The following is a 57,671-nucleotide window of genomic DNA, read 5'->3' on the forward strand; positions in this document are numbered from 1 at the left end:
CCGAGGGAATACCGGAGCCGACGGATAACACTAACTTAGAGATAAAAGCTGTCTGAATATAACGGGTCAAGATCACTAGATAAGCCGTTATCCAGCGTGGCGATCTATATACTCGTCATACATCAAGCTGCCTCTTTGTTGGCTGCGTTCGCTCACCCCAGTCACATAGTTGGCTATGCTCCTGGGGATTCGCTTACTTGCCGCCGCGATGCAACCCGATGTATTTAGAGTATAGGATTGTCATACATCAAGCTGCCTCTTTGTTGGCTGCGTTCGCTCACCCCAGTCACATAGTTGGCTATGCTCCTGGGGATTTGCTTACTTGCCGCCGCGATGCAACCCGATGTATTTAGAGTATAGAGGCAATTTGCGGTATGACGCGTATCGCGTGAAATATCACGGGTGAGGATCAACATGACCCTGCAGGGCGCGTGTGGCAGGGCATTATCGCATCAGCCATGTCAGGAATGACAAGTTTAACCGTATTGGCGAGGTCAATATGTTTACTCTGGAAATTCTCAAATTTATTGTGGATATACTCAAGGTGCCCTCTGTGCTGGTGGGGGTCATTGCGCTAATAGGTTTATTGGCGCAGAAAAAATCGTTTTCCGATGTTATAAAAGGTACGGTAAAAACGATACTCGGCTTTCTGGTGCTGGCAGGCGGCGCAACGGTATTGGTCGGCTCGCTAAATCCTTTAGGCAGTATGTTTGAACATGCGTTTAATATACAAGGTATTATACCGAATAATGAGGCGGTGGTTTCCATTGCATTAGGAAAATATGGCGCCTCCACCGCGCTTATAATGGCTTTCGGCATGGTGGCCAATATTATTGTCGCCCGTTTTACCCGATTAAAATATATTTTCCTGACCGGCCATCATACTTTCTATATGGCCTGCATGATAGCCGTCATCCTGAGCGTGGCGGATTTCGACGGAATCGAACTGGTTTTTACCGGCGCCTTATTGCTGGGGATCATCATGGCATTTTTCCCGGCGCTCGCCCACCGCTACATGCGGCGTATCACCGGCAATGACGACGTGGCTTTCGGCCATTTCGGCACGCTGGGTTACGTGCTCTCCGGTTGGATTGGCGGTCTGGCGGGTAAAAACTCGCGCTCAACGGAAGAGATGAGCCTGCCGAAGAATCTCAGTTTCCTTCGCGACAGCTCTATTTCCATCTCCATGACCATGGCGATCATTTTCATCGTGTTGGCCGTTTGCGCCGGGCAAAATTATGTTGAACAGCAACTTAGCGGGGGGCAGAATTATCTGGTCTATGCCATCATCCAGGCCATTACTTTTGCCGCCGGGGTATTCATCATCCTACAGGGGGTGAGGCTTATCCTGGCGGAAATTGTTCCGGCATTCACCGGTTTCTCGGAGAAGCTGGTGCCCAATGCCCGTCCGGCGCTGGATTGCCCGGTGGTTTATCCCTACGCGCCCAATGCGGTGCTGATAGGCTTTCTTTTCAGCTTCCTGGGTGGACTGGTCGGACTGTTCATTCTGGGGCAGATGAATTTGGTGCTCATCCTGCCCGGGGTGGTACCGCATTTCTTCACGGGCGCCACGGCCGGCGTGTTCGGCAATGCGACCGGCGGACGGCGGGGCGCCATGCTCGGCGCTTTCGCCAACGGCGTGCTGATCACCTTTCTTCCGGTATTGCTGCTGCCGGTACTGGGCGCGCTCGGTCTGGCCAACACCACCTTTTCCGATGCGGACTTCGGCGCGGTGGGGATTATCCTTGGCAATTTGGCCCGTTTCTTCTCCAAGGGCACCATCATGGCCATCGTCGTCGCGCTGTTCGCTTTGCTGGTGGCGCACAACTACTTGTTCCGCTCGCGGCGCAAAACCGTTCCCGCCGCGTCCGACGCCAAGAAATAAACCGAGGCCGTCCATGGATAATGATCATGCTGTGCGCGACTTCGCCCGCCGTATCCGGATTGCCACGCTGAAGATGTTGGTAACACGGGGGTTCGGCCATTTTGGCGGCTCAATGTCGGTGGTGGAAACACTGGCGGTACTGTACGGCGACGTGATGCGTATCGACCCGGCCCGGCCCCAATGGCCGGAACGGGATTATTTCGTTTTATCGAAAGGCCATGCCGGCCCGGCGCTATATAGCGCTTTGGCGTTGAGGGGCTATTTCCCCCTCGCGGAACTGGCTACGCTTAATCAGAACGGGACCCGCTTGCCAAGCCATCCCGATCGGCTACTGACTCGGGGGGTGGACGCCACAACCGGCTCGCTCGGGCAGGGGGTATCCATTGCTGCGGGCATGGCGTTATCTCACCGGCTGGCGGCGCGGCCCAACCGGGTGTTTTGTATTCTCGGCGACGGAGAATTGAACGAAGGCCAATGTTGGGAAGCCTTTCAGTTTATCGCCCATTGGAACCTCGATAACTTGACGCTGTTTGTCGACTACAACAAACAGCAATTGGACGGTCCGCTGGACGAGATAGTCAAACCCTTCGATCTGCCGGCCAAGTTCCGCGCTTTTGGCTTTGACGCCGTGACGGTCCCCGGCGCGGACATCGCCGCCATTCGCGAGGCGGCGGCGCCCGCAACCCACGGTGGACGCCGGCCGAGGGTCGTTATCCTCGACAGCGTCAAAGGTCAGGGCGTGCCTTATCTGGAAAAGCTCGCCAATTCGCACCATTTGCGCCTCACCGCGCAAAGTCGGCTCGACATCGAACGGGCTATCGCCGTTTTGGAGACCGAATATGACCATTGAAGCGACCCTTGCGTTGCAAAACGACGCCGTGGAAATGCGGCGGATTTATGCCGACGGTTTGCGCGAGCAATTCGAGAAAGACTCGACGGTCATCGCGCTGGAGGCGGACCTGATGACCTCCATGGCCACGGACGGCGTGCATCGGGACTATCCCGATCGGGTCATCGATTGCGGTATCATGGAGGCTAACGTTATCGGGATGGCGGCGGGTTTATCGCTCACCGGCCGGGTGCCTTTTGTCCATACATTTACCGCGTTTGCCAGTCGGCGCTGTTTCGACCAGTTGTTTATGGCGCTGGACTACCCACATAACAATGTCAAGGTCATCGCTTCCGACGCGGGGGTGACCGCTTGCCACAACGGTGGCACCCACATGTCGTTTGAAGACATGGGCATTGTGCGCGGATTGGCGCATTCGGTTGTGCTTGAAGCGACCGATGCGGTAATGTTCCGGGATATTCTCGCGCAGCTCGCGGTGTTGCGGGGATTCTATTGGGTACGCACCATACGAAAACAGGCGGTAAAGATTTACCAAGAGGGTTCGCATTTCACTATCGGCAAAGGATGCGTTGTTCGCGATGGCGGCGATATCACCCTTATCGCCAACGGCATCATGGTGGCGCAAGCGGTACGCGCGGCGGCCATGCTGGCGGCGCGGGGCGTTGACGCCGCGGTCATTGATATGTTCACGCTTAAACCCATCGATCGGGCGTTGATTTGCGCTTATGCGCGTAAAACCGGCCGAATGGTAACCTGTGAAAACCACAGCGTTCATAACGGCTTGGGGTCGGCGGTGGCTGAAGTGCTTTGCGAGCATGTCCCGGTGCCTCTGCGGCGGGTCGGCGTGCGGGAGCGCTATGGTCAGGTGGGTACGCAGGCCTACCTGCAACAGGAATACGGCTTAACGGCCGACCATATTCTGGCGGCGGCTGAACAGCTATTGGAAAGTTAAGTTTCGTTAATGGGTCGCACTGCCGCGATGGGACGCGAATCCTGCAAGCGGGGACATCCGCCGCGGGCGTACATCACACGCTTGACACAACAAGCCCGCGTTAAACGCGGGCTTGGCACAAAGGGACGGACAGCGGCGTCCGACCGTGAGCGGATGTTACTTGCCTTCGGCTTGTTTTGACTGAATGGCGGTCAGGGCGATGGTATACACAATATCGTCCACCAGGGCGCCGCGCGACAGATCGTTCACCGGCTTGCGCATCCCTTGCAGCATCGGGCCGATGGATATCAAATCGGCAGAGCGCTGTACCGCTTTATACGTGGTGTTGCCGGTATTCAGATCCGGGAAAATAAACACCGTGGCCTTGCCGGCCACCGGCGAATTCGGCGCTTTGGACAAGGCAACGTCGGCCATGATGGCCGCGTCGTACTGCAACGGGCCATCCACCACCAGATCGGGGCGTTTTTCCTTTGCCAGACGCGTCGCCTCGCGCACTTTCTCCACATCGCTGCCGGCGCCGGATGTCCCGGTGGAATAGGAAATCATCGCCACGCGCGGCTCGATACCGAAGGCCGCGGCGGAATCGGCGGACTGAATGGCGATTTCCGCCAATTGTTCGGCGGTCGGATCCGGATTGATGGCGCAGTCGCCATACACCAGCACCTGTTCCGGCAACAGCATAAAGAACACCGACGACACCAGCGAACTGCCCGGCGCGGTCTTGATCAACTGTAGCGGCGGACGGATGGTATTGGCGGTTGTATGCACCGCCCCGGATACCAGCCCGTCCACTTCCCCCCGCTCCAGCATCATGGTGCCCAGCACCACATTGTCTTCCAGTTGTTCGCGGGCGACCACTTCGGTCATCCCCTTGCTCTTGCGCAAGTCCACCAGTCGCGGCACATAACGTTCGCGGGCCACTTGGGGATCGATGATTTCGATGCCTTTACCCAGCTCCACGCCCTGCACCGCGGCGACACGCTGAATTTCATCCGGATTGCCCAGCAACACGCAATGGGCGATACCACGTTCGGCGCAGATGGCCGCCGCTTTGATGGTACGGGGTTCATCGCCTTCCGGCAGCACGATGCGCTTACCGGCTTTGCGGGCCAGCTCGGTCAACTGATAACGGAACGCCGGCGGCGACAGGCGGCGGGTGCGTTCGACGCTGGCGGTCAACGATTCGATCCAGTTGTCGTCGATATGGCCGGCGACGTAGTTTTGCAGTTTTTCCACCCGGCTATGGTCGTCGGCCGGCACTTCCAAGCTGAAACTCTGTAGATTAAGCGAGGTCTGCCAGGTATTGGTCTGCACGGTAAACATCGGCAGGCCGGTCTGGAAGGCGCGTTCACACAGACTGTTGATGCGCGGGTCGACCTGATAGCCGCCGGTGAGCAAAATGGCGCCGATTTCCACACCGTTCATGGCCGCCAGACACGCCGCCACCAGCACATCGGGACGGTCGGCGGACGTCACCAACAGCGAACCGGGACGGAAATGCTCCAGCATATTCGGCAGGCTGCGGGCGCAGAAAGTCACCGATCTTACCCGGCGGGTCTTGATCTCGCCTTCATTGATAATGACGGCGCCCAGATGTTTGGCCATGTCGACCGCCCGCACCGCAATCAGATCAAAGCTCCAGGGCACGCAACCCAAAATCGGCAGGGGGCTGTTTTCGGCTAACTGCCGGGTATTGACGGCAGTCACATTGGCCTTGGCGGATTCATCGAAGATTTCCGACAAGTCGGGACGGGTCCGGCCTTGTTCATCCACCGGCGCGTTCAACTTGTTGATAATGACGCCGACGATGCTTTTATTTTTGCTGCCGCCGAAGCTGGAACGCGTCAATTCGATACGTTCTTTCAACTGATCGGGGGAATCGTTGCCAAGGGACATCACAAACACGATTTCCGCGTTCAACGTTTTGGCGATTTCATAATTCAGCGCGTTGGCGAATTGATGCTTGCGGGTCGGCACCAGTCCTTCCACCAGTATCACTTCCGCGTCTTTGGTGTTTTCGTGATAACGGGCGATGATTTCTTCCATTAGCACGTCTTGCTGATTGGATCCCAACAGCGATTCGACATGGCTCATCAGCAGCGGTTCGGCGGAGGGAATGGCGGAGTTGGCGCGGATAATGGTGGTCGTGGCATCAAGCGCATCATCACCGGACCGGGGTTGCGCTATGGGTTTAAACACGCTAAGACGCACGCCCTTTTGTTCCATGGCGCGAATGACACCCAGACTGATACTGGTCAGTCCGACACTGGTGCCGGTGGGGATCAACATGATAGTACGGGACACGGCTAAACCTCTTTTAACGGTTGCTCGTTACTTGAAAGCCTTCCGCCGGCGCATGCCGGCGGAATGGGGGTATTTACGCGGTCAGACGGGCGGCGTCCTGGGCAATGACCAATTCTTCATTGGTTGGAATGACGATGGCCTTACGGCTTTCATCGGTGGTAATCACCCCACTCTTGCCAAAGCGGGCTTCCTCATTGCGCTGTGCGTCGATGGCAAAACCCAACAACGCCAGCTTGCCCAGAGTCAATTCCCGCACCATGGCGGCGTTTTCGCCGATACCGCCTGTGAAAACCACGGCATCCAAACGGCCGTCCATCAACGCGGAATAGGCGCCGATGTATTTCGCCAGGCGGTGGCAGAATACGTCCATTGCGCGCTTGGCGGCCGGATTGTCCGCGTAATTATCGATGACCCAGCGCATATCGCTGGTTTCGCCGGTCAGGCCCAGCAAACCGGATTCCTTGGTCAGCATATGGTCGATTTGCTCAATCGTCATACCCATGGCATCATGCAAAAAGAACAGGATGGCCGGGTCAAGATCGCCGCTACGGGTGCCCATGACCAGTCCCTCAAGCGGGGTCAGGCCCATGGAGGTATCAACGCATTCACCGTTGCGCACCGCGGTGACCGAACCGCCATTGCCCAGATGGCAGGTGATCAGATTGACGGTGTCCACGGGCTTGTTCAGGAACCGGGCGGCTTCCTGGGTCACGTAATAGTGGCTGGTGCCGTGCGCGCCGTAACGGCGGATGCCGTGTTCCCGATACAGAGAATAGGGCAGGGCATACAAATAGGATTCTTCCGGCATGGTCTGGTGGAACGCGGTGTCGAATACCGCCACGTTTTTGTCCGCCAGGCGCGGGAACGTCTTCAATGCCTCGTTGATGCCGATGATATGAGCCGGGTTGTGCAGCGGCGCAAACGGGATGGAATCCTTAATCGCCTGTAAAACATTCTTATCGATCACCGCGGATTGGGTGTATTTCTCGCCCACATTGACGACCCGGTGGCCGATTGCGGTTAATTGCGCCGATAATTCTGGTTTTTGCGCCAGAATTGTATTAACTATAAAGCTAAGTGCTTCACTGTGGGCCGCGCGGTTGCCTAATGCCGCTTCATGCTTGGCGCCGTCCATCTTCCATTTAATGCGCGCTTCCGGCAGATTGAAGCATTCGGCGAGACCGGAAAGGAATTCTTCGCCGCTTGCAGCATCGAGAATGGCGAATTTCAAGGAAGAACTGCCACAGTTAAGAACCAGTACTAGCTTACTCGACATGGAAGTACCTATGTGTTATGCATGGTTAATAAATCGTCAGTAGCTATAAAGCTTAGCGCAATATGCTGCGGCAATTTATGATTAACATCATGTCATAGGGGGTTTATCTGACATGATTGCGAATTTTTTTGAAGAAATGTAATTTTTTTTGAAGTACGGTTTTTTTTATTGCCCCGCCAGTGTCGATGGCGCATGTTACACTCCGTCGTTCGACGATTTTCCGGTCCTGGGCGGCGGCGACCCAAGGATAACCAGTGACGAGGCTAAAGACAAAATATATTTAAATGATCTAAAATTTATTTGTGGTTTTGCATAAATTTTTTAAATTCTATTCGTAAAGTTGAGGTCCGCTATGGCGACAATCCCCTCCGGTTCAGTAAGTTGGTATAAGATTTTCCAGCGCGGACAACACTATATGAAAACCTGGCCCACCGACAAACGCCTGGCGCCGATTTTCCCCGAGAACCGCATGATAGTCGCCACCCGTTTCGCCGTGCGCTTTATGCCGCCGGTGGCGGTGTTTACCCTGGCGTGGCAAATCGCCCTGGGCGGCCAGCTCGGGCCGGCGGTGGCGACCGCCGTTTTCGCCTGCAGCCTGCCGATGCAGGGATTATGGTGGCTGGGAAAGCGTTCGATCACGCCATTGCCGCCGACGTTGCTCCATTGGTTCCATGAGGTTCGCCATCAACTCACCGAGGCGGGGCAGGCGTTGGCGCCGGTTGAGGGAATACCCACCTACCAGATGCTGGCGGAGGAGCTCAAGCGCGCCTTCAAACTGCTCGACAAGGCCTTTCTGGACGATTTATAACGCCCGGTTGCCGGTGATGACCGGCCCGGCGGGGCGAAAATCCCGGCGAAATGGCATCCGCTGCTGTCTTAAATCAATAAATCCCCGGCTTGCGGTTTCGCCGCCGCCGGCATTATGCCATGCTCACGTCAGCCCTCAATTGAAGCAATCAGGAATGTACTCAGGAGTTAATGATGGAAATGACAAACGCCCAGCGATTAATTCTGTCGAACCAGTATAAGATTATGTCCTTGCTGGATCCGGATAACGCCGATCGCTACCGCCGCCAGCAAACCATCGTCGAACGGGGATATGGTTTGCAGATGAACGAGCTGGATCGCGATTTCGGCCAACTGAGCGAGGATGTTTGCCGCACGATCATTGATATCATGGAAATGCATCACGCCTTGCAAGTTTCCTGGGGTAATCTCAAAGATCGCCAGGATATCGATGAACGGCGCCTGGCATTTCTCGGTTTTGACGCCGCCACCGAGGCGCGCTACCTGTCTTATGTCCGTTTTATGGTTTTCACCGAAGGGCGCTATACCCATTTCGATTCCGGCAGCCACGGTTTCAACGCCCAGACCAAAATGTGGGACAAATACCTGCGGATGCTGGCCGTCTGGCAGTCCTGTCCGCGTCAATACCATCTCAGCGCCGTCGAAATCACCCAAATCATCAATGCCTGAGGGCTTAATCCGGAGATATACCCGTGCGCTGCAGAGGTTTTCTGTTTGACCTTGATGGAACTTTAATCGATTCATTACCCGTAGTGGAACTGGCCTGGAGTAACTGGGCAAAGGAAAAGGGCATCGCCGTTGCGGAGGTATTCCGCTTCATCCATGGCAAACAGGCCATCACCTCGCTCCGTCATTTTATGCCGGGGGCCAGCGAAGAGGATCTGCGATCCGAGTTCCTCGCGCTGGAAAAGTTCGAATCGGAATGCACGGAAGGCGTAACGGCCCTGCCCGGCGCGGTGGCGTTGCTTGAACATCTCAATGCGCTGGTTATTCCCTGGGCGATAGTCACCTCCGGCACCCTGCCGGTGGCGTCCGCCCGCATCCGGGCCGGCCGACTGCCCGAACCGCCCGTGCTTATCACCGCCGAGCAGGTTATGCGGGGCAAACCGCAGCCGGACGCCTATCTGATGGGCGCCGACCGCCTGGGACTGACGCCCGGCGAATGCATTGTGGTGGAGGATGCCATCGCCGGCATCCAGGCGGCCCTATCGGCGGGCTGCGGCGTTATTGCCGTTAATCCGCCGGCGGAGACGCCGCAAAAGGACGCGGTCGGTTTGATCTTGACGTCCCTTGAGCAGCTGTCCGTCCAGCAGGATAGCGACGGCGCGCGAATAAGCGTATCTCCCTGAGCGCCGGCGGCGGGCCGCCGCGTCGGTAAAAAAACCTTTCGTTGACTAAGCCTCCGATCCCGCGGAGGTTTTTTATGGCATGATATCGGCTAAACCCAAGGCTAATCAGGGACAACGCCGTGACCTTTCAACTTATCTGGGTGCTGACCCTGTTGCTTGCCGCTATTTTTCTGTTTATTTCCGGCAAAGTCCGCATGGACGTGGTGGGGTTGTTGGTGATTGTCGCGTTCGTCATGAGCGGCACCCTGAGCCTGGCCGAGGCCACGGCCGGTTTCAGCGACCCCAATGTGTTGCTTATCGCCGCGTTGTTCGTTATCGGTGAAGGTCTGGTGCGTACCGGCATCGCCTACCAAGTGGGCGAGTGGCTGATGCGCGCGGCGGGAAATAGCGAATCGCGCATGTTAATTCTGCTGATGCTGGCCGTCGCCGCCCTGGGGGCGTTTATGAGTTCCACCGGCGTGGTGGCCATTTTCATTCCCATCGTGCTTAATGTCGCGCAGAGGATGAAAACCTCGCCGGCGCGCCTGATGATGCCCTTGAGTTTCGCCGCGCTGATAAGCGGCATGATGACCCTGATAGCCACGCCGCCCAACATGGTGGTCAATAGCGAGCTGCTCAGGGAAGGGGCGCGCGGCTTCGGTTTTTTCGCCGTGACGCCTATCGGTCTGATTGTGCTGGCGCTGGGCGTCGGCTACATGCTGGCGGCGCGGTTTTTGCTTAACGGCGCCGATAAGGACGAGACGGGAAAAAGCTGGAAACGCCGCACCTTTCGCGATCTCATCCGTGATTACAAACTTGCCGGACGGGCGCGGCGCTTGGCGTTGCGCCCAGGATCGCCCCTTATCGGCCACCGTTTGGATGATTTGCGTTTACGCGCCCGCTACGGCGCCAATGTGGTGGGCATTGAGCGCTGGCGCAAGTTCCGGCGGGTGATGGTCAGCGCCGGCGGCCATACGCAATTGCAGCCGCGCGATGTGCTGCTGGTGGACATCGCCGTCTCCGATGATGTATTGCGGCGTTTTTGCGCCGAGCAGTTGCTGGAGCCGATGATACTGCGCGGCGAATACTTTTCCGATCAGGCCAGGGATGTGGGCATGGCGGAGGTTACCCTGATCCCCGATTCTGCGCTTTTGGGTAAAAGCCCGCGCCAGGTGGGATTTCGCAGCCGGTACGGCTTAAACGTGGTCGGCATCCGCCGCAACGGCGACGCCCTGACCGGCCAGTTCTTGGACGAGGAAATGGCGTTGGGGGATATCTTGCTGGTGATTGGCGACTGGAAACTGATCCGCCAGTTGCAATTGCAGAAAGACGATTTCATCGTATTGAACCTGCCGGCCGAAGTGGACGACGTGGCGCCTGCCGTCAGCCAGGCGCCCCATGCCTTGTTTTGTCTGGCGCTGATGGTGGCGATGATGCTTGTCGATAAGATCCCCAACCCCATCGCCGCCTTGATCACCTGCCTGCTGATGGGCAAATTCCGTTGCATCACCGTGGAAAGCGCCTATCGCGCCATTCACTGGCCGAGCCTCATCCTGATCGTCGGCATGTTGCCGTTTGCATTGGCACGGCAAAAAACCGGCGGCGTGGATTTGGCGGTCAGGTTATTGATGGATGTCTCGGGCGGCGCCGGCGCCCGCGTGATGCTACTGAGCCTGTTTGTTCTGAGCGCCGTGATTGGCCTGTTCATTTCCAACACAGCCACCGCGGTACTGATGGCGCCTATCGCCATCGGCGCCGCGCGTGAAATGTCGGTCTCGCCCTATCCTTTCGCCATGATTATCGCCATCGCCGCTTCCTCGGCGTTTATGACGCCGGTCTCCTCGCCGGTCAATACGTTGGTGCTGGGACCCGGCGGCTACAAATTCGGCGACTTTGTCCGGGTGGGGGTGCCCTTTACCCTACTGGTCATGGCGGTCAGCGTACTGGTGGTGCCTATGCTCTATCCGTTGTGACGGTTCGCCCGCATCGGGCGGGGTCAAAGAGGCGAATCTTCCCGGCTGATTTCATCAAGGGACAGGCTGAAGCTGGGGACGAATACTGTCATGAAATAGGTCATCTCCCGGGAACTGCGCTGAGCCAGCGTCTTCTCCAGCCGGGCCATCGCCGGCGTGAATTCGTTGTTGCCGGCGGCGATCTCTTCCAGGCATTTCAGATAGGCGCACAACGCGTCTGCCTGCTTAACCAGCGATTTTTCTTCCTCGCTGTAGCGCTGTTCGTCGATAAGGGGGCTGAAATCCTCCCTAAACTCCTCCGGTAGCATATGGATAAGCTTTTGCTGGGCAACCTTCTCAATATTCTTGTATTCGTGGGCGATTTGGGCATTGAAGTATTTGATGGGCGTCGGCATATCGCCGGTCAGCACTTCGCTGGTATCGTGATACATGGCCAACAAGGCGATGCGTTCGGGATTGACCCGGCCATCGAACTTGCGGTTTTTTATCACGGCCAGCGCATGGGCGACAAACGCCACCTGCAAACTGTGTTCCGACACGTTCTCGGTACGCACATTCCGCATCAAGGGCCAGCGGTTGATCAACTTCAACCGGGACAAATGGGCGAAAAAATGGCTTTGATTCATGGCAGACTCTCGGGGGAAACCTGGCTTCTTATTGTGGCCGGCATTAGCGTGATTTGCAAACCCGGCGCGCCGCCGGGTTAGAGTCGAAGACATCGGACGCGGCGCGCAAGGCGCCGTTTCGCCCGCTATTGCTGATGGTATTTTTGCAAAAATCGGCCAAACTTGGCCAGGGCGGATTCCAGCTCATCCACCCGCGGTAACGTGACGATACGCAGATGATCCGGCCACGGCCAATTGAAGGCGGTGCCTTGCACCAGCAGCACTTTTTCCTCCAGCAACAGATCCAGCACCAATTTCTGGTCATCAAGAATATTGAATCGACGCGCATCAATGCGCGGAAACATATACAACGCGCCGTCAGGTTTGACGCAGGAAACGCCGGGGATATCATTGATCACTTCCCAAGCGCGGTTGCGCTGTTCATACAGCCTGCCGCCCGGCACCACAAATTCGCTGATGCTCTGGTAGCCGCCCAGCGCGGTCTGAATGGCGTGCTGCATGGGCACATTGGCGCACAGTCGCATCGAGGCCAGCATTTCCAGGCCTTCTATATAGCCACGCGCCTGCTTCTTGGGACCGTTGAGCACCATCCAGCCCTGCCGAAAACCGGCGACCCGGTAGGTCTTCGACAACCCGTTGAACGTCACTGTCAGCAGATCGGGCGCCAGCGCGGCAATCGAATGATGCTGGGCGGCGTCATACAGAATTTTGTCATAGATCTCATCGGCGAAGATGATGAGATTATGCTGGCGGGCGATTTCCACCAGTTCCAGCAGCATGGCCTCGCTATACACCGCCCCGGTGGGATTATTGGGGTTGATAATCACCAGTCCCCGTGTACGGGGGGTAATTTTACGACGGATATCGTCCAGGTCCGGGAACCAGCCCGCTTCCTCGTCGCACAGATAATGCACCGCATTACCGCCGGCAAGCACCACGGACGCGGTCCAAAGCGGGTAGTCCGGGGCGGGGATCAACATTTCATCACCGGTATTGAGCAGTGCCAGCATGGCTTGCTGGATAAGCTCGGAAACACCGTTGCCGATATAAACGTCCTCAACGGTGAGATCCAGCATATTGCGCGCCTGGTAGTGCTGCACGATGGCTTTGCGCGCCGAATAAAGCCCTTTGGAATCGCAATATCCCTGCGAGGTGGGCAGATGGCGAATAACGTCCACGACTATCTCGTCCGGCGCCTCGAAACCGAACGGCGCGGGATTGCCGATGTTCAACTTCAAGACCTTGTTGCCTTCCTCTTCAAGGCGTTTGGCTTCCTTCAGCACCGGTCCGCGAATGTCATAACAAACGTTTTCCAATTTGCTGGATTTTTCAACGGTAATACTCACGATTTTTTGCCTTATGACAGGAAATCCCGTCTCGACCGTAAAAACTTGCGTTCGACATAATGTACTCTCGTCCATGGCCCATTAGAAGCTTGACCGACGGCTTCAGGATTATAGCGTGATTGTCTGGAAAAATTTTGGTTCAATATCTTAATAAGATTTATTTAAATAGCATTAAATATAAATAAATTGTTTTTATGTAAAATATTATACTGGATTGACCACGAAAAGATTGCATCATTTTTCATGATTTGATTAATTTATGTACTTGACGGACGGTGAGCGGGATGACGGATTAAATCCGCCGGAGGTAATCTAAACCGGAAAAGTCGTGCCTGACTCCGTGGTCGAATAAACTAAATACCCCTTTCATTCATTTTTTGGATAAAAGGGCTAAGATGAGGATGTATACCATGACACTTATCACATTTTTTAACCAGGTAAAGTATCTTAACCTGATCGTCCTGTGAGCTTTTTCCCATTGAAAAATAAAGCTCATCCGTTGATGCTTACAAATTATTGTTGTTTCGTTTATGGTAGCTTTTTATGGTATACATCTGAAGGTGGGAAATTTTTGCTACGAGATATATTTTGGTTGTATAAACAATAGTTAAGAGAAATTAATGTAAATAATGCCAGTTGAAACTGAAATCAAGTTGTAAGCCTTAATATACAACATTAATTTTTTCAATGTTCATGCCATTTAATAAATTACATTTAAGTTTTGTATAGTTAAGTAGCCTTTCTTTCGTTTTAACTATAGCTGTTTGCAATGATATCCGGTGGAATTTTAGCGATTGTTCAGTATGAAAACGTTGTTCCAACAATGCTGACTACCATTTATATAAGTGTGTTCTTTGCTCGTTAAGCCTGTGAAGCGCTCACAACATTAAAGTGCGTATCGACTCGCGAAGCGGTATCGGTTTTTGCCGTCGAGTGGGGCATGAAGGGGATACGTGCATAACAGTTATAGCTTGGATATGCGATTTTTTTAGAAACGCCAGGGTAGTAGTTTGTAATTAGAATTCATAAGTGAAGACAAAATTATGACCAATGCAAATCGTCCAGTGCTCAATCTTGATCTTGATTTATTGAGAACGTTTGTTGCCGTCGCTGATCTGAACACCTTTGCGGCGGCAGCAGCTTCAGTATGCCGAACCCAATCGGCAGTAAGCCAACAAATGCAACGATTAGAACAGCTTGTCGGAAAAGAATTGTTTGCCCGTCATGGTCGGAACAAGCTATTGACCGAACACGGAATACAATTGCTTGGTTATGCCAGGAAAATTTTGCTTTACAACGACGAGGCCTGTACTTCCCTGATGTACAGCAATATCCAGGGCGTGCTGACTATCGGTGCGTCCGATGATACGGCGGATTCCATATTGCCGTTCCTTCTGAGTCGGGTCACCCGGGTCTATCCCAAGCTGGCGATTGATGTTTGCGTCAAGCGAAGCCCCCTGATGCAGGAAATGCTGAACAACGGTGAAGTGGATCTGGCCATTGTGACGGAAAGCGAGGGGCAGCATCCCCACGTTGTCCTGCGTTCGTCCCCGACCTTGTGGTATTGCGCCGCCGATTACCGGTTTAACCCCGGAGAAGTGGTGCCGCTGGTCGTATCAGATGAACCCAGTCCTTTTCGTACCATGGCTATCGAGCAGCTTCAGACCGCCGGCATTCCCTGGCGTATCGCCTACAGCGCCTCCACATTGGCGGCGATCAGGGCGGCGGTCCGGGCGGGGCTTGGCGTTACCGTCCGGCCGGTGGAAATGATGGGGCCTGAACTGCGGGTGCTGGGAAAGAACGAGGGCTTACCGATACTGCCTGAAACACAATACCTTCTCTGTAAGAACCCCCAATGCGAAAACGAACTGGCCATGGCGATTTTTAGCGCCGTCCAGTCCGGCAGCGGTACGTACAGTTCCCCGTTGCCGCGTACTGTCAAAGGGGAGGATGAAGACGAAAGTTTCACTGTGAACGATGATTAAGAGTAATTGTTAACCTGCCAAGCCCCTGTTTACAGGGGCTTAATTTTATGAAAGTCGAGTATTCATCCGGTTTAACTATGATAGCGATCATAAACCGCAAAAATACGGGTTTTTTGCCTAATGGCCCCGCTGGCCACACATTAGCGTTATTTTTGGACCGGCCCAATCGCACGATATGTTCAATCATGAGTTCAATAAATATAAAACCCTGTTTCTTTAAATTTTTTTTGCATTACCGCGACAAAATACTGCAAATAGTGGCGTCATAAGTTGCAAATTTGTGTTCCAGATCATATTTTGCCCTTACCGTTAACGAGGAATAACACGAATTTCCACGGAAATGGTATAGTGTTGCCCAAGTAAGGCCGCCGGGGTGGGACGCTTCCTTTGGATTCAGGTTAATGACTGACACGATTAAGCGTCAGGTATTCGCATCAATTGTTAATAAGATATTGCATCTGTAAATTACTATGAAGTTTCCTTTGTCCAAGTTGACAAAAGGTTATGTAAAGGAGTAAAAACCCCACATAATGACTGTATTTGCCGGCGGCTCCAGTCCTGTGCGGTGTTGTAATCCTTCCCATAAATCAATGTGGTGAATCGAACTGCCGTTTATCAAGAGCAGGCTGCCAAGCGCCACTTTTGTTGAGTAAGCAAAGAGAATGTCAATGGCCACTGAAGTTACTGCCCATTATTGGGCACTCGCCGTTTTTTTCATCGGGGCTGTCGGTCTATGTGTTTTTATGCTGACAGGCGGCTTCCTGCTGGGCGGCCGCGCCCATGCCCGCTCAAAAAACGTCCCCTTCGAATCCGGCATAGACCCGGTGGGTACTGCAAGATTACGCCTTTCAGCCAAATATTACCTGGTTGCCATGTTTTTCGTCGTTTTTGATGTTGAGGCGCTATATTTGTACGCCTGGTCGACCTCCATCCGCGAAGTGGGGTGGGTCGGCTTTTGCGAAGCAGCCATTTTCATATTGGTGCTGTTGGCGGGTCTGGTGTACCTGGTGCGCATCGGCGCGCTGGATTGGACGCCCGATCGTTCCAAGCGTCTGCGCCGTTCCGGCCCAATCGCCGAAACCCACCGTCGACAGCCGTAACAGCGAGGCAAAAAAATGGACTATACTCTCACCCGAGTCGAGCCGGATGGCGATAACGATCGCTATCCCCTGCAAAAACAGGAAACCGTTGCCGATCCGCTGGATGGGCACGTCAATCGCAGCGTCTTCCTCGGGAAACTTGAAACCGCATTGCACAATGCGGTGAATTGGGGCCGTGGCAATTCCCTTTGGCCTTACAATTTCGGCCTTTCCTGCTGTTACGTCGAAATGACCACCTCGTTTACCGCGGTACACGATGTCGCCCGTTTCGGTTCCGAGGTCATTCGCGCCTCACCGCGTCAGGCGGACTTCATGGTGATAGCGGGTACCCCCTTCACTAAAATGGCCCCCGTCATCCAGCGCCTTTATGATCAAATGCTTGAGCCCAAGTGGGTGATTTCCATGGGCGCCTGCGCCAACTCAGGCGGTATGTACGATATTTATTCCGTCGTGCAAGGCGTGGATAAATTTTTGCCGGTGGATGTGTACATACCCGGTTGTCCGCCTCGCCCCGAAGCTTATATCCAGGCGCTGCTGCTGTTAAAGGAATCTATCGGCAAGGAACGGCGTCCCCTGTCCTGGGTGGTTGGCGACCAGGGGGTTTATCGCGCCAATATGCAGGCGGAGCGCGATCGCAAGCAGGGCGAGCGTATCGCGGTGACTCAATTGCGCACCCCGGATGAAATCTAGAATAAAGCGCGAAGTACGGCGGCAAGGGTCGTCCAACAGACAACCGTCGTCCATAATGTTGTTGACGCGCACAATGGCATGACGCCGATTCAGCCACAATTTGGTGAAAAACTATGACAGAGTTGATGACGCAAAATCTCGTCCAGCCGGCCTGGCAAACGCGCGATCACCAAGATGATCCCGTTATCGGCGAGTTGCGTGACCGCTTCGGCCCGGAAGCCTTTACCGTTCAACCGACCCGTACCGGTTTCCCGGTCGTCTGGGTCAAGCGGGAGCAAATCCTGGATGTGCTGGCATTCCTGAAAAACCTGCCGAAGCCCTATGTGATGCTCTATGATCTGCACGGCGTGGACGAGCGCCTGCGCTCCCACCGCGCCGGGCTGCCGGCGGCGGATTTCACCGTCTTCTACCATGTGATTTCCATCGAACGCAACCGCGATGTCATGCTTAAAGTGGCATTGGCGGAAAACGACATGCACCTGCCCACCGTCACCGGGATTTTCCCCAACGCCAACTGGTATGAACGCGAGACCTGGGAAATGTTCGGCATGACCTTCGACGGGCATCCCCACCTGACCCGCATCATGATGCCGCAAAGCTGGGAAGGCCATCCGCTGCGCAAGGACTACCCGGCGCGCGCCACCGAATTCGATCCTTTCACGCTGACCAAGCAGAAACAAGATCTGGAAATGGAAGGGCTGACGTTCAAGCCGGAAGACTGGGGTATGAAGCGCGGCCGCGAAAACGAGGACTTCATGTTTCTGAACCTGGGCCCCAATCATCCCTCGGCCCATGGCGCGTTTCGCATCATTCTGCAACTGGACGGCGAGGAAATCATTGATTGCGTGCCCGATATCGGTTATCACCACCGGGGCGCGGAAAAGATGGGCGAGCGCCAATCCTGGCACAGCTACATTCCCTATACCGACCGGGTGGAGTACCTGGGCGGCTGCGTGAATGAAATGCCTTATATCCTGGCGGTGGAAAAACTGGCGGGCATCGACGTGTCCGACCGGGTCAAGACCATCCGCGTCATGCTATCCGAATTGTTCCGCATCAACAGTCATTTACTGTACATCAGCACTTATATCCAGGATATCGGCGGGATGACGCCGGTCTTCCTGGCGTTTACCGATCGCCAGAAAATTTACGATATCGTCGAAGCCATTACCGGTTTCCGCATGCATCCGGCCTGGTTCAGGATCGGCGGCGTCGCCCATGATTTGCCGCGGGGCTGGGAACGGCTGCTTAAGGAATTCATCGACTGGTTGCCGAAACGTCTGGATGCCTATGTCAAAGCGGCGCTGAAAAACAGCGTATTGCGCGCGCGCGCCGAGGGCGTGGCCGCCTATGGCGCCCGGGAAGCGCTGGATTGGGGCGTGACCGGCGCCGCGTTGCGCGCCACCGGCATTGCCTTCGATGTGCGCAAATGGCGGCCTTACTCCGGCTATGAAAACTTCGATTTCGACGTACCGGTGGGCGACGGCGTCAGTGATTGCTACAGCCGGGTGATGCTGAAAGTCGAGGAAATGCGCCAAAGCCTGCGGATTCTGGAACAGTGCCTGAAAAACATGCCGGAAGGGCCGTTCAAGGCTGATCATCCCTTGACCACCCCGCCGCCGAAAGAGCGGACATTGCAGCATATCGAAACCTTGATCACCCATTTCCTGCAAGTGTCCTGGGGGCCGGTAATGCCGGCCAACGAGGCGTTCCAGATGATTGAAGCCACCAAGGGGATCAATAGCTACTATCTGACCAGCGACGGCAGCACTGTCAGCTACCGCACCCGTATCCGCACGCCGAGTTTCCCGCATTTGCAGCAGATTCCCTCGGTGATTCGCGGCAGCCTGGTCTCGGACCTTATCGTCTATCTGGGCAGTATTGATTTTGTTATGTCAGATGTGGACCGCTAATTATGCCAGAATTAAAAGACACCCATCAGCACGCCGAAACATCCGGCAAACAGCAGGCTTCGGCGGACTTTGCGCTCAGCGCCCTTGAGCGCGAGGCCATCGAACATGAAAAGCACCACTATGAAGATGCCCGCGCCGCCTCCATCGAAGCGCTGAAGATCGTGCAAAAGCAACGCGGTTGGGTGCCCGATGGCGCCATCGCCGCCATTGCCGAGGTGCTGGGCATCGCCGACAGCGATGTGGAAGGGGTGGCCACCTTTTACAGCCAGATCTACCGCCAGCCGGTCGGGCGCCACATCATTCGCTATTGCGACAGTGTCGTTTGCCATATTACCGGTTATCAAGGGATTGAGGCCGCCCTTGAACACGCGCTGAACATTAAACCGGGGCAGACCACGGAGGACGGACGGTTCACGTTGCTGCCGACATGCTGTCTGGGCAATTGCGACAAAGGCCCGACCATGATGATCGATGACGACACGCATGTCCATCTGACGCCGGAAGGCATTGGTCCGTTATTGGAGCAATATCGATGATCAAACCCATCTTACGCACGGCTGAAACCCATCCGCTAACCTGGCGTCTGCGTGACGACCACCAGCCGGTCTGGCTGGATGAGTATTGCGCCAAAAACGGTTATGCCGGCGCGCAAAAAGCGTTGAAAAGCATGGCGCAGGAGGAAATCGTCGCGCTGGTCAAGGACTCCGGTCTCAAGGGCCGTGGCGGCGCCGGGTTTTCCACCGGCCTGAAATGGAGCCTGATGCCCAAAGACGAATCCATGAATATCCGCTACTTGCTGTGCAACGCGGACGAAATGGAACCGGGCACCTACAAGGATCGCCTGCTGATGGAGCAATTGCCGCATTTGCTGGTGGAAGGCATGCTGATCGCCGCCTTCGCCCTGAAGGCTTACCGCGGCTACATCTTTCTGCGCGGCGAATATGTCGAGGCGGCGGCCACGTTGCGCCGCGCCATTGCCGAAGCCACCGAGGCGGGCTGGCTGGGCAAGAATATCCTCGGCAGCGGATTCGATTTCGAACTGTTCGTGCATACCGGCGCCGGCCGGTATATCTGCGGCGAGGAAACGGCGCTGATTAATTCCCTGGAGGGCCGCCGCGCCAATCCGCGCTCCAAACCGCCGTTTCCCGCCACGTCCGGCGCCTGGGGCAAGCCGACCTGCGTCAACAATGTCGAGACGTTATGCAATGTGCCGGCGATCCTGGCCAATGGCGTGGAATGGTACAAGGGCATAAGCGCGGACAAGAGCAAAGACACCGGCACCAAGATGATGGGCTTTTCCGGCCGGGTGAAAAACCCCGGCGTGTGGGAGTTGCCGTTCGGCGTCACCGCGCGGGAAATCCTTGAGGATTACGCCGGCGGCATGCGCGACGGGCTGACGCTGAAAGCCTGGCAACCCGGCGGCGCCGGCACCGATTTTCTCACCGGGGACCATCTGGATCTGCCGATGGATTTCGAGAACATCGGCAAGGCGGGCAGCCGCATGGGGACCGCCCTTGCCATGGCGGTGGATAATGAAATCAATATGGTATCCCTGACGCGCAACCTTGAGGAATTCTTCGCCCGGGAGTCTTGCGGCTGGTGCACGCCTTGCCGCGACGGATTGCCCTGGAGCGTGAAGCTGTTGCGCGCTCTGGAAAACGGCCAGGGACAGCCCGGCGATATCGAAACGCTGGAGCAGCTATGCCGTTTCCTCGGGCCGGGTAAAACCTTTTGCGCGCACGCGCCGGGCGCCGTCGAACCTTTGCAGAGCGCCATCAAGTATTTCCGGCACGAATTCGAAGCGGGAATCGCGCCGCAGCCCATCGGCAATACCCGCGTTATCGCCGGTATACAGCCGAACCTGCTGAATGCGCGTTGGTAATCCGCGACCGGTATCCGCGCCGGCGCCGGTGTTTTGCGCCCGAGACGCATTTTGATTAACGCCCGCTGATTGGCGGGCCACACGGAAGCATGCTGACTATGGCTACCATTCATGTAGACGGCAAAGAATACGAGGTGAGCGGGTCGGACAATCTGTTACAAGCTTGTCTTTCCCTTGGCCTCGATATTCCCTATTTTTGCTGGCATCCGGCGCTGGGCAGCGTCGGCGCTTGCCGCCAATGCGCGGTCAAGCAATACCAAAACGCCGATGATACCCGCGGCCGGTTGGTCATGTCCTGTATGACGCCGGCTTCGGACGGCACCTTTATTTCCATCGCCGACGACGAAGCCAAACAGTTTCGCAAAAGCGTGGTGGAATGGCTGATGACCAACCATCCCCATGATTGTCCGGTCTGCGAGGAGGGCGGCAATTGCCACCTGCAGGACATGACGGTCATGACGGGCCAGAATTTCCGCCGTTACCGTTTCACCAAGCGCACCCACCGCAATCAGTATCTGGGGCCGTTCATTTCCCACGAAATGAACCGCTGCATCGCCTGTTATCGTTGCGTCCGCTATTATAAAGATTACGCCGACGGCACCGATCTCGGCGTGTATGGCGCCCATGACAACGTTTACTTCGGTCGTCCGGAAGACGGCGCGCTGGAAAGCGAGTTCTCCGGCAATTTAGTGGAAATCTGCCCCACCGGGGTATTTACCGACAAGACCCATTCCGAACGCTACAACCGCAAGTGGGACATGCAGTACGCGCCGAGCGTCTGCCAGCAGTGCAGCGTCGGCTGCAATACCAGCCCTGGTGAGCGCTATGGCGAGCTGCGTCGTATCGAAAACCGCTACAACGGCAGCGTCAACCACTATTTCCTTTGCGACCGCGGCCGGTTCGGCTACGGTTACGTCAATCTCAAGGACCGGCCGCGCCAGCCGCTGCAACGCCGCGGCGACGACTGGATCGGCCTGAATGCCGAACAGGCGATGCAAGGCGCCGCCGATGCGTTGCGGCGCGCCAAAAAGATGATTGGCATCGGTTCGCCCCGGGCCAGCGTGGAAAGCAATTTCGCCTTGCGCGAACTGGTGGGCGCCGATAATTTCTATACCGGTCTGGCCGCCGGCGAGCAGGCGCGGCTGGCGTTGATGTTGCGCGTATTGCGGGACGGCGGGGTGCGTACCCCATCCTTGCGCGAAGTGGAGAGCTACGACGCCGTGCTGGTGCTGGGCGAGGATTTGACCCAAACCGGCGCCCGCATCGCGTTGGCCGTCCGTCAGGCGGTCAAGGGCAAGGCGCGGGAAATGGCCGCGGCGCAGAAGGTGGCTGACTGGCAGATAGCCGCGGTGCAGACCATTGGCCAGCGCGCCCGCTATCCGTTGTTTGTGACCAACGTCGACGGCACCCGGCTGGACGATATCGCCGCCTGGACCTATTGCGCGCCGGTGGACGATCAGGCCCGACTGGGATTCGCCATCGCCCACGCCCTGGATGAAGCCGCGCCGGCGGTGACGGATCTGGACGGCGCGTTGCTGAGCCGCATCGACATGATCGCGCAAGCCTTGGCCGGCGCCCGCAAACCGTTGATTATCTCAGGCAGCCAGGCCGGCAGCGAGGCCGTCATTGCCGCCGCCGCCAATATCGCCCGCGCGCTAAAACAGCGCGGCGCCGAGGTGGGGATCACGCTGGTCGCCGCCGGGGCCAACAGTATGGGGCTGGCGCTGATGGGCGGCGGGTCCCTGGACGATGCCCTTGAACAACTCGAAGAGGGCGCGGCGGACAGCGTCATCGTGCTGGAAAACGATCTTTACCGGCATGGCCCGGCGCAACGTATCGACGCCGCGCTGGAGAAAGCGGTGAATCTCATCGTGGTGGATCATCAGCGCACCGCCATCATGGACAAGGCCGATTTGATTTTGTCGGCGGCCAGCTTCGCTGAAAGCGATGGCACGCTGGTCAATCAGGAGGGCCGGGCGCAGCGCTTCTTCCAGGTTTTCGATCCCGCCTATTACCAAAACGATACCGTGATGCTGGAAAGCTGGCGTTGGCTGCATTCCCTGCATTCGACCTACCTCAATCGCCGGGTGGACTGGACGCAACTGGATCATGTCATTTCGGCGTGCGCCGACGCCTTGCCGCAATTGGCCGGCATCGTTGATGCGGCGCCGGACGCCGCTTTCCGCGTCAGCGGCCAGAAACTGGCCCGCGAGCCCCATCGCTACAGCGGCCGGACCGCCATGCGCGCCAACATTAATGTGCATGAACCTCGTCAGCCGCAGGATCAGGATACCATGTTCGCGTTTTCCATGGAGGGCAACAACAGCCCGCTGGCGCCGAGCGGGCAAGTGGCGTTCGCCTGGGCGCCGGGCTGGAATTCGCCGCAGGCCTGGAACAAATTCCAGGATGAAGTGGGCGGCCATCTGCGGCACGGCGATCCGGGCGTGCGCCTGTTGGCGCCGACCGACGGCGAAGGGGCCTATTTCACCGTGATTCCGCCGGCGTTTGCGCCGTCCGCCGATGATAAGTGGCGGATCGCCCCTTATTACCATTTGTTCGGCAGCGAAGAAACCTCGCAGCGTTCGGCGGTTATCCAGGAACGGATGCCGAGTCCGTATGCGGCCCTTAATCGCCGGGACGCCGAGCGTCTGGGCGTCAATAGCGGCACGGTGATTGAGTTTAGTTGCGCCGGCCAGGCCGTGCGCCTGCCGGTCAGGTTCAGCGAAGCATTGGCCGCGGGCCAGATCGGGTTGCCGCTGGGGCTGCCCGGCATTCCGCCGGTATGGGTGGGGCAAACAGCCGAAAATCTGCGGGAGGCGGCGCTATGAGTTGGCTAACATCGGATGTGATCGACGCCATCCTGACCGTAATCAAGGCCATCGTGATTTTGCTGGTGGTGGTATCTTGCGGGGCGTTCATGAGTTTCATCGAACGCCGGCTGCTGGGCTTGTTCCAAAACCGTTACGGGCCGAACCGGGTGGGGTGGGGCGGCTCGCTGCAACTGGTGGCGGACATGCTGAAAATGTTCTTCAAGGAGGACTGGATACCGCCGTTCGCCGATCGCATGATCTTCACCTTGGCGCCGGTTATCGCCTTCACCGCGCTGCTGCTGTCGTTCGCCGTGGTGCCGGTCAGCGCCAGTTGGGTCGTCGCCGATTTGAATATCGGCGTGCTGTTCTTCCTGATGATGGCCGGCCTGGGCGTCTACGCGGTACTGTTCGCCGGCTGGTCCAGCAATAACAAGTATTCTCTGCTCGGCGCCATGCGCGCCTCGGCGCAAACCCTCAGCTATGAAGTCTTTCTCGGACTGTCGCTCATGGGGGTGGTGGCCAGGGCCGGTTCGTTCAAACTGGGGGATATCGTCGCCTCCCAGGCCCATCTGTGGAACATCATTCCGCAGTTCTTCGGCTTCGCCACGTTTGTGCTGGCGGGCATCGCGGTCTGTCACCGGCATCCGTTCGATCAGCCGGAGGCTGAGCAAGAATTGGCCGATGGCTATCATATCGAATATTCCGGCATGAAATTCGGCTTGTTTTTCGTTGGCGAATATATCGGTATCGTGACGGTTTCCGCCCTGATCGTAACGCTGTTTTTTGGCGGCTGGCAGGGGCCGTTCCTGCCCTCGTTCGTCTGGTTCGCCATCAAGACCGCCTTCTTCATGATGATGTTTATCCTGATTCGCGCGGCGTTGCCCCGACCGCGTTATGATCAGGTGATGGCTTTCGGCTGGAAAATCTGCCTGCCGTTGACGCTGTTAAACCTGCTGGCGACAGCGGCGGTCGTCTTGTACAACGCTCAATAAGGGGTGAGAAAACCATGACATTAAAAGAGTTGGTTGTGGGTTGCGGCACCCAGCTACGCAGTATTTGGTTGATCGGTATGCAGGCGTTCAGCAAGCGCGAAACCCAGATGTATCCCGATGTACCGGTCAATCCGCCGCCCCGTTTTCGCGGCCGTATCGTCCTGACCCGGGATCCGGACGGCCAGGAGCGCTGCGTGGCCTGCAATTTGTGCGCCGTTGCCTGTCCGGTATCCTGTATTTCCCTGCAAAAAGCTGAAACCGTGGACGGGCGCTGGTATCCGGAATTCTTTCGCATCAATTTTTCCCGCTGCATCTTCTGCGGCTTGTGCGAGGAAGCCTGTCCCACCACGGCTATTCAACTGACGCCGGATTTCGAAATGGGCGAGTATCGGCGGCAGGACCTGGTCTACGAGAAAGAAAATCTGCTGATCTCCGGACCGGGCAAATACCCGGAATACAATTTCTACCGGATGGCCGGTATGGCGATCGCCGGCAAAGACAAGGGCGAGGCGGAAAACGAAGCCAAGCCTATCGATGTCAAGGCGTTGCTGCCCTAAGGAGTTAAGCATGGAAGTCGCTTTTTATATAGCCGGGCTGGTGGCGATACTGGCCACATTGCGGGTGATAACCCATACGCACCCGGTTCGCGCACTGCTCTACCTGATTGTCTCGCTATTGGCCATTGCCTGCGTGTTCTTCACGCTCGGCGCCTATTTTGCCGGCGCGCTGGAAATTATCGTCTATGCCGGCGCCATCATGGTGCTGTTCGTGTTTGTGGTCATGATGCTCAACCTGGGGGCGTCCACGGTCCGGCAGGAACGCGACTGGCTGACGCCGTCGACCTGGATAGGGCCGGGGATTTTGTCGCTATTGTTGCTCTGGGCCCTGATCCGCGCCATTTCCGGGTTGTCCGGGCATGAGATCAACGGCGAAATGATCAGTGCCAAAGCCGTGGGCACCACCTTGTTCGGGCCCTACGTGCTGGCGGTGGAACTGGCTTCCATGCTGTTGCTGGCCGGTCTGGTGGTGGCGTTTCATTTGGGACGCGAAGACCGGGAAGGGGACGCTCAATCCCGCGGGCCGAAGATCGGCGATGCGGTAAAAAGAAAATCGGAGGAGCAAGCATGATCCCGTTAACCCACGGACTCATTCTGGCCGCCATTCTGTTTGTTCTCGGCCTGACGGGCATGTTGATCCGCCGCAATCTGCTGTTCATGCTGCTGGGTTTGGAAGTCATGATTAACGCCGCCGCCCTGGCCTTTGTGGTGGCGGGCAGTTACTGGGGGCAGGCTGACGGGCAGGTGATGTATATTCTCGCCATCAGTCTCGGCGCGGCCGAGGCCAGTATTGGTTTGGCGTTGTTGCTGCAACTGCATCGCCGCCGCCAGAACCTGAATATCGATAAAGTCAGCGAGATGCACGGATGAACCTACTTTACTTAACCATTCTGTTTCCCTTGCTGGGATACCTGTTGCTGGCGTTTTCCCGCGGCCGCTGGTCGGAAAATGCGTCGGCCGTCGTCGGGGTCGGGTCGGTGGGGCTGGCCGCGCTCACCGCCTGTTGGGTGGCGCTGGATTTTCTCGGCCATCGGGCCGGCGACAGCGCGGTATTCACCCAGCCGCTCTGGACCTGGATGCAGGTGGATCACTTTAAGATCGCCGTCACGCTAAGCCTGGATGGCCTGTCCCTGACCATGCTGTCGGTGGTTACCGGCGTCGGGTTTTTCATCCATCTGTTCGCCGCCTGGTATATGCGCGGCGAAGAGGGCTACTCGCGCTTTTTCGCTTACACCAATTTATTTATCGCCAGCATGGTATTGCTGGTCCTGGCGGACAACCTGTTGCTGATGTATCTGGGCTGGGAAGGCGTGGGGCTGTGCAGTTATCTGCTGATCGGTTTCTTCTACACCGAGTCGAAAAACGGCGCCGCGGCGATGAAAGCCTTTATCGTCACCCGTGTCGGCGACGTGTTGCTGGCTTTCGCGCTGTTTATCCTGTTCACCCAGTTGGGCACCCTCAATTTCCGCGAGATGGCCGAGCTGGCGCCGCAGCATATAGCGGGTTCCCCGGCCATTTTCTGGGCGACGCTGATGCTGCTGGGCGGCGCCGTGGGTAAATCGGCGCAACTGCCGTTACAAACCTGGCTGGCGGACGCGATGGCCGGCCCGACGCCGGTGTCGGCGCTTATCCATGCCGCCACCATGGTCACCGCCGGGGTCTATTTGATCGCCCGCACCCACGGCTTGTTCCTGATGGCGCCGGAAGTCTTGCATCTGGTGGGCATTGTCGGCGCCATCACCTTGGTGCTGGCGGGGTTCGCCGCGCTGGTGCAGACCGATATCAAACGCGTGCTGGCGTATTCGACCATGAGCCAGATAGGCTACATGTTTCTGGCGCTGGGCGTGCAGGCGTGGGATGCGGCCATTTTCCACCTGATGACCCATGCGTTTTTCAAAGCACTGCTTTTCCTGTCCTCCGGCTCGGTGATCCTGGCCTGCCACCACGAACAGAACATCTTCAAAATGGGCGGCCTGCGCAAATCCCTTCCGCTGGTCTATGCCTGCTTCCTGGTGGGCGGCGCGGCGTTGTCGGCCCTGCCGCTGGTGACCGCCGGGTTTTTCAGTAAGGACGAGATTCTGTGGGGCGCGCTGGCCAACGGCAATATCAACCTTGAACTGGCGGGCGTGGTCGGGGCGTTCCTCACCTCGATTTATACCTTCCGTATGATTTTTATTGTTTTCCATGGCAAAGAACAGATCAAGGCCCATCCCGGCAAAGGCGTCAGCCACCACTTGCCGCTGGTGGTGCTGCTGGTGTTGTCCACCTTTGTCGGCGGCATGATTACCCCGCCGCTGGCCGGGGTTTTGCCGGCGCCGCATGGGGGCGAAGAAGGCAAGCTGACCCTGGAGGTCGTCTCCGGCATCGTGGTGGTGATAGGCATTCTTATCGCCGCGGCGCTGTATCTTGGCGAGCGCCGGATGGTGAAATCCATCGCCGCCAGCGTGCCGGGACGGTTACTGACCCTCTGGTGGTATCACGCCTGGGGATTTGACTGGCTCTATGACAAGCTGTTTGTGCGCACTTTTCTGGCGGTGGCCAGGCTGCTGCGTCGCGATCCCCTCAACGGGCTGATGAATATTCCAGCGATAATGGCCCGTTGGGGTGGCCGTGCCCTGGTGTTGAGCGAAAACGGACAGGTGCGCTGGTACGCGGCTTCCATGAGTCTGGGCGCGGTCATTGTGGTGGCGCTGTTGATTCTGATTTGACGGCGGCCCACCGGCGGTCTGCGGGAACGACATTGCGAATGCACTGGGCGGGGGAGCGGAATGGTTAGCCGGTCCGCCGTCCAACAGCGAAATTTCAGGTTTTTATTATTAAGGGACGCATAACGCCATGCTATTACCTTGGCTGATACTTTTCCCCTTTATCGGCGGTCTGCTTTGTTGGCAAAGCGAGCGATTCGGCACCCGGGTGCCGCGCTGGATTGCCGTGATCGCCATGGGGCTCACACTGGCGCTTTCCCTGCAACTGTGGCTGCAGGGAAAGTACACACTGGTCTCGGCACAGGGGCTGCCGCAATGGCAATCTGAATTTCTGCTGCCATGGGTGCCGCGCTTCGGTATCGCTTTCCATCTGGCGCTGGACGGACTATCGCTGCTGATGGTGGTGCTGACCAGTCTGCTGGGGGTGTTGGCCATACTCTGCTCCTGGCGGGAAATCCAACGTTATCAGGGATTCTTTCATCTCAACCTGCTGTGGATACTGGGCGGGGTTATCGGGGTGTTTCTGGCTATCGACATGTTCCTGTTCTTCTTCTTCTGGGAAATGATGTTGGTGCCGATGTATTTTCTGATAGCGCTATGGGGACATCGCGCCTCCGACGGGAAAACCCGTATCGCCGCCGCCACCAAATTCTTTATCTATACTCAGGCCAGCGGGCTGCTGATGCTGGTTGCCATTTTGGGCTTGGTGTTCGTGCATTACCATGCCACCGGTATTTGGTCCTTCAATTATGAAGACTTGCTGCACACGCCCATGTCCCGGACGGTTGAATTTTTGCTGATGCTGGGATTCTTTGTGGCCTTTGCGGTGAAAATGCCGGTGGTGCCTTTGCACGGCTGGCTGCCCGATGCCCACAGCCAGGCGCCCACCGCCGGTTCCGTCGACTTGGCGGGGATATTGCTCAAAACCGCGGCTTACGGCCTGCTGCGTTTCAGTTTGCCGCTATTCCCCCATGCCTCCCACGCATTTGCGCCGGTGGCCATGTGGCTTGGGGTGATAGGCATTTTCTACGGCGCCTGGATGGCTTTCGCCCAAACCGATATTAAACGCCTGATTGCCTATACCAGCGTGTCGCACATGGGGTTTGTGATGGTGGCCATTTATAGCGGCAGCCAACTGGCCTACCAGGGCGCGGTGGTGCAAATGATTGCCCACGGCCTGTCCGCCGCCGGGATGTTCATTATCTGCGGACAACTTTACGAACGCCTGCATACCCGCGATATGCGCCAGATGGGCGGCTTATGGGGGCGTCTGAAGCTGCTGCCGGCGCTGACCCTGTTCTTCGCCGTGGCGACGCTTGGTATGCCGGGTACCGGCAACTTCGTCGGCGAGTTCATGATTCTGTTCGGCAGTTTCCCGGTGGTCCCGACCATTACGGTGATCTCCGCCTTCGGCTTGGTGTTTGCCTCGGTGTACTCGCTTATCATGATGCAGCGCGCTTACTACGGACCGGCCAAATCCAGCGAGGCCCTGCCCGGCATGTCCGCGCGCGAGGTGGCAATCATCATGCTGCTGGTGGTGCTGCTGGTGCTGCTGGGATGTTTCCCGCAGGCGGTGCTGCAGACATCGCAGGCGGCGATGAACAACATACAGCATTGGTTTGCGCTGAATGATACAGGTTCAACAATTTTAACAACAAGGCCGTAATTCGCCATGACAATAACTCCTCAACAACTGATCGCACTGTTGCCGCTGTTGATCGTCGGATTGACGGTGGTGGTTGTGATGCTGTGCATTGCCTGGCGGCGCGACCACTTCATTAATGCCACCCTGACGGTCATCGGCCTCAACCTGGCATTGCTGTCGCTGTTTTTCGTCGGCCATGTGGCGCCCCTGGAGGTCACTCCGCTTATCCGGGTCGACGGGTACTCGATGTTCTACACCGCGCTGGTGCTGGCCGCCAGCCTGGCCACCAGCACCTTCGCCTATCCCTGGCTGGCCGGTTATCCCGATAACCGCGACGAATTCTATCTGCTGGTGCTGATCGCCGCCATGGGGGGTATCCTGCTGTCGGGGGCCGATCATCTGGGGTCGATGTTTCTGGGCATTGAGCTTATCTCGCTGCCGCTGTTCGGCCTTATCGGCTACGCCTATCGGCAAAAACGGCCCTTTGAAGCCAGTATCAAATACATGCTGCTGTCCGCCGCGGCATCGTCGTTCCTGTTGTTTGGCATGGCGCTGGTGTATGCCGATTCAGGCAGCCTGTCGTTTGTCTCCCTGGGGCAGAAACTGGATGACGCCATGCTGCACGATCCGTTACTGCTGGCGGGACTGGGCATGATGATTGTCGGTTTCGGTTTCAAGTTGTCGCTGGTGCCTTTCCATTTATGGACGCCGGATGTCTACCAGGGCGCTCCGGCGCCGGTATCGACCTTCCTGGCCACCGCCAGCAAAGTGGCGATATTCGCGGTGTTGATGCGGCTGTTCCTTTACGCCCCGGTGGCAAGCAGCGATACGTTGCGCCTGGTGCTCGGGATTATCGCGTTCTGCTCCATTCTGTTCGGCAACCTGATGGCCCTTAGCCAAAGCAATATCAAACGGTTGCTGGGCTACTCGTCCATCGCTCACCTGGGCTATATGCTGGTGGGGCTCATTGCCGTGCAGGCGCACCTGTTGTCCATGGAAGCCATAGGCGTTTATCTGGCCGGCTATCTATTTAGCAGCCTGGGCGCGTTCGGCGTGGTCAGCCTGATGTCCAGTCCCTACACCGGACCGGACGCCGATTCGCTGTTTTCCTATCGCGGACTGTTCTGGCATAAACCTATCCTGTCGGCGGTCATGACCGTGATGATGCTGTCGCTGGCCGGTATTCCCATGACGCTCGGATTCATCGGCAAATTTTATGTATTAGCGGCCGGTGTCAGCGCCCACCTCTGGTGGCTGACGGGGACCGTGGTGGTGGGGAGCGCCATCGGCCTGTATTATTATTTGCGGGTGATGGTCAGCCTGTATCTGAGTCCGCCGGAAAAATTACGGCGCGATACCCCCAGCAACTGGGCGTTGACCGCCGGCGGCGTGGTGGTGTTGATTTCCTCGCTGCTGGTGTTGCTGTTGGGGATTTTCCCACAGCCCCTGATTACGCTGGTGCGCCTGGCCCAGCCGTTTATGTGATTGGCCCTTCGCCCGGTGTCCTGCGGCAAGGCTGGACACCGGGCGAATGTGTTGCCGGCCTTGCCTGTTTCCCGTGTTCCATCGCCCTTTTCCGCGCGTGTTTTTTTCCCGATCCTGGTGCCAATCCGCCTGAATGCCTTAACCGGCGTTCATCTTTGAAGCATTCCGCTTACTGCCGGGCGCAAGGCTAACGGCGGGTGAAAGACGACAAATACTTATCGTTAAAAAAAACATTATTGACGCTTGTCATTGTTTGATGATGATATTTAGTGATAATGCTAATAAATCTCATTGACTTTTGGTATGCGTTTCATGTCTGTTTCTTTGAGGAAGTCTCTGCTGGGCGGCCTGATTTGGCTGCTCGGCATCGCCTGCGCCTGGTCGGCCGACGACTATCAATCCTGGGTCAAAGACATCCAGGGGCGTCTGGACACCACCGCCCAGCTTTATCAGCAACAGCAAAAGGACGCTGCCCGTCGCGAAGTGCAAATGGCCTATTTCGAGGTGTTCGAAAACCTGGAAGGGCCGATCCGCATGAATATTTCGGCCCAGAAAAGCTACCAGATGGAAAGCCAGTTCGGCGAAATTCGCCAGATGATCAGCGAGGGCAAGCCCCTGGCCGATGTGCAGGGGCAGATCAATAATCTGAAAAGCGAGTTGACTGACGTGCTGCCGGCCCTGACCGGCGGCCGGCAAATGGCCGATACCGAGCAGAATGCGGTGTACGGCAACGGGAAGATCGCCCTCTACTGGCAGCAAACCTACAAAGTCATTGACGACCAATTAGCCAAAGCCTTGTCGCAATACCAGCAGGGACACTATGACGATGCCAGTCAAAGCGTTCAGCAGGCTTATTTCCAGGGATTTAAAAATTCCGAAATGGAAATGTCGGTGCGCAATAACCGGTCCTCCCAGCAGGCCGCGGCCATCAGCCAGCAATTTTCCGCCCTGGTCAACCTGGCGAAACAGCCGGGCCAACTGACCGCCGTGGCGTATGCGGATACCAGTTTGCTGCAAGATCTCGAAGATGTGTTGCCGGGGCTTCCCACCACCCGACCTGACCAACCGGTAACGGCCGCCGCAGCGCCCGCGACGGCGAATGCCGATACCACCCCGGACGCGGACTGGCGGCAGGTGGGCGCCGAGATTGATCACGCCGTCGCCGCGGCCATCGCCCAATACCAGGCCGGCCACGCCAAAGAGGGAATGGAGGCCATCCAGGACGCCTACTTTGATCATTTCGAAGGCAGCGGCATGGAAAACAAGATCGGCTCGCGGGATACGGCGTTTAAAACCAGTCTGGAAGGGTATTTCACCCGGCTGGTCAGTCTGATGAAGGCCGGCCAGCCGGTGGACAAACTTCAGGAGCAAGCCAACGCCCTCAGCCGGGACTTGTCCAAAGCGGCGGGTATGCTGGGGTCGGGCGGACAGAGCCGCTGGAGCCTGTTTATCTATAGCTTGCTGATAATCGTGCGCGAAGGCCTGGAAGCGCTGCTCATTGTGGCGGCCATCATTGCCTACTTGGTGAAAAACAACCATCAAGACAAGTTGCCGATGATCCGGCAATCGGTGTGGGTGGCCCTGGCGGCCAGTGTCGTCACCGCCGCGCTATTCCAATGGCTGTTTGAAAACTCCGGCGCCAACCGTGAATTGCTCGAGGGCGGCACCATGATGGTGGCGGTGGTCACCTTATTCTGCATGAGCTACTGGCTGCTCTCCAAGGTGGAGGCCCGCCACTGGAAGGCCTATCTGGAAGGCAAGCTGTCGTTGTCGTTGACCAGCGGTTCGCTGGCCGGCCTGTGGTTTACCAGCTTCCTGGCGGTTTATCGCGAAGGCGCGGAAACCGTGTTGTTTTACTACGCCCTGCTCGGCGATGCCGGCGGCGTCGCCGGTCACTTCGCCGTGCTGGCCGGATTCCTGGTCGGCTGCGTGGCGCTGCTGCTGATGTATCTGCTGATGCGTTACACCGTGGTGAGGTTACCGCTAAAGCCGTTCTTTATGTTTACCGGTTGCTTTATGTACCTGATGGCCTTCGTGTTTGCCGGCCAGGGGGTCTTGGAATTAATCGAAGGGAAACTCTTCGAACCGACACTGCTTAAGTCAGTGCCGGAAATCAGCCTGTTGGGGATTTATCCCTATCTTGAAACGTTAACGCCGCAACTGGTCTTGCTGGTGGCCGCGCTGGTCGCCCTCTGGGTGATGCGCCGGCGCGCCCAGCGAAGCTTACCCAGACAAGAAGCGATGTAGAGCATTTTAATAATAAGCAAGTTTTGTTGACTGAGGATTTCGTTGATGATGAAGATGAATAAAAGCGTGATAGCCGCGGCGCTCGTTGCCGGTTTCGTGAGCATGCCCGCCGTGTTTGCCGCCGAACACCCGGCTGGCGAGGCCATCACCATGAACGGCATGCAAATCGCCGCGGTATACCTGCAACCCATCGAGATGGAACCGCGCGGCATGGGCTTGCCCGCCTCGCAGGCGGATGTTCATCTGGAAACCGATATTCACGCGGTGCAGGGCAATACCAATGGTTTTGGCGCCGGCGAATGGATCCCTTACCTGACCATCAGCTACACCTTGGAAAATACCGATACCGGGGCCAAACAGGACGGGACCTTCATGCCCATGGTCGCCAACGACGGTCCGCATTACGGCCAGAACGTCAAAATGATGGGCGTCGGCAACTATAAAGTGACGTTTCACATCGATCCGCCGCCCAAGGCCGGCATGTACCGCCATACCGATGCCGAAACCGGCGTCGGTCCGTGGTGGAAGCCGTTCGATGTCAGTTACAACTTTAAATATGTCGGCTTGAAATAACCGTTGCCGCCGCGATTGTCGGGCGATCGCGGCTCTCTCGGACTGTCGCAATGGCACGGCGGGCTGTCGCAGCAACACGATTTAACCGTTCCTGGTAAGCGTCATGAATTATTATTTAGTCACCGCTTTTCAAGCTTTTCTGCCGGTGGCGCTGTTATGCGGTTTACACTGGGCGCGCCGTCCCTCGCCCGCGCTGCGCCCAACGATTTGGATAAGTTTGGCGGCCTTGGCCGTCGGCGCCTTGGCCGGCATAGGGATGCCGGCCAATCAAAGCCTGCAACTGGCTGTGACCGTCGCGCAGTTTGTGGCGCTGATTCTGTTTTTGGCCAGTCAGTTCGCGTTTTCCGCTGGGCTCGGTTATTTCTGGCAGGCCCTGTTGCTGGCCGGTGCGGCAATGCATTGGGCGCAGGACCCCAACCTTAGCGCGCTGACGTCCTCGGGTGTCGTTAATACGGATTTGTTGCTCAATCTCAGCGCGTTGGTCTTCGCCGCGGCCGTTCTGGCACTGAGCGCCGCACTGGTGACGCTGGTGGCGCGGCGGTTGCCCCTGTGGCGCTGGCCGTCACTGCTGGCGCTTTTTCTTATTCTGGCGCTACCGCTTAGCGGGCAGGCGCTTTTGCTAATGATGAAGCTGGACATCGTCGCATTAAGCAAGACCCGGCTGAGTTTTGTCGCCCATGTCACCAACGGCAGCCCCTGGCTGAGTTACTTCGGCGCGGCGGTCATGGCGTTTTTGCTGGTGTGTTTTACGCATCCCTTACTGCGCTTGCGCCGTGACTATCAAAGCCAAACATTGGCCATTCCCCGGCGCAAGGCCATCGCCCGCTACCGCGATGCCCGCCGCACCGCCGTCATGTTACTGGCGGCGGCATTGGTCGTGACCGCGGGCCAACTATACTGGGATTTGGTCGCCTCCCAGCCGCCGCGGCTGTCGCAGGCCGTTCCGGTCACGCTGGCCGCCGACGGGCAAGTGCATATTCCCATCGAACACGTGCGCGACGGCAAGCTACACCGTTTCGTCTGGGTGGCGGACGACGGCAAGGCGGTGCGTTTCCTGGTCATCAATCGTTACCCGGACCGCCTGCGGCTGGGCGTGGTGTTCGACGCCTGCTTGCTGTGCGGCGACCAGGGATATGTGATGGAGGGCAATCAGGTGGTGTGCGTCGCCTGCGGCGTGCATATCTTCATCCCGTCCATCGGTAAATCGGGCGGTTGCAACCCCATTCCCATCGCCAACTGGCATAATGATGATAAGCAACTGACGATAACCCGCGCGGATCTCGAAACGGGAATGAAATACTTCACCACCATCGTGACTTTACATGTCACCGATCCGGTGGATGGCAGCTCGCTGACCAACATCAAGGCCGAATACAAGTACCGTTATGGCGGGAAAATGTATTTCTTCGCCAGCGAGGCCAATTATAACCGTTTCCGCGCCCGGCCGGAGCAGTTCGTTCCGGCCGCCGCCGGCGCGGCGGGGGAATAAGCTATGTTGTGGCGTATGTTACGGCAGTCGTGGTGCAGAAATATCCGGCGCAAATCGCTGGCGGTACTCGCGGTTTTCCTGGCCGCCGGGTTGATCTCCGCGTTATTGGCGGTTTCCATCAATATCGGCGATAAAATGGCGCGCGAGCTGAAATCCTATGGCGCCAATATCCTGATTGAACCGGCCGGACAGGCCGCCCTGCCGACCGGCTTCGGCCGACACGACGAACTGCTGTCCGGCGGAGATCTTCTCGATCAGTCGGAGCTTCCCAACATCAAGGACATTTTCTGGCGTAACAACATCATCGGTTTTGCGCCTTCGTTGAACGGCGATGTCATTGTGGACGGCAAAACCGTGCCGGTATTGGGTACCTTTTTCTCCCAGCCGGTGAATGTCCCGGATGAACCGGATTACCACACCGGTCAAGAAGTCATCAGCCCGTACTGGCGGGTCGCCGGCCGTTATCCCCACGAACCCCTGGCGGCTGGACAGCAGCCTGAGGCCCTGGTGGGCCGGCAACTGGCCCAGCGCACTGGCTGGAAAACCGGGGATGTGCTCACGTTGCAAGGCGATCATGCCCCCTTGCAAGTCCGTATCAGCGGCGTGTTGACCAGCGGCGGCGAAGAGGAGGAACGCCTGGTTATGCCCCTGGCGGCGGTCCAGCAATTGCTGGGGCTGGCCGGCAAGGTACAGTCGGTGCGGGTATCGGCGCTTACCGTGCCGGAAAACGATTTATCCCGGCGCGCCAGGGATGATCCCACCAGTCTGACGGCGGCCGAATATGATCGCTGGTATTGCACCGCGTTTGTTTCCTCCATCGCCCATCAACTGGAGGAGGCGATATCCGGTTCGGTGGTCCATCCCATCTGGCAGGTGGCGGCATCCGAAGGGGTCGTTATCGAGAAGATACAATTGCTGCTGGCGGTGGTGACCCTGGCGGCGCTGGCGGCGTCGGCCATGGGAATCGCCTCGCTGATGACCAGCACCATCATGGAGCGCGCCCGGGAAATCGGCCTGATGAAAGCGTTGGGCGCCCGCCAGTGGCAAATTATGCTGGTGTTTTACCTGGAAGCGGCGATGAGCGGCGCGGTGGGCGGGCTGCTGGGTTGCCTGGCCGGCTGGGGGCTGGCCAAGGCCATCGGCCTGATGCTGTTCGGCGCGCCGCTCAGCTTCGCCTGGATTGTGGTGCCGAGCGTGTTGGTGGTCGCTATTCTTATCGCGCTGGTCGGTACCTGGTTCCCGGCTCGCCGCATCGGCCGGCTTTATCCGGTAGAGGTATTGTATGGCAACTGATTTCGCCGGGGACATGCCGATGGCCGGCACCGGCCGCGCCCGGAGGTTGAATAACCGGATGTTCTGGCTGCTGGTGCTGCGGGCGCTGCGGCTGCGGTTGTCCCGGGTCGCGGTGGTGTTCGCCGCGCTGACGGTAGGGGCGGCCATCGTTACGGCCATGGCGTCGGTTTATTTCGACATCAATGCCAAAATGAGCCAGGAACTGCGCACGTTCGGCGCCAATTTTTACCTGGGACCCGGTCATGGCGCCACGATGCCGATGTCGGTATTGCAGCCCATCATCGATCGGGCGCCGCCCGGCCTTATCGCCGCCGCCAGTCCTTATCTGTATGGCATGGCGCGCACGGAACTGCAAAAAGTGGTGTTGATGGGCGTGTGGTTCGACTCCCTCCCGAAATTGGTGCCCTATTGGCAAGTCAAGGGCGACTGGATTGGCGTTAATTTCGATGACCGACACGCCATGATAGGCGTGAAGCTGGCGGCCATTTTGCATGTCAAGCTGGGCGACCGGGTGACGCTGGTGGATGGCCGTCAAAAGAAAACCCTGCAAATCATGGGTATTGTCGATGCCGGTGACGCCACCGACAATATGTTGATTCTGAACCTGGATCTGGCGCAACAATGGCTGCACCAGCCGGGCCAAGTCACCAACGCCATGTTCAGTGTCGCCGATGACCTCGGCCAGGTGGACGCCTTTGCCCACCGGCTGCAACGCCAATATCCGCAACTGGATGTGCGGCCCATTCTCAAGGTATCGGCGTCGGAAGGACAGGTACTGAATAAAATCAAGGGCCTGATGGGCTTGGTCTCGGTAGTGATCCTGGTGCTGTCGTCCCTGTGCGTGAACACGACCCTGATGGCTATCGTCGGCGAGCGCGCAAAAGAGTTCGCCCTACAAAAAGCCTTGGGCGCCAGCGCGCGCGATATCACACTGCAAATCCTGGCCGAGACCGGCATTATCGCGCTGGCGGCAGTGGTTTGCGGCGTGCTGGCCGGTTTTATTTTGGCGCAGATATTGGGGCATGCGGTGTTCAACGCCTCTATCGCCCTGCGCGCGCCGGTATTACCCATTACGTTGGCGCTTTCCCTGCTGGTGGCGGCGGTGGCGGCCATCGTTCCGGTTCGTCGCGCCCTGCATGTGGTGCCGGCCCTGGTCTTGAAAGGAGAATAAGCTATGGTTTCAGCCGTTCGACTGGTGCAGCCGCCGCGCGCGGCGGATGACGTGATTGAAACGCGAAATCTCTACAAGAGGTTCGGCAAAGTCACGGCGTTGGAAAATATCAATATCCGTATTCAACGCGGGGAATTCGTCGCCATCATGGGGGCTTCCGGTTCGGGGAAAACCACGCTGATGAATATTCTGACCTGCCTGGATACCGCCAGCGAAGGCCAGGTACTGCTGGATGGCGTGGATGCCGCCGGATTGGACGAAGAAGGGCGTCGGGTATTTCGCGCCGACAAAATCGGCCTGGTCTTCCAGCAGTTCCACCTGATCCCCTTTCTCACCGCGCTGGAAAACGTCATGTTGGCGCAGCATTACCATAGCGTGGTGGACGAACAGGCCGCGCGCGCCGTTTTGGAACAAGTCGGTCTTGGCGCCCGCATGGGGCATCTGCCCAGCCAGCTTTCCGGCGGCGAGCAGCAACGGGTGTGCATCGCACGGGCGCTGGTCAACGAGCCGCCGGTTATTTTCGCCGATGAGCCCACCGGCAATCTGGATGAGGAGAACGAACGCCGGGTATTGGACCTGCTGACCGATTTACATCGCCAGGGCCGCACCATCGTTATGGTGACCCATAATCCGGATCTGGGCCGATTCGCCGATCGCATCGTGCGTTTGCAACACGGCAAATACCTTGGCGAGGAGAAAATCCATCATGAAGTGGCATCGCAACGTTAGCCTTATCTGCCTGTTGGCGCTGGCGGCGTTGCTTGCCGGCTGTAAACAGCAAGAGGTCTCTATCGGCTCGCCCGCGCCGTCCCTGGCGGCGTTCGATATCCACGGACAGGCGGCGACCCTTGAGAAGTGGCGGGGCCGGCCGGTCTATTTAACGTTCTGGTCGGCCAGTTGCGGCGGTTGCGCGGCCGAGCTGGCCGCGTTACAGAAACTCACCGAGACCTACGGTGAGCGCGTGGTGGTGGTGGCGGTCAATACGGACCCGCAACAAAAAGATATTTCGCGGTTTCTCGGTCAACTGCATCTGACCTTTCCGGTGGTGCGCGATCAACTGGGCATCACTCAGGAACGCTATAAGGTGGTCGGGACGCCGACGGCTTACTTCATTAACGGGCGGGGGACAGTGGTGGCCGCCCACGAAGGCGCGCAGGGCGAAGACGCCCTGGCGGCGATGTTTCGCGAAACACGGCGGGATCAATCATGAAACGTATGCTATTTACCCTCGCGGCGGCCGGTCTGGCGTATTCGTCCTGGGCGGTGGCCGACGGCGCCCAGACCTATAACCAAAATTGCGCCGATTGCCACGGTCGCAAGGCCAATCAGGTCGCGTTCGGAAAGGCGCCGCCGCTGATTTCCCTATCGCGGCAGCAACTGGTGTCCGGCTTGACCGACCGCCGGGATGGTAAGATTGCCACCAGCGGCGCGGAACAGCGGGCCAAGGAATCCTTAAGCGACGCCGATATTCAGGGACTGGCCGACTATATCCAGACGTTGAAGCACTAGGTCGCGCCGGCGTGTGGGAAAAACGCGCCGCAGGATGGCGGCGTGTATCGGCGGTGCCGGTAAGCTTATCAGGGGGACGCCGGCCGCCAGAGCACCCGCCGCGGGAACGAAAACCCGGTAGCGGGTTGTTTTTAAGAATGATCCGGCAAGAATGCCGCCTCGGCCAGGGAAAAACTGACTATAGTTATACTCTGGATCATTCGCGTTGCATCGCGACGGCAAGTGCGGGATGCCACCGGCGGGAACCGATAAGAACCGCCGCCGGCGTGGTAACGTGAAGTAAGATAAGTCTATCGAGTCGGTATTTTATCAGAACACGGAGAACAGTCATGGCGACCCCAACAGATCCTATTCAACCGCAAGACACCCATGTCGACGACGACGTGCAGTTGCTGTCCGATACCCTGGAGGAAGTGCTGGCCTATTCCGGCGATAAGGCGGATCAGAAGTACGTGGAGTTAAAGACCCGTGCCGAAGCGGCTCTGGACGAGGTTAAAAAACGCATCAGCCATGCCTCGGATAATTACTATTACCGGGCAAGACAGGCGGTTTACCGTGCCGATGAGTATGTCCAGGAAAACCCCTGGCACGGCGTCGGCATCGGCGCATCAATCGGTCTGGTGGTCGGTTTACTGCTGGCTCGCCGTTAATCCTACGCCGGCTGGCCAGTCAGGCCGGCCGCTTCACTGCTTTCGCCCCATCCCCGAGCCGGCGGCAGCCGGGTTTTTTGTTTAACTGTCTACCGATCTTGCCGGTAGGTGAGTACCGCCGCGATGCAACACCGATTATTTAGGGTATAATCCACATTATTACTCAAGTTATCAATTTACGGGTACTTATGCTGTCGTTACTTCGATCGGCGCTCCAACAGCATATCGCAACGGACATTCCCGCCGCGCCGGGGATTTTCCAGATTATTTTGCCGTGGACGCCTGACGGGCGGATATCGATGTTGGACTGGCTGAATGCCTCGCCGTTATTTCCGCAGTTTTACTGGCAGCATCGCAATGGCGATTTGGAGGCGGGAGCCTGCGGCGGACTGAAGATGTTCAATCGTCCGGCACAGGCGCAGGCCTTCCTGGCCGGCCATGCCGACCGGCCGTCGCTGCGCCTGTGGGGATTGAACGCGTTCGGCAGCGGCGCCGGCGAGCCGGACAGCAGCCTGTTCCTGCCGCGACTGACCTGGCAGCGCGATGTGCGTACCCACCGCCTGATCATCAACCTGGCGAGTGATCACTCCGTGTTGGAGGACGCCCGCCATTTTGCCGCGCAATTGGCGACGTTTGTCGAGGCCGTCCCCATAGAACCCCTTGCGGTGCGGGAAACGGCCGCTTGCCACCAGCCAGAGCGCCGGCAATGGGCAGACATTATCTCTCAGGCGCTGCGCGCGCTGGCCGACGGTCGATTCGCCAAAGTGGTGCTGGCGCGCCGTACCCGCCTGGATCTCAGCGGCCACGTCCGCGCCGGGGCGCTCATGGCCGCCAGCAAACGGGTGAATCGCCATTGCTACCACTATCTGTTGCGCTGGTCGGCGCAACGGGCCTTTCTGGGATCCAGCCCGGAGCGGTTGTACCGGCGGCGGCACAACCGGTTGGATACCGAAGCGCTGGCCGGCACCGCGGCGGTGGGCGAGACGCCGGCCGCCAGGGCGCGGCTGGCCGATTGGCTAATGAATGACGATAAAAACCAGCGTGAAAACCTGTTGGTGGTGGATGATATCTGCCAGCGTCTGCATCCGGCGGCGGTGACGTTGGATGTGGCCCCGCCGGAGGTCATTGGTTTGCGTACCGTGCAGCATCTGCGTCGGTCCATCATGGCCGAGCTTGACTGCCGGGATGATGCGCGCTGTCTGTCCCTGCTACAGCCTACCGCCGCGGTGGCCGGCCTACCCAGGGATGCCGCCCGGCATTTTATCGCCTGGCACGAACCCTTCGAGCGACAATGGTACGCCGGTTCCGCCGGATATTTGTCGCTGGAACAGGCGGAATTCAACGTCTCGCTGCGCTGCGCCCTGCTGGAAAATCAATCGGCCTGGCTTTATGCCGGGGCGGGCATTATCGAGGGTTCCGACGCCGAACAGGAATGGGCGGAAATCGACCACAAAGCCGATGGCATGCGCACCCTGTTCGCCGCGTCCGAAAGTATAAATCAATGAACCCGTGCCGCCATGTTCTATAATAATGCTTTTTCGCCCGGTGGCATCGACGGTGGGACCAACGCCGTCGGTATCGGGTGCCGGCCGCGGTGGTGGAACGGTATCTTCTTTTTATTGACGGATCACAGCGATAATGATTGATGCACGCCAAGATTTTACCGTCCGGTTCAACCGGCGCTGGGCCGGTGTAATAGTGGAAACCCTGACGCGGCATGGGGTCAGGGATATCTGTATCGCGCCGGGCTCCCGCTCCACGCCCCTCACGCTGGCCGCCGCCGCGCAGCCGGCGCTGGCTCGCCATACCCACTTTGATGAGCGTGGCCTGGGGCATCTGGCGCTGGGGCTGGCCAAAGCTACCCGCCGCCCGGTGGCGGTCATCGTGACCTCCGGCACGGCGGCGGCCAACCTGTATCCGGCGCTGATCGAAGCCAGTCTGACCGGCGAGGCCCTGATCCTGCTCACCGCCGATCGGCCGCCGGAGCTGATTGATTGCGGCGCTAACCAGGCTATCCGCCAATCCGGCCTGTTCGCCGGTTTCGCCGGCCAGACGGTGAATCTGCCCCGACCGACGCCGGATATCCCGGCCGAATGGCTGGTATCGACGCTGGATCAGGCGCTGTCCGCGCAAGGTAATGCCACTGTGCATATCAATTGTCCTTTCGCCGAACCCTTTTATGGCCCGGACCCGGCCGAAGAAGACGCCTGGTCGTCGTCCTTGGGCCAATGGTGGCGCGACTACCGACCCTGGTTGCGCAATGATTATCCGAACATCGCCGTCGCCGCCGGCGATTGGCATGACTGGCGCCGGCGCCGGGGGCTGGTCATCGCCGGACGTATGCCCGCCGAGCAAGGGCAGCGTCTGGCGGTCTGGGCCGCTGAGCTGGGCTGGCCGCTCATCGGCGATGTGCTGTCGCAAACCGGTCAGCCGTTGCCCCATGCCGATTTATGGCTGGCCGATCCCGCCGCCAGCGCCTGTCTGCGTCGCGTGGAATGGGTTATTCAGTTCGGCGGCGGACTGACCGGCAAGCGATTATTGCAATGGCAGGCGCAATGCCCGGCGGCGGAATATTGGCTGGTGGACCCCGCGGCGGGCCGGCTGGATCCGGCCAATCACCGTGGCCGCCGTATTCATTCCGCCATAGGCGCCTGGCTGGACGCCCATCCCGCCTGTCCTCAAACCCCTTGGGCCGCCCCGCTGACGGCGTTGTCCCGTCGCGCGGGCGAGCATATTCGGGCGATGCTGGGGGAAGGGCTGGGCGAGGCGCAATTCGCCTACCGCCTGGCCGAGTTGTTGCCCGTCGGCGGCCGGCTCTTTCTGGGCAATAGCCTGACCGTCCGGCTGGTGGACGCGCTGGCGCAACTGCCGGCCGGCTACCCGGTTTATGGCAACCGGGGCGCTAGCGGGATAGACGGACTGCTTTCCACCGCGGCCGGCGTGTTACGCGGCGAAGACCGGCCGCTGCTGGTGGTGGTGGGGGATCTGTCGGCCTTGTATGATCTGAATGCGCTGGCGTTATTCCGAGATAGCGCGTCGCCGGCGGTCATCGTCGTGATAAATAACGACGGCGGACAGATATTCTCTTTGCTGCCCACCCCGGAAACAGTTCGCCAACCCCTGTATGTCATGCCCCAGCGCGTGGAGTTTCGCCACGCCGCGGCTTTGTTTGGTTTGCCATATGCGCGACCGGCGGATTTCGCCGAACTCAAAGCCTGCCTTAACGAGGCATGGCGCCGGACATCCGGCGCCACGCTTATCGAACTCAGCGTTCCCCCCGCCGAAGGCGCCGAACTGTTCCGTCGACTGGTCGCCGGCATGGCGGCGCAATGACCTGGGCCATCCGCGAGCAGCGACCGGGCAAGGCCGGACGTCCCTGGCTGGTGTGGCTGCACGGCCTGCTGGGCGATGGCCGGGATTGGGCGCCGGCGCTGCCGTTTTTCGCCGACTGGCCCCTGGCGGTAGTGGATTTACCCGGCCATGGCGATTCTTTTACCCGCGGCGCGGCGGATTTCGCCGAGGTATCCCGCGGTTTGTCGCATACCCTGGCCGCGGCCGGCATCAAGACATATATCCTGATAGGCTACTCCCTGGGCGGGCGAATCGCGTTATACCATGCTTGTCTTGCCCGTCCGCCCGGCCTGCGGGCGGTTTTCGCGGAAGGGGCCCATCCTGGCCTGCCGCGCCATGGGGAACGGGCGGAGCGGTTACGGCACGATCGGGCCTGGGCGCGGCGTTTTGCGCAAGAACCTCTGGCCAGGGTGCTGGCGGACTGGTATCGGCAGCCGGTGTTCGCCGAACTGTCCGCCGATAAACGCCAGGCGTTGGTCGAATTGCGTCGCCACAATCGCGGCGATGCCGTCGCCGCCATGCTCATGGCTACCTCGCTGGGGCGCCAGCCCGATTTGCTGCCGCTGTTGCCAAGCCTGCCCATTCCCTTTGGCTATCTCTGCGGGGAATACGATGACAAATTCTCCGCGCTGGCGCGGCGTTGCGCGCTGCCGTTCCTGACGGTGCGCGGCGCGGGGCATAACAGCCACCGCGCCAATCCGTCGGCTTTCGCCGACCGACTTCTCACCTTGCTTGCCCCCTTGGCTTAATAAGGAAAGAAAGAGTTATGCTGACACGCAACGATGAATACTGGTATGCCCCGGTCGACTGGCATGATTGCAGCGGGGATTTCACGGATATCCTTTATCATAAATCCGGCGACGGCATCGCCAAAATCACCATCAACCGCCCCCGGGTGCGCAATGCTTTCCGTCCGCAGACCGTTAAGGAGATGATTGAGGCGTTGGCCGACGCCCGTTATGACGAGGGTATCGGCGTGATCATCCTGACCGGCGCCGGTGACCTGGCTTTCTGTTCGGGCGGCGATCAGAAAGTGCGCGGCGATTATGGCGGATACCGCGATGACAGCGGCGTACATCATCTTAATGTGTTGGATTTTCAACGGCAGATCCGCACCTGTCCAAAACCGGTGGTGGCGATGGTGGCGGGTTATGCCATCGGCGGCGGCCATGTTTTGCACATGATGTGCGATCTGACCCTGGCGGCGGAAAATGCCGTTTTCGGCCAAACCGGTCCCCGGGTGGGCTCCTTTGACGGCGGCTGGGGCGCCTCATACATGGCGCGAATCGTCGGCCAGAAAAAAGCCCGCGAAATCTGGTTTCTCTGTCGGCAATACGATGCCCGGCAGGCACTGGAAATGGGCTTGGTGAACCATGTGGTGCCGCTGGCGGATTTGGAAAAGGAAACGGTGCGCTGGTGTCGGGAAATGCTGCAAAACAGCCCAATGGCGTTACGTTGCCTGAAAGCCGCCCTAAACGCGGATTGCGATGGCCAGGCGGGATTGCAGGAACTGGCCGGCAATGCCACCATGCTGTTCTATATGACCGATGAAGGCCAGGAAGGGCGCAATGCCTTTGTGGGAAAACGCCAGCCCGATTTCAGCAAATTCAAACGGAACCCGTAATGCGCCAGGCGTCCCTGTTCCGCTACAGCCTGCCGCTGGACGCCGGCGCCGTATTGCGGCGGGGACGGCCGACACGGCGTGAAGGTCTGGTGGTCCGGCTGGCGCAAGGCGGCCGGATCGGCGAAGGAGAAATCGCCCCTCTGCCCGGCTTTAGCCAGGAGAGCCTCCAACAGGCCGCCGACGCCGCGCGTCGATGGCTGGCGATTTGGGCGGCGGAACAACCTGACCGGCTAAACGGCGCAAACCCGGCGCGGGAAACCGATCTGGACGGTATACCGCCTTCGGCGGCTTTCGGCATCAGTTGCGCATTGGCGGAATTAGCCGGCCGTCTGCCGGCCCGGGCCGATTTTCAATCGGTACCCCTGTGCCGTGGCGAGCCGGAACAGTGGATGGCGCAATTGGCCGGGCGGCCGGGGCCGAGCATCGCCAAGATCAAAGTGGCGCTGGGCGAACCGCCGGCTGAGGCCGGAAATATCAACAGGCTGCTGGCGGCATTGCCCGACTGGCGTTTGCGGCTGGACGCCAACCGGAGCTGGACACTCGCCGAAGCCGCCGCTTTCGCCGCCGGGCTGGATCGCGCCGTTGCCGACCGCATTGATTTTATCGAGGAGCCCTGCGCCGATCCCAAGGCATCCCTGGCTTTCGCGCGTCGCGCAAACCTGCCCATCGCCTGGGATGAAAGCGTGCGTGATCCGGGCTTTCGCCCAACGGCGCAACCCGGCGTGGCGGCGGTAATCGTCAAACCGACCCTGATAGGCGGCCTGGAACGCTGCGCCAATCTTATTTGCGCGGTCCGGCAAGCGGGATTGACCGCCGTCGTCAGCTCATCGGTGGAATCAAGCCTGGGGCTGACCCAGTTGGCTCGCCTGGCCGCCTGGCTGACGCCCGGCGTGCCGCCGGGACTGGATACGCTGGCGCTGATGGGCGCGCAACTGTTGCGCCGCTGGCCCGGCAGCGCCTTACCATTGCAGGCGCCTTCCGCCCTGCAACGTGAATCCTTAAGAGTATAAAACAGCCCATGACGTGTTTTGATGATTGGCCCTGGCGACACTGGGCGCATGTCGCCCCGGATCGTATTGCTTTGCGTACCGCGGCCGCCGACTGGTCCTGGCGGCAATTGGCCGCGCATGTCGACCGTCTGGCCGCGCAATGGCGGGCGTCCGGCGTCGTGGAAGGCGCCGGCGTCGCGTTGCGCGGCAAAAACCGGCTGGAGCTGGTGCTGGCCTATCTGGCCGCCTTGCAATGCGGCGCCCGGGTGGCGCCGCTTAGCCCGCAATGGCCGGCAGAGTTGCTGGCGCGTCGATTGCCCGGTCTGAACATGGATTTCGGCTGGTGCGCTAATGGCGAATCCTGGCCGACCGGCGTCCGGCCGTTGTCGATGGGCGTATCCGCCCCCCTTTCCGGCTACGGCACGTTGGTACCCTGGCGGGCCGACCGGCTGGCGACCCTAACCTTGACGTCCGGCTCTACCGGCCTGCCCAAAGCGGCGGCGCATACGTTCGCCGCCCATCTCGCCAGCGCGGCGGCGATAGTGGCATTAATGGGGTTCGGGCAACAGCACGGCTGGCTATTGTCTTTGCCGTTATCCCATGTTTCCGGCCAGGGCATCGTCTGGCGCTGGCTGACGGCGGGGGCCGCGCTGGTGCTCGCCGACGATCGTCCCCTGGCTCAGGCCCTGGCGGGCTGTACCCATGCGTCTTTGGTCCCGACCCAATTGTGGCGGTTATTGGCGGGCGACACCGCCGGTTTTCGTTTGCGCGATGTGCTGCTGGGGGGCGCCATGATCCCCACGGATCTCACGCAACAGGCCGAAGCGCGGGGAGTGCGCTGCTGGTGCGGCTACGGGATGACCGAGTTCGCCTCGACGGTTTGCGCCAAACGCGCCGATGCGTCCCCTGGCGTGGGAACCCTGCTGCCCGGCCGGGAATGGCGACTGGTGGAGGGCGAAGTCTGGTTGCGGGGCAACAGTATGGCGGTGGGTTATTGGCAGGACGGCGGAATATTGCCGCTCGCCGATAGGGACGGCTGGTTTCATACCCGCGACCGGGGGCGGATTCGCGATGGCGAGCTCTACATCGCCGGCCGGCTGGATAACCTGTTTACTTGCGGCGGCGAAAGTGTCCAGCCGGAGGATATCGAACGGATACTGGCGGCCCATCCCGCCGTCCGCCAGGCATTTGTGGTGCCGGTGCCCGATGCGGAGTTCGGCCATCGGCCGGTGGCGGTGCTGGACGCGGACATCCCCTTCGAGGGGCTCGGCCAGTGGCTGAACCCCCAACTGGCGCCCTGGCAACGGCCTATCGCCTATTACCGGCTGCCGGATTCTTTTGGCGGCGGCGGGATCAAAATTCCCCGTGGCCGGCTGGCGGCCTGGGTCGCCGCGCAATTCTCGATAAAACCGTAAAGAAAGGTTGTGTTTATCGATACGGCTTTCTAAAGTGACGGTAAAGGGTGTTCAGAGGAGAGGATGATGCTTAGGGTTGAAATGCTGTGCACCGGCGATGAAGTGTTGCATGGACAGATTGTCGATACCAATGCGGCCTGGCTGGCGGATTACTTCTTCGAACAGGGGTTGCCGATGAGCGCGCGAATGACCGTGGGCGACAACCTGTCCGCATTGGTGGCGGCGATGACCGAGCGTAGCCTGCGGGCGGATATCCTGATTGTCAATGGCGGCCTCGGGCCGACCAGCGATGACCTGAGCGCCTTGGCAGCCGCTACGGCCGCAGGGGAAGAACTGGTGGAACATGCCGGCTGGCTGGCGAAAATGGAAGCGTTTTTCGCTGAGCGGGGCCGGGTGATGGCGCCCAGCAATCGCAAGCAGGCGATGATTCCCGCCAATGCCGAGATGATCGACAATCCGGTGGGCACCGCCTGCGGATTCGCCTTGCAGCTCAACCGTTGCCTGCTGTTTTTCACCCCCGGCGTGCCCTCAGAATTCAAAGTGATGGTGACCGAGCAAATCATGCCGCGCTTGCGCGAGCGCTTTGATTTGCCCGATCCGCCCATTTGCCTGCGTCTGACCACCTTCGGCCGGGCGGAGAGCGAGCTGGCCAGCCAGCTTGACCCAATGACGCTGCCGGAAGAAGTGGTGCTGGGATACCGTTCTTCCATGCCGATCATCGAATTGAAATTAACCGGTCCCGCCCACGAACGGGACGCGATGGAACTGGCCTGGCAGCAGGTCAGGGCGGTGGCGGGCGAAAGCGCGATATACGAAGGCACCGAGGATTTGCCCGCCCAACTGGCCAAACGTTTGCGGCAACGGGGGTTGACCCTGGCCCTCGGGGAACATTTCACCGCTGGCCTACTGACCTGGCAATGCCAAAGCGCCGGTATGCCGGTGGCCGGCGGGGAGTGGATGGCCCCTGCCGACGCCGATGTGGCGTCGGCCTCCGACGGCGCCGCGCTGCATCATCTGGCGCGGGAAGCGCGGGCCCTGGCCGAACGCCACGGCGCTCCGCTGGCGCTGGCGGTGGGCGGTCTGGATCAAAGCCGCTTGAGTCTGGCGCTGCATACGCCGGAGCGCACTTTCGCCCAGACGGTGAATTTCGCCGTCAACATTCAGCGGCACAGCCTGAAAATCCGCCAGGAAATGGTCTCGCTGCTGGCGCTGAATATGCTGCGCCGCTGGCTGAACGGCTGGCCGGTCTACACCGAGCACGGCTGGATAAAAACCGCCGACACCCTGTAATCGCTCCCTGATATTCCGTGCTTCCCCCGCCGGCGGGCAATCTTTGCGGGCCGGGTCCGCGGCTTGTTCATCTCGCCCGGCGGGAAGCGTTAGCGCGGTGGCGCCGTTTCGAAATCCTCGGCGTCCACATCATAACCCGACGGCTCCCAGCGAACGCTTACCAGCGCCAGCAAGCCCGCCAGCGGGGCAAGGGCAATCACCCAGAACACGCCGGTATTCAGCCAGGCCACCAGAACCGGAAACAAAAACAGCGACAACGTGGAACTGGCGCGCATCAGCGTTTGATTGAATCCCACCCCGACGCCGCGCAATGACGTCGGATAACTGAGCGACGCAAACGTCATACTGTGCGAACCGGGACCGAAACCCTGTCCAAACAAAAAGAGCGCCAGCATGGCCAGCGCCAGCGCCGCCTGCGCGCCGTCGTGCGGCCGGCCGACCAGCGCCAGTCCCACCAGCGCCGCCAATTGGCAAACATACCCCAACACGGTCATAGGCCAGGCGCCGAACCGCGATACCCACCGCACGGCAATCAGACCGCCGACAAACGCGAACAGTAAATTGAGCGCCAGCGACGCCAGAATCGTTGTTAGCATCGATTGCGCCAGAAAACTGCTGATAATCACCGGTAAGCCGAACGCCACGGCGTTATAGGCAAAAGAAGACGCAACCGCGATAACCGTGGCCAGCAGGGTGCGGCGCAAATAGACCCCTTGCAGCAACCGAAGATAATTACTCAAGCGGACCCGGGCCGCCTTTGGCGGGCGCTGTTGCTCGGAACGGGGCGCGGCATGGGCGTTGATACCGTATGAGCGGCGCAAAATGGCCGCCGCGCCGGCCAAATCCCCTTGATTGGCCGCCCAAATCGGCGACTCGCTGATATAGCGGCTGCGAATGGCGATGATCGCCAGCGCAGGCACCGCGCCGAAACCCAGAATCACCCGCCACAGCCAGTGGGTCTGCTCGGCGGGCAGCACCCCGTAGAGCAGCAGCACCAGCAAATAGGACACGCTGATTGCGGCATACCAGGTTGGACACCACATGGCGATACTGGCGGCTTTGTTGCCGCGGCCCCTTAACCGGGAAAACTCCGCCAAAAAAGCCATGGCCACCGGCAGATCGATTCCCACCCCCAGCCCCATGACAAAACGCGCGCCGCCCAGAACCCAGGCATTGGGGGCCAGCGCGCAGGCCAGGGCCGCCACCACAAAGAAAAACATATCGGCCATAAACACCCGGTACCGGCCGATTTTATCGGTCAGATATCCACCGATAAACGCGCCGATGACCGCGCCGAACGTAATGGCCGAGGCCACCATGCCGGTACCCGACGGCGTCAGGTTGAACTCCCGGGCGATGTCTTTGATACCGAACGCCAGCGCGCCCAAATCATAGGCATCGAGAAACACGCCGCCCAAGGCGATGGCGATAATGATATTGGCGTGACTGCGCTTGCTGGTGCTGGTGTTAACCCATCGCGAAACATCGGCGGCACTGCGGATCGTGACGGCTTTGTTCTCGACGGGAACCGCGTCATCAAGGGTGGCGACATGCGCCATTGTGCTGGATTCTGACATAATGGAGTGTTATTCGGTGAACGGCGTTAAAGGTGTGTGACAAGTCTGAAAAGCATACCGGGCGGGCCGACGGACACAAATACCGAATCGCTATAAGTTATTCTTCAAATTATGAGTGCGTTATCTCAGCGACGCGCGTGGGTCGGCGTGCTGAGATTTGCGCGGGCAGCCGGCCTCACCGCGAACAGCGACGGGCGCGGCGCTCAAACATCCAGTTCGATATCGCCGGCGGGCAGACAGCAGCAAGGCAGGATATCGCCGGGTCGCAGACAGGCCAGGGGAGGCTGCGAGTAACGGACCTCGCCGCGCACAAGCCGCAAGCGGCAAGACCCGCAATAGCCGGATCGGCACTGGAATTCCACCGGAATACGGTTCGCTTCCAGTACGTCCAGCAGCGAACGGTGCCCGGCCTCGCAGGACAACTGCGTCCCGAGCAGACGCAGCATGACCTTGGGCGTCTCGTTCATCAGAATTCGAAATCGCTTAAATCGTCGGTATTCACTTCGGCATCGATCTGGCCGACCAGGTAAGAACTGACCTCGACTTCCTGCGGCGCCACCTGCACATTGTCCGAGACCAGCCAGGTATTGATCCAGGGAATCGGATTGGATCGGGTGGTAAACGGCAGATCCAGGCCCACCGCCTGCATGCGGATATTGGTGATGTAATCCACATATTGGCAAAGAATGTCCTTATTTAGCCCAATCATGGAACCATCGCGGAACAGATAATCGGCCCATTCCTTTTCCTGCCGGGCGGCCAACACGAATAAATCGTAGCATTGCTGCTCGCACTCCTTGGCAATCTCGGCCATTTCCGGGTCATCATCGCCAGAACGCATCAAATTCAGCATATGCTGGGTCCCGGTAAGATGCAGCGCTTCATCGCGGGCGATAAGACGGATAATCTTGGCATTGCCCTCCATCAGTTCCCGTTCGGCGAACGCGAAGGAACAGGCGAAACTGACATAAAAGCGAATGGCCTCCAGGGCATTGACGCTCATCAGGCACAGATAGAGTTTCTTCTTCAACTCGCGCAACGAGATCACCACCTCTTTGCCGTCGATGTGGTGGGTGCCGACGCCCAGCAGGTGGTACCAGTTGGTCATTTCGATCAATTGGTCGTAATAGGCCGAAATATCCTTGGCGCGCTTGAGAATTTCCTCATTGGTGACGATATCATCGAACACCAGCGCCGGATCGTTGACGATATTGCGGATAATGTGCGTATAAGAGCGGGAGTGGATGGTTTCCGAAAATGCCCAGGTTTCCACCCAGGTTTCCAATTCCGGAATGGAAATCAGCGGCAGCAGGGCGATATTGGGGCTGCGGCCCTGAATGGAATCCAGTAGTGTCTGGTATTTCAGGTTACTGAGGAAAATATGCTTTTCGTGCTCGGGCAATCCCTGGAAATCGATACGATCCCGCGAGACATCCACCTCCTCCGGTCTCCAGAAGAAAGACAATTGTTTTTCGATCAGTTTTTCGAAAATGTCGTATTTTTGCTGATCGTAACGCGCCACGTTGACCGATTGTCCGAAAAACATCGGTTCTTTCAATTGATCGTTTTTTTGTTGTGAAAATGTCGTGTAGGCCATGGTCCCTCCCGTTACCCACGGACGGCGCGCGCCGTCCGCGACCGTCGTTAAATCTTGCAGGCGCCGCTTTCGCAGTCGTCGGCCTCGGCGGCGACCGCCTGCAAATCTTCCTGGGCGTCTTCCGCGCCGTCACGGGTATTTTGATAATACAGCGTTTTCAGACCGTATTTATAGGCGGCCAGCAAATCCTTCAGCAATTGCTTCATCGGCACCTTGCCAGCGGGGAAACGCGCCGGATCATAATTGGTATTGGCCGAAATGGCCTGATCGACGAACTTCTGCATCAACCCCACCAGTTGCAGGTAGCCATCGTTGTTCGGCAATTCCCATAGCAGCTCGTAGGCGCCGTTCAGACGATTGGATTCCGGCACCACCTGACGCAAAATGCCGTCTTTGGATGCCTTGATGCTGACATAGCCGCGGGGCGGCTCGATACCGTTGGTGGCGTTGGAGATTTGCGAGGAGGTCTCGGACGGCATTAACGCCGACAAGGTGGAATTGCGCAGGCCGTGGCGGCGAATATCGTCGCGCAGGGTTTCCCAGTCGTAATGCAGCGGCTCGTCGCAGATGCCGTCCAGATCTTTCTTGTAGCTGTCGATGGGCAACACGCCCTGGGAATAAGCGGTCTGATCGAACCAGGGGCAGGCGCCGCGCTCTTTGGCCAGCGCATTGGACGCCTTCAGCAGATAATACTGAATGGCCTCGAATGTGCGATGGGTCAGATTGTTGGCGCTGCCGTCGGAATAACGCACGCCGTTTTTCGCCAGATAATAGGCGTAGTTGATAACGCCGATGCCCAAGGTCCGGCGCCCCATGGCGCCGCGCCGGGCGGCCGGAATAGGGTAATCCTGGTAATCGAGCAGCGCATCCAGGGCGCGCACCGCCAGGGTCGCCAGCTCACGCAGGTCGTCAAGACTGTCCAGGGCGCCCAGGTTGAACGCCGAGAGGGTACACAGGGCGATTTCGCCGTCCTGATCATTGACGTCTTCCAGCGGCCGGGTGGGCAACGCCACCTCCAGGCACAGGTTGGACTGGCGGATCGGCGCCACCGCGGGAATAAACGGGCTATGGGTATTGCAATGGTCCACGTTCTGAATATAGATACGACCGGTGGAGGCGCGTTCCTGCATCATCAGCGAAAACAGTTCCACCGCCTTGACCCGCTTTTTGCGCAACGTCTCGTCTTGCTCATAATGCGTATAAAGACGTTCAAATTCATCCTGATCGGCGAAAAACGCGTCGTACAGGCCCGGTACATCCGACGGGCTGAACAAGGTGATATCTTCCCCCTTGACCAGACGCTGGTACATCAGTTTGTTAAGCTGAACGCCGTAATCCATGTGGCGCACCCGGTTGCCTTCCACGCCGCGGTTGTTTTTCAGCACCAGCAGGCTTTCCACCTCCAGATGCCACAGCGGGTAGAACAGGGTGGCGGCTCCGCCGCGCACGCCGCCCTGCGAGCAGGATTTCACCGCGGTCTGGAAGTGTTTGTAGAAAGGAATGCAACCGGTATGAAAGGCTTCGCCGCCGCGGATCGGACTGCCCAGCGCCCGGATGCGCCCGGCGTTGATGCCGATGCCCGCGCGTTGCGAGACATACTTGACGATGGCGCTGGAGGTGGCGTTAATGGAATCAAGGCTGTCGCCGCACTCGATCAGCACGCAGGAACTGAACTGGCGGGTGGGCGTGCGCACGCCGGACATAATCGGGGTCGGCAGCGAAATTTTAAACGTGGACACCGCATCATAAAAGCGGCGGACATAATCCAGCCGGGTCTCGCTGGGATAGCCGGAAAACAGGCAGGCCGCCACCAGCATATACAGGAACTGGGCGCTTTCGTAAATTTCGCCGGTGACCCGGTTTTGCACCAGGTATTTGCCTTCCAGCTGCTTGACCGCGGCGTAGGAGAAATTCATATCGCGCCAGTGATCGATAAAACCGTCCATCGCCGCGAACTCCTCGGCGCTGTAATCCTCCAGCAGATGACGGTCGTATTTGCCCATCTTCACCAGACGGGTGACATGATCATAAAGCTTCGGCGGCTCGAACTGGCCATAGGCTTTCTTGCGCAAATGGAAAATCGCCAGGCGCGCGGCCAGATACTGATAATCCGGCGCATCGCGGGAAATCAGATCCGCCGCCGCCTTGATAATGGTTTCATGGATGTCGGCGGTTTTAATGCCTTCGTAAAATTGGATATGGGAACGGAGTTCCACCTGGGAAACCGAAACGTTCTCCAACCCTTCCGCCGCCCAGTCGATGACGCGATGAATTTTGTCGAGGTTGATTTTTTCTTTACGGCCGTCACGTTTAGTAACAAGCAGACTCTGGTTCATGGGGCTTGGCACCTGTCCTGAGTGATCCCGAACCGTTCGTGCGCGGGCACAAACGGCTATAGTGTGTCGATTGGGGTTAAACCACTATATATGGGGTTTTTATGTTAATTTGATAACAAGATAGTGATTAATAGTCGTTAATGCAAGGGACGAAAACGGGGCGATGTGTGGATAAGTTGGGGGCGAAATGTTAACGGCAAGCGACAAAGCGCTATTTCTTCGGCGCTTGCCGCTTGTCAAGCCGAGTCGCTAAAAAATTCTAAAAGATATCTTTTGATGGATTATTAATCCCAAAGTAAGTACCTGGCGGCACGGACCCCTTGCCCGTTATCCCCCATGGCGGGTATGCAACATGTAATTGACATCCACATTGCCCCCCAGAACGAAACGGTCGCGCAGGGGAAGGTAATGCAGGCCGGTGATATGCCGCCCCCGCAAAGGCGTGTCGTCCACCCAGGCCAGCAGTTCCGCCGGTTTGATAAATTTGGCGATATCGTGGGTACCGCGCGGAACCATGCGCAGCACATATTCCGCCCCGACGATGGCCATCAGCCAGGCTTTGGGATTGCGGTTGAGCGTGGAGAAAAACACATCGCCGCCGGGTTTGACCAGCCGGGCGCAGGCGCGGACGACGGAGGCCGGATCCGGCACATGCTCCAGCATCTCCATGCAGGTAACCACGTCGTAGCGGCCGGGCTCGGCGGCGGCGCGCTCTTCCACGGTCTGCTGGATATAATCGATGTCCAGCCGGCTTTCCAGCGCGTGCAACCGGGCCACCGTCAGCGGTTCGGCCCCCATGTCCAGACCGGTGACGGCGGCGCCCTCGCGCGCCATGCTTTCGGCCAGAATGCCGCCGCCGCAGCCGACATCCAGCACCGCCTTGCCGTACAGGCCGCCGGCGCGTTCCAGAATATAGTCCAGCCGCAACGGATTAATGCGATGCAAGGGTTTGAATTCCCCTTCGGGATCCCACCAGCGCGACGCCATGGCATCGAATTTGGCGATTTCCCTTTGATCCACGTTGCCGGCGGCCGGCGGCGGATTATCCACTTCCGGATTCATTCACTGCGCTCCCTGAGTCTATAACGGGCGAAATGCTGCAAGTATACCTGGAACCGGCCGGCAGGCCAGCAATCCCTTCGGCCGGAGCGCCATGAGGCACGTCTATTCAACGCCGACAATTTTCCTGGAACGGCCACTTTGTGGTATACTTTGGCACCTTCAAATCCGGGTAGATGCTTCAATTAGTAGAGGGATAGCGGCTCAATGAGTGACCTAGCCAGAGAAATAACACCGGTCAACATCGAAGAAGAGTTAAAAAGCTCTTATCTGGATTACGCCATGTCCGTCATTGTCGGACGTGCGCTGCCGGATGTGCGGGACGGACTAAAACCAGTGCATCGCCGCGTATTGTACGCCATGAGCGTGCTCGGCAACGACTGGAACAAACCCTACAAGAAATCGGCCCGCGTGGTCGGGGACGTCATCGGTAAATATCACCCCCACGGGGATACCGCGGTCTACGATACCATCGTGCGCATGGCGCAGCCTTTCTCGTTGCGGTACATGCTGGTGGACGGTCAGGGCAACTTCGGCTCGGTGGACGGCGATTCCGCCGCGGCAATGCGTTATACCGAAGTCCGTATGGCGAAAATCGCCCACGAACTGCTGGCGGATCTGGAAAAGGAGACGGTGGATTATGTGCCGAACTACGACGGCACCGAGCAAATCCCCGACGTCATGCCCACCAAGATCCCCAACTTGCTGGTCAACGGCTCTTCGGGCATCGCGGTGGGGATGGCCACCAATATCCCGCCCCATAACCTGACGGAAGTCATCAACGGCTGCCTGGCCTATATCCATGATCCCGACATCAGCGTCGAAGGCCTGATGGAGCACATACCGGGGCCGGACTTTCCCACCGCCGCCATTATCAACGGCCGGCGCGGCATCGAGGAAGCGTATCGCACCGGCCGGGGCAAGATTTTGATTCGCGCCCGGGCGGAAGTGGAAACCGACGCCAAAAACGGCCGCGAAACCATCCTGGTGCATGAAATTCCCTATCAGGTGAACAAGGCCCGCCTGATTGAAAAAATCGCCGAGCTGGTGAAGGACAAGCGCATCGAGGGCATTAGCGCGTTGCGCGACGAATCCGATAAAGAGGGCATGCGCATCGTCATCGAGATCAAGCGCGACGCGGTGGGCGAAGTGGTGCTGAATAACCTCTATTCCCAGACGCAGCTGCAAGTCTCGTTCGGCATCAATATGGTGGCGCTGCACGAGGGGCAACCCAGGATACTGACGCTGAAGGATATCCTGGCCGCCTTCATCCGGCACCGCCGCGAAGTGGTCACCCGCCGGACCATTTTCGAGCTGCGCAAAGCGCGCGAGCGCGCCCATATCCTCGAGGCGCTGGCGGTGGCGCTGGCCAACATCGAGCCGATTATCGAACTCATCCGCAACGCGCCCACCCCGGCCGAGGCCAAATCCGCCCTGGTCGCCCAATCCTGGGCGCTGGGTTCGGTGGCCGCCATGCTGGAGCGCGCCGGCGACAACGCGGCCCGGCCTGAATGGCTGGAGGATCAATACGGCATTCATGACGGACGCTATTATCTGACCGAGCAGCAGGCCCAGGCCATCCTTGATCTGCGCTTGCAGAAACTGACCGGGCTGGAGCACGAAAAGCTGCTGGACGAGTATAAGGAACTGCTGGCCCAGATCGCCGAGCTTATCATTATCCTGGAAAACCCCGAGCGGTTGATGGAGGTGATTTGCGAAGAGCTGACCGCCATGAAAGCGCTGTACAGCGATCCCCGCCGCACTGAAATCACCGTGAACACGTCCGATATCAATATCGAGGATTTGATCAACCAGGAGGATGTGGTTGTCACCCTGTCTCACGAGGGTTATGTCAAGTACCAGCCGCTGTCCGACTATGAGGCGCAGCGCCGCGGCGGCAAGGGCAAGATGGCGGCCCGCATCAAGGAAGAGGATTTTATCGAGCGACTGCTGGTGGCCAACACCCACGATACCATCCTGTTGTTCTCCAGCCGCGGGCGCCTGTACTGGATGAAGGTCTACCAATTGCCGGAAGCCAGTCGCGGCGCGCGCGGTCGGCCGATTGTCAATTTGCTGCCGCTGGAGCCGGACGAGCGTATCACCGCCATTTTGCCGGTGCGCGAGTATGAGGAAGGACGGCATGTTTTCATGGCCACCGCCAGCGGTACCGTGAAAAAGACCGCGCTTGCCGAATTCAGCCGCCCCCGCAGCGCCGGCATCATCGCCGTCAATTTGAACGAAGGGGATGAACTGATTGGCGTGGATCTGACCGACGGGCGAAGCGAGGTCATGCTGTTTTCCGCCTACGGCAAGGTGGTGCGCTTCCCCGAGGAGCAGGTTCGCTCCATGGGCCGCACCGCAACCGGCGTGCGCGGCATCAATCTGGCCGA

Annotated in this window: 47 protein-coding genes (1 of these 47 running past the window's edge); 38 read left to right on the forward strand and 9 right to left on the reverse strand. The window is 58.6% G+C overall.

All coding sequences use genetic code 11. The annotated features are described in order from the left end of the window. The first annotated feature begins 433 nt into the window (after positions 1-433). The 3 genes from FCN80_RS16575 to FCN80_RS16585 are packed head-to-tail and all read left to right on the forward strand — an operon-like array spanning position 434 to position 3,687. Complete coding sequence (locus FCN80_RS16575) at positions 434-1,885, forward strand: PTS ascorbate transporter subunit IIC (protein ID WP_230492721.1); 1,452 nt, start codon at positions 434-436, stop codon at positions 1,883-1,885. A 13-nt stretch (positions 1,886-1,898) separates the two neighbouring features. Beyond that, positions 1,899-2,735: a transketolase gene (locus tag FCN80_RS16580; protein WP_136991284.1), complete on the forward strand. Its 837-nt coding sequence runs from the start codon at positions 1,899-1,901 to the stop codon at positions 2,733-2,735. Next, a complete protein-coding gene (locus FCN80_RS16585) occupies positions 2,725-3,687 on the forward strand; it encodes a transketolase family protein (RefSeq protein WP_136991285.1) in 963 nt (320 codons plus the stop codon). The genes FCN80_RS16580 and FCN80_RS16585 overlap by 11 nt, the downstream gene beginning before the upstream one ends. Positions 3,688-3,843: 156 nt before the next feature. Here the strand turns inward: FCN80_RS16585 and pta are convergent, their stop codons facing one another. Further along, positions 3,844-5,991: a phosphate acetyltransferase gene (gene pta, locus FCN80_RS16590; protein WP_136991286.1), complete on the reverse strand. Its 2,148-nt coding sequence runs from the start codon at positions 5,989-5,991 to the stop codon at positions 3,844-3,846. A gap of 73 nt (positions 5,992-6,064) precedes the next feature. Continuing rightward, positions 6,065-7,267 carry an acetate kinase gene (ackA, locus tag FCN80_RS16595; RefSeq protein ID WP_136991287.1) on the reverse strand — a complete coding sequence of 401 codons (1,203 nt, stop codon included), beginning with the start codon at positions 7,265-7,267 and terminating at the stop codon, positions 6,065-6,067. A gap of 352 nt (positions 7,268-7,619) precedes the next feature. On the opposite strand from ackA, the gene yfbV reads away from it, so the two are divergent. The 4 genes from yfbV (at position 7,620) to FCN80_RS16615 (ending at position 11,375) form a co-directional block, all read left to right on the forward strand. Then, entirely contained in the window at positions 7,620-8,075 is a 456-nt protein-coding gene (yfbV, locus tag FCN80_RS16600) for a terminus macrodomain insulation protein YfbV (RefSeq protein WP_136991288.1), read from the forward strand. 170 nt (positions 8,076-8,245) lie between these two features. Then, complete coding sequence (locus FCN80_RS16605; protein WP_230492722.1) at positions 8,246-8,743, forward strand: YfbU family protein; 498 nt, start codon at positions 8,246-8,248, stop codon at positions 8,741-8,743. A gap of 23 nt (positions 8,744-8,766) precedes the next feature. After that, positions 8,767-9,423 (forward strand): sugar phosphatase, encoded by a 657-nt coding sequence (locus tag FCN80_RS16610; RefSeq protein ID WP_136991290.1) that lies wholly within the window; start codon positions 8,767-8,769, stop codon positions 9,421-9,423. A 119-nt stretch (positions 9,424-9,542) separates the two neighbouring features. Then, positions 9,543-11,375 carry an SLC13 family permease gene (locus FCN80_RS16615; RefSeq protein WP_136991291.1) on the forward strand — a complete coding sequence of 611 codons (1,833 nt, stop codon included), beginning with the start codon at positions 9,543-9,545 and terminating at the stop codon, positions 11,373-11,375. A gap of 23 nt (positions 11,376-11,398) precedes the next feature. Here the strand turns inward: FCN80_RS16615 and yfbR are convergent, their stop codons facing one another. Continuing rightward, positions 11,399-12,001 (reverse strand): 5'-deoxynucleotidase, encoded by a 603-nt coding sequence (gene yfbR, locus FCN80_RS16620; RefSeq protein WP_136991292.1) that lies wholly within the window; start codon positions 11,999-12,001, stop codon positions 11,399-11,401. A 125-nt stretch (positions 12,002-12,126) separates the two neighbouring features. Further along, positions 12,127-13,341, reverse strand: coding sequence for a pyridoxal phosphate-dependent aminotransferase (locus FCN80_RS16625; protein ID WP_230492729.1), 1,215 nt, complete (start codon positions 13,339-13,341; stop codon positions 12,127-12,129). A gap of 1,049 nt (positions 13,342-14,390) precedes the next feature. Here FCN80_RS16625 and lrhA point away from each other — a divergent pair. The 30 genes from lrhA to FCN80_RS16775 all read left to right on the forward strand — a co-directional run bounded on the left by lrhA (position 14,391) and on the right by FCN80_RS16775 (position 48,712). Continuing rightward, positions 14,391-15,332 carry a transcriptional regulator LrhA gene (gene lrhA / locus FCN80_RS16630; protein ID WP_136991294.1) on the forward strand — a complete coding sequence of 314 codons (942 nt, stop codon included), beginning with the start codon at positions 14,391-14,393 and terminating at the stop codon, positions 15,330-15,332. Between the two features lie 662 nt (positions 15,333-15,994). Beyond that, positions 15,995-16,432 carry an NADH-quinone oxidoreductase subunit A gene (locus FCN80_RS16635; RefSeq protein WP_136991295.1) on the forward strand — a complete coding sequence of 146 codons (438 nt, stop codon included), beginning with the start codon at positions 15,995-15,997 and terminating at the stop codon, positions 16,430-16,432. A gap of 15 nt (positions 16,433-16,447) precedes the next feature. Next, positions 16,448-17,122 carry a NuoB/complex I 20 kDa subunit family protein gene (locus tag FCN80_RS16640; RefSeq protein ID WP_136991296.1) on the forward strand — a complete coding sequence of 225 codons (675 nt, stop codon included), beginning with the start codon at positions 16,448-16,450 and terminating at the stop codon, positions 17,120-17,122. Between the two features lie 113 nt (positions 17,123-17,235). Further along, entirely contained in the window at positions 17,236-19,035 is a 1,800-nt protein-coding gene (nuoC, locus tag FCN80_RS16645) for an NADH-quinone oxidoreductase subunit C/D (RefSeq protein ID WP_136991297.1), read from the forward strand. 2 nt (positions 19,036-19,037) lie between these two features. Beyond that, positions 19,038-19,571, forward strand: coding sequence for an NADH-quinone oxidoreductase subunit NuoE (gene nuoE / locus FCN80_RS16650; RefSeq protein ID WP_136991298.1), 534 nt, complete (start codon positions 19,038-19,040; stop codon positions 19,569-19,571). After that, positions 19,568-20,917 carry an NADH-quinone oxidoreductase subunit NuoF gene (gene nuoF / locus FCN80_RS16655; RefSeq protein ID WP_136991299.1) on the forward strand — a complete coding sequence of 450 codons (1,350 nt, stop codon included), beginning with the start codon at positions 19,568-19,570 and terminating at the stop codon, positions 20,915-20,917. Before nuoE ends, nuoF begins: the two co-directional genes overlap by 4 nt. Before the next feature lie 98 nt (positions 20,918-21,015). After that, a complete protein-coding gene (gene nuoG / locus FCN80_RS16660) occupies positions 21,016-23,745 on the forward strand; it encodes an NADH-quinone oxidoreductase subunit NuoG (protein ID WP_136991300.1) in 2,730 nt (909 codons plus the stop codon). Further along, entirely contained in the window at positions 23,742-24,719 is a 978-nt protein-coding gene (gene nuoH / locus FCN80_RS16665) for an NADH-quinone oxidoreductase subunit NuoH (protein WP_136991301.1), read from the forward strand. Before nuoG ends, nuoH begins: the two co-directional genes overlap by 4 nt. 14 nt (positions 24,720-24,733) lie before the next feature. Continuing rightward, complete coding sequence (nuoI, locus tag FCN80_RS16670) at positions 24,734-25,276, forward strand: NADH-quinone oxidoreductase subunit NuoI (protein ID WP_136991302.1); 543 nt, start codon at positions 24,734-24,736, stop codon at positions 25,274-25,276. A 10-nt stretch (positions 25,277-25,286) separates the two neighbouring features. Beyond that, positions 25,287-25,847, forward strand: a complete 561-nt coding sequence (gene nuoJ, locus FCN80_RS16675; RefSeq protein ID WP_136991303.1) for an NADH-quinone oxidoreductase subunit J — start codon at positions 25,287-25,289, stop codon at positions 25,845-25,847. After that, complete coding sequence (nuoK, locus tag FCN80_RS16680) at positions 25,844-26,146, forward strand: NADH-quinone oxidoreductase subunit NuoK (RefSeq protein WP_136991304.1); 303 nt, start codon at positions 25,844-25,846, stop codon at positions 26,144-26,146. Before nuoJ ends, nuoK begins: the two co-directional genes overlap by 4 nt. After that, the gene (gene nuoL, locus FCN80_RS16685; protein ID WP_136991305.1) at positions 26,143-27,984 is read left to right on the forward strand and encodes an NADH-quinone oxidoreductase subunit L; all 1,842 of its coding nucleotides are present in this window, start codon (positions 26,143-26,145) and stop codon (positions 27,982-27,984) included. Before nuoK ends, nuoL begins: the two co-directional genes overlap by 4 nt. Positions 27,985-28,111: 127 nt before the next feature. Then, positions 28,112-29,647 carry an NADH-quinone oxidoreductase subunit M gene (nuoM, locus tag FCN80_RS16690; protein ID WP_136991306.1) on the forward strand — a complete coding sequence of 512 codons (1,536 nt, stop codon included), beginning with the start codon at positions 28,112-28,114 and terminating at the stop codon, positions 29,645-29,647. A 6-nt stretch (positions 29,648-29,653) separates the two neighbouring features. Then, on the forward strand, positions 29,654-31,111 hold the full coding sequence (nuoN, locus tag FCN80_RS16695; RefSeq protein ID WP_136991307.1) for an NADH-quinone oxidoreductase subunit NuoN: 1,458 nt from the start codon (positions 29,654-29,656) through the stop codon (positions 31,109-31,111). Positions 31,112-31,423: 312 nt separating this feature from the next. Continuing rightward, positions 31,424-33,358, forward strand: a complete 1,935-nt coding sequence (locus FCN80_RS16700; RefSeq protein ID WP_136991308.1) for an FTR1 family iron permease — start codon at positions 31,424-31,426, stop codon at positions 33,356-33,358. 45 nt (positions 33,359-33,403) lie between these two features. Continuing rightward, complete coding sequence (locus FCN80_RS16705) at positions 33,404-33,931, forward strand: iron transporter (RefSeq protein WP_373880344.1); 528 nt, start codon at positions 33,404-33,406, stop codon at positions 33,929-33,931. Between the two features lie 103 nt (positions 33,932-34,034). After that, entirely contained in the window at positions 34,035-35,420 is a 1,386-nt protein-coding gene (locus FCN80_RS16710) for a Fe-S-containing protein (protein WP_136991309.1), read from the forward strand. 3 nt (positions 35,421-35,423) lie between these two features. Beyond that, positions 35,424-36,713, forward strand: coding sequence for an ABC transporter permease (locus tag FCN80_RS16715; protein ID WP_136991310.1), 1,290 nt, complete (start codon positions 35,424-35,426; stop codon positions 36,711-36,713). Further along, positions 36,703-37,884 (forward strand): ABC transporter permease, encoded by a 1,182-nt coding sequence (locus FCN80_RS16720; RefSeq protein WP_230492723.1) that lies wholly within the window; start codon positions 36,703-36,705, stop codon positions 37,882-37,884. The genes FCN80_RS16715 and FCN80_RS16720 overlap by 11 nt, the downstream gene beginning before the upstream one ends. A 3-nt stretch (positions 37,885-37,887) precedes the next feature. Beyond that, the gene (locus tag FCN80_RS16725; protein WP_136991311.1) at positions 37,888-38,613 is read left to right on the forward strand and encodes an ABC transporter ATP-binding protein; all 726 of its coding nucleotides are present in this window, start codon (positions 37,888-37,890) and stop codon (positions 38,611-38,613) included. Beyond that, entirely contained in the window at positions 38,591-39,094 is a 504-nt protein-coding gene (locus tag FCN80_RS16730) for a TlpA family protein disulfide reductase (protein WP_136991312.1), read from the forward strand. Before FCN80_RS16725 ends, FCN80_RS16730 begins: the two co-directional genes overlap by 23 nt. Beyond that, positions 39,091-39,393: a c-type cytochrome gene (locus tag FCN80_RS16735; protein ID WP_136991313.1), complete on the forward strand. Its 303-nt coding sequence runs from the start codon at positions 39,091-39,093 to the stop codon at positions 39,391-39,393. Before FCN80_RS16730 ends, FCN80_RS16735 begins: the two co-directional genes overlap by 4 nt. A gap of 329 nt (positions 39,394-39,722) precedes the next feature. Further along, on the forward strand, positions 39,723-40,043 hold the full coding sequence (gene elaB, locus FCN80_RS16740; protein WP_136991314.1) for a stress response protein ElaB: 321 nt from the start codon (positions 39,723-39,725) through the stop codon (positions 40,041-40,043). Between the two features lie 188 nt (positions 40,044-40,231). After that, complete coding sequence (gene menF, locus FCN80_RS16745) at positions 40,232-41,548, forward strand: isochorismate synthase MenF (RefSeq protein WP_136991315.1); 1,317 nt, start codon at positions 40,232-40,234, stop codon at positions 41,546-41,548. Positions 41,549-41,681: 133 nt separating this feature from the next. Continuing rightward, positions 41,682-43,376 carry a 2-succinyl-5-enolpyruvyl-6-hydroxy-3-cyclohexene-1-carboxylic-acid synthase gene (gene menD / locus FCN80_RS16750; RefSeq protein ID WP_136991316.1) on the forward strand — a complete coding sequence of 565 codons (1,695 nt, stop codon included), beginning with the start codon at positions 41,682-41,684 and terminating at the stop codon, positions 43,374-43,376. Next, positions 43,373-44,143 (forward strand): 2-succinyl-6-hydroxy-2,4-cyclohexadiene-1-carboxylate synthase, encoded by a 771-nt coding sequence (menH, locus tag FCN80_RS16755; RefSeq protein WP_136991317.1) that lies wholly within the window; start codon positions 43,373-43,375, stop codon positions 44,141-44,143. The genes menD and menH overlap by 4 nt, the downstream gene beginning before the upstream one ends. A gap of 17 nt (positions 44,144-44,160) precedes the next feature. Beyond that, entirely contained in the window at positions 44,161-45,018 is an 858-nt protein-coding gene (menB, locus tag FCN80_RS16760; RefSeq protein WP_136991318.1) for a 1,4-dihydroxy-2-naphthoyl-CoA synthase, read from the forward strand. Beyond that, a complete protein-coding gene (gene menC, locus FCN80_RS16765) occupies positions 45,018-46,028 on the forward strand; it encodes an o-succinylbenzoate synthase (protein WP_136991319.1) in 1,011 nt (336 codons plus the stop codon). Before menB ends, menC begins: the two co-directional genes overlap by 1 nt. Before the next feature lie 8 nt (positions 46,029-46,036). Further along, the gene (menE, locus tag FCN80_RS16770) at positions 46,037-47,422 is read left to right on the forward strand and encodes an o-succinylbenzoate--CoA ligase (RefSeq protein WP_136991320.1); all 1,386 of its coding nucleotides are present in this window, start codon (positions 46,037-46,039) and stop codon (positions 47,420-47,422) included. A gap of 63 nt (positions 47,423-47,485) precedes the next feature. After that, positions 47,486-48,712, forward strand: a complete 1,227-nt coding sequence (locus FCN80_RS16775; RefSeq protein WP_230492724.1) for a nicotinamide mononucleotide deamidase-related protein YfaY — start codon at positions 47,486-47,488, stop codon at positions 48,710-48,712. An 89-nt stretch (positions 48,713-48,801) separates the two neighbouring features. Here FCN80_RS16775 and FCN80_RS16780 read toward each other — a convergent pair whose 3' ends face one another. The 5 genes from FCN80_RS16780 to ubiG all read right to left on the reverse strand — a co-directional run bounded on the left by FCN80_RS16780 (position 48,802) and on the right by ubiG (position 55,284). Then, positions 48,802-50,289: an MFS transporter gene (locus FCN80_RS16780; protein WP_136991322.1), complete on the reverse strand. Its 1,488-nt coding sequence runs from the start codon at positions 50,287-50,289 to the stop codon at positions 48,802-48,804. 203 nt (positions 50,290-50,492) lie between these two features. Continuing rightward, entirely contained in the window at positions 50,493-50,756 is a 264-nt protein-coding gene (yfaE, locus tag FCN80_RS16785) for a class I ribonucleotide reductase maintenance protein YfaE (RefSeq protein WP_136991323.1), read from the reverse strand. After that, complete coding sequence (gene nrdB, locus FCN80_RS16790) at positions 50,756-51,886, reverse strand: class Ia ribonucleoside-diphosphate reductase subunit beta (RefSeq protein ID WP_136991324.1); 1,131 nt, start codon at positions 51,884-51,886, stop codon at positions 50,756-50,758. Before nrdB ends, yfaE begins: the two co-directional genes overlap by 1 nt. 47 nt (positions 51,887-51,933) lie before the next feature. Further along, positions 51,934-54,222, reverse strand: a complete 2,289-nt coding sequence (nrdA, locus tag FCN80_RS16795; RefSeq protein WP_136991325.1) for a class 1a ribonucleoside-diphosphate reductase subunit alpha — start codon at positions 54,220-54,222, stop codon at positions 51,934-51,936. Positions 54,223-54,549: 327 nt separating this feature from the next. Further along, positions 54,550-55,284 (reverse strand): bifunctional 2-polyprenyl-6-hydroxyphenol methylase/3-demethylubiquinol 3-O-methyltransferase UbiG, encoded by a 735-nt coding sequence (ubiG, locus tag FCN80_RS16800; protein WP_136991326.1) that lies wholly within the window; start codon positions 55,282-55,284, stop codon positions 54,550-54,552. Between the two features lie 204 nt (positions 55,285-55,488). Here ubiG and gyrA point away from each other — a divergent pair, with 204 nt between their 5' ends. Then, positions 55,489-57,671, forward strand: the 5' portion of a protein-coding gene (gene gyrA, locus FCN80_RS16805) for a DNA topoisomerase (ATP-hydrolyzing) subunit A (protein WP_136991327.1). Its footprint extends 493 nt past the window's final position; the window shows 2,183 of its 2,676 coding nt (coding positions 1-2,183); it begins with the start codon at positions 55,489-55,491; the stop codon falls past the right edge of the window.

Source organism: Martelella alba (genome assembly GCF_005217455.1).
In the GTDB taxonomy this organism is placed as follows: Bacteria; Pseudomonadota; Gammaproteobacteria; order Enterobacterales; family Enterobacteriaceae; genus Acerihabitans.

Excerpts from the sequence above, each read along its gene's own strand:
- FCN80_RS16580 (WP_136991284.1), top strand. The coding sequence starts at position 1,899 with ATGGATAATGATCATGCTGTGCGCGACTTCGCCCGCCGTATCCGGATT.
- FCN80_RS16585 (WP_136991285.1), top strand. The coding sequence starts at position 2,725 with ATGACCATTGAAGCGACCCTTGCGTTGCAAAACGACGCCGTGGAAATG.
- ackA (WP_136991287.1), bottom strand. The coding sequence starts at position 7,267 with ATGTCGAGTAAGCTAGTACTGGTTCTTAACTGTGGCAGTTCTTCCTTG.
- yfbV (WP_136991288.1), top strand. The coding sequence starts at position 7,620 with ATGGCGACAATCCCCTCCGGTTCAGTAAGTTGGTATAAGATTTTCCAG.
- FCN80_RS16605 (WP_230492722.1), top strand. The coding sequence starts at position 8,246 with ATGATGGAAATGACAAACGCCCAGCGATTAATTCTGTCGAACCAGTAT.
- yfbR (WP_136991292.1), bottom strand. The coding sequence starts at position 12,001 with ATGAATCAAAGCCATTTTTTCGCCCATTTGTCCCGGTTGAAGTTGATC.
- lrhA (WP_136991294.1), top strand. The coding sequence starts at position 14,391 with ATGACCAATGCAAATCGTCCAGTGCTCAATCTTGATCTTGATTTATTG.
- FCN80_RS16635 (WP_136991295.1), top strand. The coding sequence starts at position 15,995 with ATGTCAATGGCCACTGAAGTTACTGCCCATTATTGGGCACTCGCCGTT.
- FCN80_RS16640 (WP_136991296.1), top strand. The coding sequence starts at position 16,448 with ATGGACTATACTCTCACCCGAGTCGAGCCGGATGGCGATAACGATCGC.
- nuoC (WP_136991297.1), top strand. The coding sequence starts at position 17,236 with ATGACAGAGTTGATGACGCAAAATCTCGTCCAGCCGGCCTGGCAAACG.
- nuoE (WP_136991298.1), top strand. The coding sequence starts at position 19,038 with ATGCCAGAATTAAAAGACACCCATCAGCACGCCGAAACATCCGGCAAA.
- nuoF (WP_136991299.1), top strand. The coding sequence starts at position 19,568 with ATGATCAAACCCATCTTACGCACGGCTGAAACCCATCCGCTAACCTGG.
- nuoG (WP_136991300.1), top strand. The coding sequence starts at position 21,016 with ATGGCTACCATTCATGTAGACGGCAAAGAATACGAGGTGAGCGGGTCG.
- nuoH (WP_136991301.1), top strand. The coding sequence starts at position 23,742 with ATGAGTTGGCTAACATCGGATGTGATCGACGCCATCCTGACCGTAATC.
- nuoI (WP_136991302.1), top strand. The coding sequence starts at position 24,734 with ATGACATTAAAAGAGTTGGTTGTGGGTTGCGGCACCCAGCTACGCAGT.
- nuoJ (WP_136991303.1), top strand. The coding sequence starts at position 25,287 with ATGGAAGTCGCTTTTTATATAGCCGGGCTGGTGGCGATACTGGCCACA.
- nuoK (WP_136991304.1), top strand. The coding sequence starts at position 25,844 with ATGATCCCGTTAACCCACGGACTCATTCTGGCCGCCATTCTGTTTGTT.
- nuoL (WP_136991305.1), top strand. The coding sequence starts at position 26,143 with ATGAACCTACTTTACTTAACCATTCTGTTTCCCTTGCTGGGATACCTG.
- nuoM (WP_136991306.1), top strand. The coding sequence starts at position 28,112 with ATGCTATTACCTTGGCTGATACTTTTCCCCTTTATCGGCGGTCTGCTT.
- nuoN (WP_136991307.1), top strand. The coding sequence starts at position 29,654 with ATGACAATAACTCCTCAACAACTGATCGCACTGTTGCCGCTGTTGATC.
- FCN80_RS16700 (WP_136991308.1), top strand. The coding sequence starts at position 31,424 with ATGTCTGTTTCTTTGAGGAAGTCTCTGCTGGGCGGCCTGATTTGGCTG.
- FCN80_RS16705 (WP_373880344.1), top strand. The coding sequence starts at position 33,404 with ATGATGAAGATGAATAAAAGCGTGATAGCCGCGGCGCTCGTTGCCGGT.
- FCN80_RS16710 (WP_136991309.1), top strand. The coding sequence starts at position 34,035 with ATGAATTATTATTTAGTCACCGCTTTTCAAGCTTTTCTGCCGGTGGCG.
- FCN80_RS16715 (WP_136991310.1), top strand. The coding sequence starts at position 35,424 with ATGTTGTGGCGTATGTTACGGCAGTCGTGGTGCAGAAATATCCGGCGC.
- FCN80_RS16720 (WP_230492723.1), top strand. The coding sequence starts at position 36,703 with ATGGCAACTGATTTCGCCGGGGACATGCCGATGGCCGGCACCGGCCGC.
- FCN80_RS16725 (WP_136991311.1), top strand. The coding sequence starts at position 37,888 with ATGGTTTCAGCCGTTCGACTGGTGCAGCCGCCGCGCGCGGCGGATGAC.
- FCN80_RS16730 (WP_136991312.1), top strand. The coding sequence starts at position 38,591 with ATGAAGTGGCATCGCAACGTTAGCCTTATCTGCCTGTTGGCGCTGGCG.
- FCN80_RS16735 (WP_136991313.1), top strand. The coding sequence starts at position 39,091 with ATGAAACGTATGCTATTTACCCTCGCGGCGGCCGGTCTGGCGTATTCG.
- elaB (WP_136991314.1), top strand. The coding sequence starts at position 39,723 with ATGGCGACCCCAACAGATCCTATTCAACCGCAAGACACCCATGTCGAC.
- menF (WP_136991315.1), top strand. The coding sequence starts at position 40,232 with ATGCTGTCGTTACTTCGATCGGCGCTCCAACAGCATATCGCAACGGAC.
- menD (WP_136991316.1), top strand. The coding sequence starts at position 41,682 with ATGATTGATGCACGCCAAGATTTTACCGTCCGGTTCAACCGGCGCTGG.
- menH (WP_136991317.1), top strand. The coding sequence starts at position 43,373 with ATGACCTGGGCCATCCGCGAGCAGCGACCGGGCAAGGCCGGACGTCCC.
- menB (WP_136991318.1), top strand. The coding sequence starts at position 44,161 with ATGCTGACACGCAACGATGAATACTGGTATGCCCCGGTCGACTGGCAT.
- menC (WP_136991319.1), top strand. The coding sequence starts at position 45,018 with ATGCGCCAGGCGTCCCTGTTCCGCTACAGCCTGCCGCTGGACGCCGGC.
- menE (WP_136991320.1), top strand. The coding sequence starts at position 46,037 with ATGACGTGTTTTGATGATTGGCCCTGGCGACACTGGGCGCATGTCGCC.
- FCN80_RS16775 (WP_230492724.1), top strand. The coding sequence starts at position 47,486 with ATGATGCTTAGGGTTGAAATGCTGTGCACCGGCGATGAAGTGTTGCAT.
- FCN80_RS16780 (WP_136991322.1), bottom strand. The coding sequence starts at position 50,289 with ATGTCAGAATCCAGCACAATGGCGCATGTCGCCACCCTTGATGACGCG.
- yfaE (WP_136991323.1), bottom strand. The coding sequence starts at position 50,756 with ATGAACGAGACGCCCAAGGTCATGCTGCGTCTGCTCGGGACGCAGTTG.
- nrdB (WP_136991324.1), bottom strand. The coding sequence starts at position 51,886 with ATGGCCTACACGACATTTTCACAACAAAAAAACGATCAATTGAAAGAA.
- nrdA (WP_136991325.1), bottom strand. The coding sequence starts at position 54,222 with ATGAACCAGAGTCTGCTTGTTACTAAACGTGACGGCCGTAAAGAAAAA.
- ubiG (WP_136991326.1), bottom strand. The coding sequence starts at position 55,284 with ATGAATCCGGAAGTGGATAATCCGCCGCCGGCCGCCGGCAACGTGGAT.